Origin of the sequence: Streptomyces sp. NPDC001315 (genome assembly GCF_042896175.1) — a bacterium.
In the GTDB taxonomy this organism is placed as follows: Bacteria; Actinomycetota; Actinomycetes; order Streptomycetales; family Streptomycetaceae; genus Streptomyces.
Genome location: NZ_JBIAWZ010000004.1, coordinates 516,556 through 574,226, shown reverse-complemented (window position 1 = coordinate 574,226; position 57,671 = coordinate 516,556). Strand labels below are relative to the sequence as shown.

Here is a 57,671-nt window from a genome sequence, read left to right as displayed (position 1 = left end):
CGGGCAGCGCGCCCGCTCCGGCCCACACCACCTCGCCGGCCGCGGTGAGCTCGTCGAGCACGGCGGGCGTGTAGTGCGCGACGCGGGACGGCAGAATCAGCTTCTCCAGGGCGGACGCGGGCACGGACGCGCCCTGCAACTGCTCGATGGCACGCACCAGTCCGTCGATGCCTCGCAGCCCGTGCCCCTTGCCGATGTGCTGCCACTGCGGGAGGAACTGGGCGAACGCCGGTGGCGTCACCGGCTCCAGCTCGTGTCGCAGCGCCGCCAGGGAACGGCGGCGCAGTCGGCGCAGGACGGCCGCGTCGCACCACTCCTGGCCGATTCCGGCGGGGTGGAACTCCCCCTGTACGACCCGGCCTGCCGCCGCCAGCCGTTGGAGGGCGCCCTCGGTGACCGCCACACCCAGGCCGAATCGGGCCGCTGCCGTGACCGACGTGAACGGGCCGTGGGTGCGGGCGTACCGGGCGAGGAGGTCGCCCAAGGGGTCCTTGACCGGTTCCGTGAACGCTTCCGGGACGCCGACCGGGAGTGCCGTGCCCAGGGCGTCGCGCAGGCGGCCCGCGTCCTCGATCGCCGCCCAGTGGTCGGCGCCGGCGACGCGGACCCGGATCGCGCGGCGGGCGGCGGCCAGTTCCTGTGCCCAGTGCGGTTCGGCACCTCGTTCGGCCAGTTCGGCGCCGGTGAGCGGCCCGAGCAGGCGCAGGAGGTCCGCGACGCCTTCGGCGTCCTTGACGCGCCGGTCCTCGGTGAGCCACTGGAGCTCCCGCTCCAGCTCGGCGAGTACCTCGGCGTCGAGCAGCTCGCGCAGCTCCGCCTGGCCGAGCAGCTCGGCCAGCAGCCGCGAGTCCAGTGAGAGGGCGGCGGCGCGCCGCTCGGCGAGCGGTGAGTCGCCCTCGTAGAGGAACTGGGCGACGTACCCGAAGAGGAGGGAGCGGGCGAAGGGGGACGGTTCCGGGGTGGTGACCTCGACCAGACGCACCTTGCGGGACTCCAGGTCGCCCATCAGCTCGACGAGTCCGGGGACGTCGAAGACGTCCTGGAGGCACTCGCGGACCGCCTCGAGGACGATCGGGAACGATCCGAACTCGCTGGCCACCTGGAGCAGTTGGGCGGCGCGCTGGCGCTGCTGCCAGAGCGGAGTGCGCTTGCCCGGGTTGCGGCGCGGCAGCAGCAGCGCGCGGGCCGCGCACTCGCGGAAACGGGACGCGAACAGGGCCGAGCCGCCCACCTGGTCGGTGACGACCTGGTCGACCTCGCCCTTGTCGAAGACGACGTCGGCCGCGCCGACGGGGGCCTGGTCGGCGTCATACTCCGTACCGGCCTTCATGGGCGTCTGGTCGAGCAGGTCCAGGCCCATGAGGTCGGCGTCCGGCAGGCGCAGCACGATGCCGTCGTCGGCGTGCATGACCTGTGCGTCCATGCCGTACCGCTCGGAGAGACGGGCGCCGAGGGCGAGTGCCCATGGGGCGTGCACCTGGGCACCGAAGGGGGAGTGCACGACGACCCGCCAGTCGCCGAGTTCGTCGCGGAAGCGCTCCACGACGATCGTGCGGTCGTCCGGGACATGGCCGCAGGCCTCACGCTGCTCGTCCAGGTAGGACAGCACGTTGTCCGCGGCCCAGGCGTCCAGGCCGGCGGTGAGCAGGCGCAGGCGGGCGTCCTCCTTGGGCAGGGAGCCGACCTCGCGCAGGAACGCGCCCAGCGCGCGGCCCAGTTCGAGTGGCCGGCCGAGCTGATCGCCCTTCCAGAAGGGCAGGCGGCCCGGTACTCCGGGGGCGGGGGAGACCAGGACCCGGTCGCGTGTGATGTCCTCGATGCGCCAGGAACTGGTGCCGAGCGTGAAGACGTCTCCGACGCGGGATTCGTAGACCATCTCCTCGTCGAGCTCGCCGACGCGGCCGCCGCCCTTCTTCGGGTCCGCGCCGGCGAGGAACACGCCGAAGAGGCCGCGGTCGGGGATCGTGCCGCCGGAGGTGACGGCGAGGCGCTGCGCACCAGGGCGGCCGGTGATCGTTCCCGCGACCCGGTCCCACACCACGCGCGGGCGCAGTTCCGCGAACGCGTCGGACGGGTAGCGACCCGCGAGCATGTCCAGGACCGCGGTGAACGCCGACTCCGGGAGCGAGGCGAAGGGTGCGGCGCGGCGGACCGCGGCGAGCAGGTCGTCGACCTGCCACGTGTCCATGGCCGTCATCGCGACCACCTGCTGGGCGAGGACGTCCAGGGGGTTGGCCGGGACCTTCAGGGACTCGATGGCGCCCACGCGCATCCGCTCGGTGACCACGGCGGCCTGGACGAGGTCGCCGCGGTACTTCGGGAAGACCACTCCGGTGGAGACCGCGCCCACCTGGTGTCCCGCGCGGCCCACGCGCTGGAGGCCGGAGGCGACGGAGGGCGGGGACTCGACCTGGACGACCAGGTCGACGGCGCCCATGTCGATGCCCAGCTCGAGGCTCGAGGTGGCGACCACGGCCGGCAGCCGGCCCGCCTTCAGGTCCTCCTCGACGAGGGAGCGCTGCTCCTTCGACACCGAGCCGTGGTGGGCACGCGCGATGACCGGAGGGGCGCCCTGGGCCGCTCCCGAGCCGCCCATGAGTTCGGCGGGGGCGTGGTGTTCTTCGAGGGTTTCGCCGGTGGCCCGCTCGTACGCGATCTCGTTGAGCCGGTTGCAGAGCCGTTCCGCGAGGCGGCGGGAGTTGGCGAAGACGATCGTGGACCGGTGGGCCTGGACGAGGTCGGTGATCCGTTCCTCGACGTGCGGCCAGATCGACGGGCGTTCCGCGCCCTCGGAGCCGTCGGCGACCGGGGAGCCGCCCAGTTCGCCGAGGTCCTCGACCGGGACGACGACCGAGAGGTCGAACTCCTTGCCGGACTTCGGCTGGACGATCTCCACCTTGCGGCGGGGGGAGAGATACCGCGCGACCTCGTCGACCGGACGGACGGTCGCCGAGAGGCCGATGCGGCGGGCCGGCTTCGGCAGGAGCCCGTCCAGCCGCTCCAGGGAGAGCGCGAGGTGCGCGCCGCGCTTGGTGCCCGCGACCGCGTGCACCTCGTCGAGGATCACCGTGTCGATGCCGGTCAGCGCGTCGCGCGTGGTCGACGTCAGCATCAGGAACAGCGATTCGGGGGTGGTGATCAGAATGTCCGGCGGACGCGTGGCCAGCGCGCGGCGCTCGGCGGGCGGGGTGTCGCCGGAGCGGATGCCGACCTTCACCTCCGGCTCGGGCAGGCCCAGGCGTACGGATTCGTGGCGGATGCCGGTCAGGGGGCTGCGCAGGTTGCGCTCGACGTCGACCGCGAGGGCCTTCAGCGGGGAGACGTACAGGACGCGGCAGCGCTTTCTGGGGTCGGCCGGGGGCGGGGTCGAGGCGAGCTGGTCCAGGGCGGCGAGGAAGGCGGCCAGGGTCTTTCCCGAGCCCGTCGGGGCGACCACCAGCACGTCCGAGCCCTCACGGATGGCCTGCCACGCGCCCGCCTGGGCCGCGGTGGGCGCGGAGAACGCCCCCGTGAACCAGCCGCGGGTCGCGGGGGAGAAGCCGTCGAGGGCTCGGTGTGCGGAGCTGACCATGCGTCCATCCTGCACCCGGCCACTGACAATCACGCTGACCTGCGCGGATGCCTTCCTCGGGCGGGCTCCGTCGGCCGTTGCGCCGCCGGCTGTGGCGGAGAATGGGCGCATGGCAGGTTCGGGCGAGCGGGCGCGGCACTGGCAGTACGCGGAACTGCCGGGGGTCGATCTGCTGCGGGCCCGGTACGTGCGGAAGACCTTCGTGCGGCACACCCACGAGAACTTCGTGATCGCCGCCATCGCCGAAGGCGTGGAGGTCTTCCAGCACGGCGGGGGTGATCAGTACGCGGGGGCCGGAGCGCTCGCCCTGGTCAACCCCGACACTCCGCACACGGGGCGTGCGGGTGTGCCCGAGGGCTGGCGGTACGGCGCGGTGTACCCCTCGCCGGAGGTCGTGGCGGAGATAGCGGCCGAGACGACCGTCATCCGGGGCACCCCGGGATTCGTCAGCCCCGTCCTCGACGACCCGTACACCGTTGCCCTCGTCCACCAGGTGCTGCGCGCCGCGGACGAGGGCAACGCGCTGGCCGCCGACACCCTGCTGAGGGTCGCCGTGACCCGGCTGCTCCGCCTGAACGGCGGGCCGCTGCCGCGGCGGGAGGTGCGCACGGCGGGGGCGCGGATCGCGGCACGTGCGCGTGCCGTGCTGGAGGAGCGGATGTCCGGGCCGCCGACTCTGGAGCAGTTGGCCGCCGACCTCGGGACCAGCCCGTTCGCGTTGCTGCGCGCGTTCCGGGACGCCTACGGGTTGCCGCCTCACGCCTGGCTGACGGACGCCCGGGTGCGGCGGGCGCGGCGGCTGCTGGACTCGGGGACGGCGCCGGCGGAGGCGGCGCTCGCAGTGGGGTTCACCGACCAGCCGCACCTGAACCGCCACTTCGCGCGGATCGTGGGCGTGCCTCCGGGCGCCTACCAGCGCGAGCGCAAGAACGTACAAGACGCGCGAGGGCGGCTGCTCCTACCGTCCGAGACGTGGCAGAACAGACAGCTCTCGCAGACATACGCACCGAAGACGGAGGAAAGCCCGACGCCGCCGTCGTACGGGATGCCCTCGGAGTCGGGGTCGCCGTAGGACTCTCCGGGTTCGCCTTCGGGGTGACCTCGGCCGGCGGCGGGCTCACGCTGCCGCAGACCTGTGTGCTCAGCCTGATGGTGTTCACCGGGGCGTCCCAGTTCGCGCTTGTGGGAGCCCTCGCGGCGGGCGGCAACCCGTTCACGGCGGCCGCGGGCGCGTTCTTCCTGGGGGTGCGCAACGCGTTCTACGGGCTGCGCCTGTCCCAGCTGCTGGCCCTCCCGCGCGCGGTGCGCCCGTTCGCCGCCCAGTGGGTCATCGACGAGACGACCGCCGTCGCGCTGGCGCAGCCGACGCGGCGCAGCGCGCGCCTCGGGTTCACGGTCACCGGGCTGAGTCTGTACGTGCTGTGGAACCTCACCACCCTCCTTGGTGCGCTGGGCGCCAAGGCCATCGGGGACACCGACGCCTGGGGCCTCGACGCGGCCGGACCCGCCGTCTTCCTGGCGCTGCTGGCTCCGATGCTGAAGACCACCACCGAGCGGGCCGTAGCGGGCCTGGCGGTCCTGCTGGGCCTCGGCCTGCTGCCTGTGCTGCCCGCTGGTGTGCCGGTTCTGGTCGCCGCGCTCGCTGCGCCGGTCGTGCTGTACGCAGAGGGACGCCGCAGGGGCGGTGCGCGTGACCGTGTGGAGAAGGAGGATCGTTGAACACGTGGATCGCCATCGGCGCGACCGCCCTCGGCTGCTACGCCGTCAAGCTGGTCGGACTGCTCGTCCCGGCGGGGGTGCTGGAACGGCCCGTCGTCAGGCGGCTCGCCGCGCTGCTGCCCGTCGCCCTCCTCGCCGCCCTCACCGCCCAGCAGACCCTCGCCGACGGGCAGGCGCTCGTGCTGGACGCCAGGACCGCCGGGCTCGCCGCGGCGGCCGTGGCGCTGCTGCTGCGGGCGCCGTTCCTGCTCGTCGTCGCCGCGGCCGTGGTGGTGACGGCGGGGGTGCGGGCCATGGGCGGCTGAGGAGCAGGCCCGGCTCAGCCTACGGAGCGGCCGTACGCCCTGAGAGTGCGCAGCGCCTCGATGGTCACCATCGGGCGGGCCTCCAGAGCGGTGCCCGGAGCCCACTGGCGCCACCGGACGGGCCAGCCGCCGTCCTCCCGCTGCTCGCTCGCGAGGAAGTCCAGGGAGCGGCTCATCTCCTCGTCCGTGAACCACGCGCGCGCGAGGGAGCGCGGGGTGCGGGCGTAGTCGTGCGGGAAGTGGTGTTCGTCCGGGGCGTAGCCCGGTGCGACGGGGAACGCGTCGAGGCGGTCCGGGTCCAGGGCTGCGAGGCGGTCTTCGCGCACCAGGCGGCCCAGACGGTCGGCGGCCGCCTCCGCGCGCGGGCGGTCGGGAACGGAGTCCAGGAAGGCCACGGCGGCCTCGATCTCGTACGGGTGGGACTTCTCCAGGGACTCGATTTGCTGCCAGCAGAAGTCCGTGGCCCGGAACAGCCAGGCGTGCCACACCTCGTTACGGTGCAGCAGGCCCACCACCGGCCCGGTGGCGAGGAGTTCGCTGGGCGGGTCGTCCACGATCGGGATGAAGGGTGCCGCCGGGTAGCCGCGCTGGCTGGGATGGATGGCCGGCAGGGCGCCGTCCGGTGTGGAGACGGCCGTCAGGTAGCGGCACACGCGCTCCACGCGCTGACCGCCGCAGCGCCCGACGGAGTCCAGCACCCGCAGGGCGTGCCCGGTGTGCAGCGGCTGGCTGACCGGGCCGCGCAGATCGGGTTCCAGTGCGTGGCCGTACCCGCCGTCCTGGTTGCGGTACGCGTCCAGCGCGGTCTCCACCGGGTCGGCGCTGCCGTTCAGGAAGTGGTACGCGAAGAGGTGCTGCTCCAGCACGCGCGCGGTGAGCCAGACGAACTGCTCGGCGCGGAAGAGCGGGGAGCGCGCCGGGGGCGTCGGGGGGAGTGGGGAAGCTCCTGTTTCGGCCATGCGTCAGACCGTAGGACGGAAAGCGGTCTCGGCAAGCGGTCCCGGCTCGGGCCCACTCTCAGGGGCGGGATACTGGAGTCATGCGGTTGACGGTCTTCTGGCAGCGGATGGCGGAGCACTTCGGTGCGGGCGCCGAAACCTTCGCGCGTGATCACGTGATGTCGGAGCTCGGCGGGCGTACGGTGCACGAGGCGCTGGCGGCCGGCTGGGCGGCCAAGGACGTGTGGCGTGTGGTCTGCACGGTGATGGGCGTTCCGCAGGAGAAGCGCTGACAGGTCACGAAGATCGCAGGGCGGTAACCGATTGTCGGTGGCGTGGGCGAGACTTGGTCCGTGGCACCCACTGACGAGTCAGGGCACTCCGCCCAGCACGCATCCCCGTTCGGTACGACGCCGCCGGACCGGCCCCCGGCCGACGGCGCCGGGCCGCACGCACGCATGCCGCGCTGGCTGCCGCGTGCCATGGTGCTCGCGCTCGCGCTCATCGCCGTGTTCCAGCTCGGCAATTGGGCCTTCCATCAGCTGACCGGACTGCTGATCAACATCCTCATCGCGTTCTTCCTGGCGCTCGCCATAGAGCCCGCGGTGAGCTGGATGGCCGCCCACGGTATGCGCAGGGGGGTCGCCACCTTCTTGGTGTTCTTCGGCCTGCTGATCGCGATCGCAGGCTTCGTCACCCTGCTCGGCTCGATGCTCGCGGGCCAGATCATCAAGTTGATCGAGGGCTTCCCGGACTACCTCGACTCGGTCATCAACTGGATCAACACGACGTTCCACACCGAGCTCAGACGGGTGGACGTTCAGGAGGGCCTGCTCCACTCCGACTGGTTGAGGAAGTACGCGCAGAACAGCGCCGCGGGCGTGCTGGACGTGTCCACGCAGGTCCTCGGCGGCCTCTTCCAGCTGCTGACGGTCGGACTGTTCTCGTTCTACTTCGCCGCCGACGGGCCCCGGCTGCGCCGCACCATCTGCTCCGTACTGCCTCCCGCGCGACAGGCCGAGGTGCTGCGCGCATGGGAGATCGCCGTCGACAAGACCGGCGGCTATCTCTACTCACGCGGGCTGATGGCGCTGATCTCGGGCATCGCTCACTACATTCTGCTGGAGGCCCTGGGCATCCCGTACGCGCCCGTGCTGGGTCTGTGGGTGGGCGTGGTGTCGCAGTTCATCCCCACCATCGGCACGTATCTCGCGGGCGCCCTGCCCATGCTGATCGCCTTCACCGTGAACCCCTGGAACGTCTTGTGGGTGCTGGTTTTCGTCGTGGTCTACCAGCAGTTCGAGAACTACGTGCTGCAGCCGAAGCTGACCTCGAAGACCGTCGACATCCATCCCGCGCTCGCCTTCGGGTCGGTCGTCGCGGGCACCGCCCTCCTCGGCGCGGTGGGCGCGCTGATCGCCATCCCCGCGGTCGCCACGTTGCAGGCCTTCCTCGGGGCGTACGTGAAGCGGTACGCCGTCACGGACGATCCCCGGGTACACGGGCACCGCAGACGTGGCGCGGGCTCCAGCCTGGTCACGCGCGCGCAGCGCTTGGGGCGGCGGCTGCGGGACGCCCGGTCCGGCGCAGGCTCCGGCTGAGGGACGGCCGGGTCGGTACGTGCCGAGGAACGGCCCGGACGCGTACCTGCTGCTGGACGGCCGGGGTGCGTACACGCTGAGAGAGCCGGGTCAGTACGTGAGGACGGCCCATACGCCGGCAGCGACGACGGCGATGGCGTAGCAGCCGACCGCCATGGCCACGATCCGGCGCCGGACCGACTCGCTCCAGGGTGTGCGGGACAGCAGCCAGGCCAGCGCGGGCAGGACCACGACCGCGTGCAGGCCGACACCGTGCAGCGGCTTGAGCGGAGCCGTCGAACGGTACGCGGCCTCCTGGTGGCCGGTGCGGGTGAGGACGACCCCGCGCGCGATCATCGCGGCGCCGGAGGCCAGTGCGACGAGCAGGACCGCGAATCCGGAACGCACGGCCAGCGGCATGCCCGCGGGGCCCGCCGGCCGGTGACGGAAGGACGCGACCGCGAACACGGTGAGCAGCACCACGAGGACACCGCCGCCCACCGCGAGCGTCATGGACACCGCCGTGTCGAAGGGGGTCTCCATGTTCAGGTGCGAGGGCACCCGGCGCCACGCCTGGAGCGTGATGCCGCCGACCTCGACGACGCAGTCCGCGGCGAAGACGGTCAGCAGCGTGCTGCGCAGCCGCCGATCCAGCCGCAGATACGACGTGACCCAGGCGACCGCGATGAGCGTCACACCGAAGGACAGCCCGAAGGCCATCGGCTTGCGCCAGGAGACGGGGCCGTCCCACGGGCCGCCGTCGGCGGCGAACACCAGGAGATGGACGAGGCCGGAGAGGACCAGGACCAGGCCGGTCACCTGGCAGAGGCGGTCCGCGACCGGGCTCGAGGGGCGGGGGACGGCGCCGGGGAGTGTGCTCCTCCTGCGGCGGCTGTCCCGAAAGGTCCTGTCCCGAACGGTCCTGTTGCTGTTCATGGTCCGAGCCTCGCGGGGATGCCGCATGCCGTCGTCGTCCGGACGAAGGCAGTCGGCGTACGTCGGGAGGAGTAGCCGGCGGGGGCTCCAGGGAGCGTGGCGCCGCGTCCGGCCCCTTGCCGGATTGCGAACGTAGGCTCGGAGGTGGCGCGTGGTGCGCTTGACACGAAAATCGAACATCCATTCTCATGGAGGCTTCGGCGAGGCTCTCGGAAGGCATTTCGGCCCGGTTTGGTGGGATGAGTGCCTGAGTTATCCACAGGCCGGACCAGCGTCGGGGCGCATTGTCAGTGGCAGGCGTTAGCGTCTTTGACGTGAAGCGATCGACTCAAGCAAACCGGGTGGAACCCATGGCAGGAACCGACCGCGAGAAGGCGCTCGACGCCGCGCTCGCACAGATTGAACGGCAATTCGGCAAGGGCGCGGTGATGCGCCTGGGCGAGCGGCCGAACGAGCCCATCGAGGTCATCCCCACCGGGTCGACCGCACTCGACGTCGCCCTCGGGGTCGGCGGCCTGCCGCGCGGCCGCGTGGTGGAGGTGTACGGCCCGGAGTCCTCCGGTAAGACGACCCTGACCCTGCACGCGGTGGCGAACGCGCAGAAGGCCGGCGGCCAGGTCGCCTTCGTCGACGCGGAGCACGCCCTCGACCCCGAGTACGCGAAGAAGCTCGGCGTCGACATCGACAACCTGATCCTCTCCCAGCCGGACAACGGCGAGCAGGCGCTGGAGATCGTGGACATGCTGGTCCGCTCCGGCGCGCTCGACCTCATCGTCATCGACTCCGTCGCCGCGCTCGTCCCGCGCGCGGAGATCGAGGGCGAGATGGGCGACAGCCACGTGGGTCTGCAGGCCCGACTGATGAGCCAGGCCCTGCGGAAGATCACCAGCGCGCTCAACCAGTCGAAGACCACCGCGATCTTCATCAACCAGCTCCGCGAGAAGATCGGCGTGATGTTCGGCTCCCCGGAGACCACGACCGGTGGCCGGGCGCTGAAGTTCTACGCCTCGGTGCGACTCGACATCCGCCGCATCGAGACCCTGAAGGACGGCACGGACGCGGTCGGCAACCGCACCCGCGTCAAGGTCGTCAAGAACAAGGTCGCGCCGCCCTTCAAGCAGGCCGAGTTCGACATCCTCTACGGCCAGGGCATCAGCCGCGAAGGCGGCCTGATCGACATGGGTGTGGAGCACGGCTTCGTCCGCAAGGCCGGTGCCTGGTACACGTACGAGGGCGACCAGCTCGGGCAGGGCAAGGAGAACGCCCGTAACTTCCTGAAGGACAACCCCGACCTCGCCAACGAGATCGAGAAGAAGATCAAGGAGAAGCTGGGCGTCGGCGTGCGGCCGGAGGAGCCCACCACGGAGCCGGGCGCGGACGCGGCGGTCTCCACGACCACGGCCACGGACGACGCCGCGAAGGCGGTGCCCGCCCCCGCCGCTGCCAAGGCCGCGAAGACCAAGGCCGCGGCCGCCAAGAGCTGACCCGTGACACGACGAACCGACTGGGCCGAGTACGACCACCTCGATGCTCCGCGGGAGCGGGGGAGGGAAGGTCACGGCGGCCCCGAAGGGGCGGACCACGGCGCGTACGGGGAGGAGCTGCCGCGGGGCGAGGGCGGCTCATCAGGGCGTGGCGGGCGCGGTCGTCGCCGGCGGCGCGGTTTCGGCGAGCCGCCCGGCGACCCACAGGACGGAGGTCCCTCCTCCTCGTCGAGGGCCGAGCCGGGGGAGTCCTCGGGGGACCCGGCTGAGCGGGCGCGGGCGATCTGTCTGCGCCTGCTCACCGGCACCCCGCGCACGCGGAAACAGCTCGCCGACGCCCTGCGCAAGCGGGAGATCCCGGACGAGGTCGCCGAGGAGGTGCTGTCGCGGTTCGAGGAGGTCGGACTGATCGACGACGGGGCGTTCGCGGGCGCCTGGGTGGAGTCCCGGCACCACGGTCGGGGGCTGGCCCGGCGTGCGCTCGCCCGGGAGCTGCGGACCAAGGGCGTCGACTCCACGCTGATCGACGAGGCCGTCGCCCAGCTCGACTCGGAGCAGGAAGAGGCGACCGCGCGCGAGCTCGTCGCCCGCAAGCTGCGCGCCACCCGCGGTCTCGACCGCGACAAACGGCTCCGCCGCCTTGCCGGCATGCTCGCCCGCAAGGGCTACTCCGAGGGCATGGCCCTGCGGGTGGTCCGGCAGGCACTGGAGGAGGAGGGCGAGGAGACGGAGTTCCTCACTGACGGGGGGTACGAGGGCTAGCCGCTTCCGGGCTCTCGGCCCTCATCCAGCACGCGCTTCTCCACCCGCGCCGCCACTGCCGCTGCCACGATCACGGCCGTCGTAGTACCGAGCGCTTCCGTCGTCATCGGGGTCCCGGCGCTCACCGGTGTCGTCCTCATCCGCGTCCATGCGCTGCAGCCGCCCGCTGCCGTTGTCCATGGGCCGCGTTACGTATGGCTTCCTGGTCCTCGAGACCGAAGCCGACGGCGCCGCCGATGCGCGAGACCGACGCGCCGAACCAGGCCAGTTGCAGGCAGTCGACCCCGTCGTCCGTTTCCGACCACACCGGTCGGCCCCCTGTGTCCAGCAGCAGCCGGACCGCCTCGCCCAGAGCGGCGAACAGCGCCGCGTACCGGCGCACAGATACCGGCGAATACCGGTTTCCCAGCCGTGCGGTGGGGGGCTAACCCCCCACCGAAGACGCCGGATCACCGCAGTGCACAGACATCTGTGCACAGACGACTGTGTACGCATGCCGTCGTATCCCAACCGCGTCGAGCTCTCCGACCTGGCCGCGCTGAAGGCGCTGGCGCATCCGCGTCGTCAGCGGATGCTCCAGCACCTCACGCTGCACGGCCCCGCGACCTCCGCCACGCTCGCCCGCGCCCTGGGCCTGAACACCGGATCCACCAGTTACCACCTGCGCGAACTCGCCCGCTACGGCTTCGTGGAGGAGACGTGTGAGACGACCGGTCACGGCCGCAGGCGCTGGTGGCGGGCCGTGCCGGGCGACCGTCGTTTCCCGCCGCGCAGCCGCCGGAGCGCGCAGATGCGGCACGTCATGGACGAGCTCAACCACCACGCGTACGCCGCCGACCTGGAACTCTTCGAGCGGCTCCAGCGGGAAGCGGACAACAGCGACCCATGGGCGGACGCGTTCCCCTACTCGCGCGGCACCATCCGGCTGACGCTGCCCGAACTGCGCGTGTTCTTCGAGGAGTACATCGCCCTCCTCAACCGCTACCGGCGCCCCGACGCCGAAACCCCGCCCGGCGCCCGCACCGTGCTCACCCGTCTCCTCGGCTTCCCCGCCCCGGACAGCCGCCCTGAGGCCGACGACCGGCCGCACAGCACGGACGACATCCCGCCCCACAACAGAAGAGAGACCGATCCCTCATGATGCTGCGCTACGCCTTCAAGACCATCCGCGCCCGCAGGGCCGGCTTCCTCGGCGCGTTCCTGGCGTTGGCCTGCGCGGCCGCCCTCATCGCCGCCTGTGGCACGCTCCTCGAAACGGGCCTGCGCGGCACGATCCGTACCGAGCGCTACGACGCGGCCCCCGTCGTGGTCTCGGCCGACCAGAACGTCCACCAGACCACGGTCAAGCACAAGAAGGGCAAGACCAAGGTCAAACACAAGGCCAAGCCCATCGCAGAACGCGCCTGGCTCCCGGCGAGTCTGGAGCGCGCCATCGCGGACACCCCGGGCGTCGCCCGTGTCGTCCCCGAACTCACCTTTCCAGCCCAGCCGTTGACCCGGTCCGGCACCGGTGGCCGTACCGCCTACGGCCACTCCTGGGACTCCGCCGCCCTGACCCCGTACCGGCTCACCGCCGGAACCGCGCCCAGGGCCGCCACCGACCTCGTCGTCGACGACTACCTTGCCGAGCGCGCCCGCTTGAAGCCCGGCGACAGCCTCACCGTGCAGTCGACGCGGGCCCCGCGCAGCTACCGGATCACCGGAATCGCCGCCCCCGTCACGGACGTACGCCATCAGACCTCCCTCTTCTTCTCGGCCGCAGAGAGCCGCCGCCTTGCCGCGCACGTCGGGCAGGTCACCGCGTTCGGTGTGTTCCCGGCCGAGGGCACGGACCCGGACGGGCTGCGCGAGACGCTGGCCCAGGCGCTGTACGACGCCGCGCCCCCGCCGGCGTCCGGCACCACCCCTCAGGTCACCGTCGGCGACGACCGCGGACCTGTCGAGTTCCTGGACGCGGCCGCTGCCCGCACTCGGCTGGTCAGCATGGGCGGTGCGATGGGCGGCACCTCGCTGCTCGTGGCGGTCCTCGTGGTCGTCGGGACCTTTGTGCTCTCCGTTCAGCAGCGCCACCGCGAACTGGCCCTGCTCCGTGCCATCGCCGCCACCTCCGGGCAGATCCGCAAGCTGCTCGGCCGGGAGGCGCTGATCGTCGGAGCGGTCGCCGGCACGGTGGGCGGACTCGCGGGGCTCCCCCTGGGCGGCTGGCTGCACGGCAGGTTCGTCGCCATGGGTGCCGTGCCCGCCACGCTGCAGCACACCGTCAGCGTCTTCCCGCTCTTCGCCGCCCTGGCCGCGACCGTGCTCGGTGCCTGGGCCGCCGCACGGGTCGCCTCCCGCCGGATCGCCCGGATCCGCCCGGCCGAAGCGCTCGCCGAGGCCCGGACCGAGCGCCACCGCCCCGCCTGGGGACGTCTCCTGACCGGTCTGTTCCTGCTCGCCGGCGGTGCCGTTCTCGTCGGCGTGCTCAGCGGACTGCGCACCGAGCCCGCCTCGACTCCCGTGACATTCCTCGCTGTCGTCGTCCTGTCCACCTCCGTCGCGCTGCTCGGCCCGTTTCTGGTCAGGGCGGCCGCGCTGCTGCTCGCAGGCCCGCTGCGCCTCACCGGTCCCGGGGGCAGGCTCGCCACCGCGAACCTCCGCGGCAACGCCGCCCGTATGGCCTCCGTCGTCACCCCCCTCACCCTGCTGATCGGCATGACCTGCACCGTCCTGTTCGTCCAGCCGACGCTCGGGGACGCGGCCCGTGCGCAGGCCCGCGAGGGCATCCGCGCCGACTGGGTCGTCGCCTCCCAGGGGCCGGGCGTCCCGGCCGCGGCCGCGCGCACGCTTCGTACACGGCACGACATCGTCACCGAAGTCGTCCGTACCACCGTCCGGGTCGGCCTGGACAAGTACGCCGCGCAGGGCGTGACCCCCGTCGGCCTCGCCCGCACCTGGGACCCGGACGTCACCGCCGGCTCCCTCGACCGGCTCACCGAGCAGGCCGTTGCCGTCAGCGAACTGGCCGCGGACCAGCTCCACCTGACGCCCGGCAGCACGCTGAAGCTCACGCTCGGCGACGGCACGCCCGCCACGCTCACCGTCGCCGCCGTCTACGCTAAGGGCCTCGGCTTCGGGGACCTCACCTTCGCGCACGACCTGGTCGCACGTCACGTCGACAACCCGCTCGCCTCCTCCGTCCTCGTGAGCACACACCGCACACAGACACAACTCGCGACTACGCTCCGTGAGTTCCCCGGCCTTCGGGTTCTTTCCCCGGCCGCCGCCGACTCGCTCCAGGCCAAGCGTCAGCAGGCGAACGCCGAGGTGAACTACCTCGCCATGGGACTCGTGCTGGCCTTCACGGCCATCGCCGTGGTCAACACGCTGGCCATGTCGGTCACCGAACGCGTCCGGGAGTTCGCGCTGTTGCGCCTCGCCGGGGCGACCCGCCGCCAGGTGCTGGGCATGCTGCGCTCCGAAGCCCTCTCCGTCCTGCTCCTCGCCACGGCCCTCGGCAGCGCCATCGTCCTCTCCGTCCTGACCGCGTTCAGCGTCGGCATGACGGGCAGCGCGGCACCAACCGTCACACCACTGCTGTACGTCTCGGTGGTCGCCGTGGCCGGACTGCTCGCCCTCGTGGCCACCGCGCTGCCGGGCCGCGCGGCCCTCAGGATCCGCGCGGTGACCGTGGCGACGGCCAAGGAGTGACTCCGAAGACACCTTCCGTCACGGTCGTGCCGAGTCGTCCGACGCTAGAGGCTGCCGCGCCACATGAGAGCCCTGTGGCGCGCAGCTTTACCTTGCGTTCCCGAAAGGGTGCCGTTCCTCCGCCCGGCTGTACCGTCTGCTGCCGTCGCGCGGACCGGCGAACCCTTGCCGCCGTACGTCCGGAAAGTCGCGGAATCCCGCTCCCTCGTACGTCCCCGAAAGGCGGCCCCTGCATGCCCGTGCCCGCTCGCCACCGAAGAACGCTGGTCGCCTCGGCCCTCGGTACCAGCCTGCTGCTCAGCGGATGTGGCCTGAACCAGGACGTGTCCTCGGACGCGGTCACCGGCACCATCACGTTCGGATTCGTCAACGGAGGCACCACGCAGTTCCACACCTGTCTGCAGGATTCCGTCGAGGAGGAGACCAAGACCTACCGCGCCAAGCTCTACACGGCCAACTCCGGTCAGGACGCCGCGACCGAGCTGGCCCACATCAACGACATGATCGCGAAGAAGGTCGACGCGCTGATCGTGCAGACCGTCGACGTCGACGCCCTCAAGGACGACATCGCCAAGGCGAAGGCCTCGGGCATTCCGATCTTCCTGACCTCGGTCGCCCCCGACGACACGTCCGACCTCCTCGGTGCCGTCGTGGTCGACCTGAAGAAGGTCGGCAGCCTCGACGCCGGCTGGATCGGTGAGGACGCGGGCGGGAAGGACGTCCGCGTCGGCATCGTCGCGGGTGCCCCCGGCGCCGCCTCCGACCTGCTGGTGGGAGGCTTCAAGGGCGCCCTGCCGGCAAACGCGAAGGTGGTCGCCGACGAGCCCGGCATGTACGACCCGGACAAGGCGCGGGACGTCGCCAAGAGGATGATCAAAGCCCACCCCGACCTGGACTACGCCTTCGTCGCGAACGAGGAGATGGCCTTCGCGGTGCGCAAGGCCTTCGACGCGGCCGGCGGCACGGACGTGAAGATCGTGACGGTCAACGGCACCGACGAGGCTCTGGCCGCCCTCAAGGACGGCCGCTTCTCCGCCACTGTCTCCAACTCGGCCGCGGACACCGGCGCGCTGGCGGTCACCAACGCCGTCGCCCTGCTGCGCAAGGAGAAGCGGGTCGACAGGATCGCCCAGGCCCGCCTCCGCCTCGTCACCAAGGACAACGCGGACACGGCCCCGCTCTACTGCCGGCCGGACGGCCTCTGAGCCGGGAGCGGCGCAGCTTGGTCGCTCTTGGGCCCGGGAGCCGCGCAGTCCTGGACGACCACGGGCCCGGGAGTGACGCAGTCCCGCCTACGGCGCAGTCCCGCCTATGCCGTCACCGGCAGTCCCGCCGCCTTCCAGGCCTGGAAGCCGCCGATCAGGTCGGTGGCGCGGTGCAGGCCCAGCTGGTGCAGCGAGGCGGTGGCGAGGCTGGAGGCGTAGCCTTCGTTGCAGATCACGACGATGCGCAGGTCGTGGCCCGTGGCCTCGGGGGCGCGGTGGCTGCCCTGGGGGTCGAGGCGCCACTCCAGTTCGTTGCGTTCGACGACGAGCGCCCCGGGAATGAGGCCGTCTCGGTCGCGCAGTGCCGCGTACCGGATGTCCACCAGCAGTGCCTCGCCCGCCTGGGCGAGGTCGTACGCCGCCCGCGCCTCGATCCGCTCGTAGCCCTGGCGCACCCGTTCCAGCAGCTCGTCGATCCCGGTGGGTCGCTCGCCCGCGTCGCTCACTGCCAGTCCTCCGGACGCTCGACCTGCTCCAGGCGCAGCACGGGCCCCGTACGGCTGTAGCGGCGGATCTGCGGCAGCGGGGGGTAGTAGGCGTGTACGGAGATCGCGTGCTCCTCGGTGGACTCGTTGAGGACCTCGTGGACGTGGTGGCGACCGAAGGAGCGCCCCCGCCCGGCCGGAAGCCGGCGTTCCCGGTCCACACCGTCGGTGAGTTCCAGGGTCTTCCAGCCGTCGGTGGGCAGCCGCGCGGCGAGCGAGTTCTCCTTGAGCTCGCCCTGCGCGGTGAGGAAGGCGCCGACCGAGTCTGCGTGGTCGTGCCAGCCGGTGCCCGTGCCGGGGGGCCAGCCGATCAGCCAGGCCTCGCTGCCGCCGGGACCCTCCAGGCGCACCCAGGTACGGCCCTCGGGGTCGAGCGGGAGCGAGGCGATCAGTGCGGTGTCGGCGGCGGTGCGCCGTACGAAGCCGAGAAGGTCCGCCTGCGTGGGGACCTGGACAGGAGTGGGGGCGGAGGGAGCGACAGACACGTGAACCGTCCTGATGAGCGTTCGCGAGAGCGCGCGGCAGCAGCACATGGGCGGCGCGCGCCAGTGGAAGGGAGGCGAATTCAGCAGGACCCGCGACACACGCAGCCCGCATAGCGGACGAGGTCCATGTGGACCCTCCGCCAAAGGCGCACGCAGGTATCGGTCACGATCCGGAGTACACCATGCCGGTGCAGGGCGGTCAACTCACCGTCACTATGTGGACCCCAGTGTGACGGTGAGTCGCGGTCACGTCGAAACGGAACCGGCCGTGGCCTCCGTGCGGGCCGGGCCGCCCAGCGTCGCCTCGGCCGCCGCGTACAGATCGGCCGGGCGTACCCCGTTCAGGGCGGTGACCAGATGGCCGTCGGGGCGGACGAGGAGCACGGTGTGGGCGGCCGCGCCCGGGTAGCTCTCGGCCACCAGCAGCTCGGCGGGGTGCGGCAGCGCGGTCACCGCGGCGGCGAGCCGGGGCATGATCCCGGCGGTCACCCAGTGCTTGCGCTCCCACACGCCCGTTCCCGGCGCGATCAGGACGACCAGCAGCGCGCCGCGGCCGAGCCGGTCCCGCAACCGTACGAACGAGCCGTCCTCCGCGGTCACCCGCACGTCCGCGACCTGCGCGCCGGGCGGGGTGTCCACGGGGACCTCCGCGTCGAGGGGCGGGGGCGCGAGCGGTGAGTCGGCGTACGCCCCCGGCTCGCCCAGTGGGCCACGCCCCAGGTGACCGTCCGTGAGCAATGCGTCGTGGCCCCGGGCGGCGCCCGGGACGTAGGCACGCAGGCCTCCGCCGCCGCGCAGCAGTGGCAGCACCTGGTCGGCGGCGCGCAGCCGGGCGGCGACGACGGCGCGCCGCTCCGCCTGGTAGCTGTCGAGCAGCGCCTCGTGCGGCCCGTGGTGCCAGGCCAGGGCCAGCTTCCAGGCGAGGTTGTCGGCGTCGCTCAGGCCCTCGTCCAGCCCCTGCGTGCCGAGTGCGCCGAGCAGGTGCGCCGCGTCCCCCGCGAGGAAGACCCGGCCCGCTCGCCAGCGGCGGGCCAGCCGGTGGTGGACGGTGTGGACGCCGGTGTCCAGCAGTTCGTACGGCGGTGTGGAGCCGCCCGTCCAGCCTGCGAGCGTCTCCCGGACGCGGGCCACCAGTAGTTCGGGCGTGACCAGGTCCTTGCCGGGCGGCAGCAGCCAGTCCAGCCGCCAGACCCCGTCCGGCAGTGGACGTCCGGTGACTTCCCCGGCGGAGGGCCCGGAGGTCCGCCACGGCGGCATCCGATGGAGCAACGCCTCGTCGGCCCGCGGAAGTTCCGTGCGCAGCGCGGCCACGGCGTGTCGCTCCACCGCCGTACGGCCGGGGAAGCGGATGTCCTGGAGCTTGCGCACCGTGGAGCGGGGGCCGTCGCAGCCGACCAGGTAACTGCCGCGCCACCACGTGCCCTTGGCACCGCGGGTGTGGGCCGTGACGCCCGAGGGCTCCTGTTCGACGGTGTCGAGGCGGCTGTCCACGGCGATCTTGACGAGCCGCTCGCCGGCGAGCGCCGCGCGCAGGGCACCGGTCAGCACGTGCTGGGCGATGTGCAGCGGGGCGGGCTCGGTGTCGCCGAACGTGATCTCGCTCATCACCTGCTTGCGCCGCAACGACCGCCATCCGGCCCAGCGGACGCCGACCTCGGCGAGCGGCACCCCGGTCAGCCGTTCCACGAGCGCGGCGGTGTCCTCGCGCAGTACGACACTGCGCGCGAGGCGGGGTTCGTCCTTGCCCGGGCCCTCGTCGAGGACGACCGACGGGACCTCCTGGCGGGCCAGCGCCAGGGCGAGCGTGAGCCCCACGGGCCCCGCTCCGACGATGATCACCGGGTCCACGGCGCGGCGCCCCCTGCCTGCGGCGGCGTCCTCAGTGACGTATGTGAACAGAAGGTTGGAGCAGGGTGCACGATCACAGAACGTATGCAACCCATTGCCGGTGCTTGCGTCAAGTGACGGAGGCAGTGGCGATCATGCCACTGCCTCCATACCGGTCATGTCACTTGAGCGTGTGTCAGACGGTGCCGCCGACACCGGTGCCCAAGGTGCCCCCGACCTCGGCGGCGTTGAGCTCCTCGACGTCCTCGGCGCCGAGGACCGTGCCCGTGCCACGCTTGCTGCGGCGCAGCCTGCCTTCCAGCCAGGAGGCGAAGGAGGTGAGGGCGAAGTTCACCACGATGAAGATGATCGCCACCACGATGAAGCTGGGGACGACGTTGGCGTAGTTGGCCGCGAGCGTGCTGCGCTCGCTGAGCAGTTCGGGGAACTGGAGCATCACGCCGCCCAGCGCGGTGTCCTTCACGATCACCACGAGCTGGCTGACGATGGCCGGCAGCATGACGGTGACGGCCTGCGGCAGCAGGATGCTGGTCATCGTCTGGCTCTTGCGCAGACCGATCGCGTACGCGGCCTCCGTCTGCCCCTTGGGCAGGGCGAGGATGCCGGCCCGGACGACCTCGGCGAGGACCGAGGCGTTGTACAGCACCAGGCCTGTGATGACCGCGTAGAGGGGCCGCTCCTCGCTGCCGATGTCCGTGGAGCGGACGTAGAACTCGTTGGCGAACAGCATCAGCAGCAGCACCGGGATCGCCCGGAAGAACTCGACCACGGCACCGGCCGGAACGCGGATCCAGCGGTGGTCGGACATACGGGCGATGCCGAAGACCGCGCCCAGCGGAAGGGCGATGACCATGGAGAGCGCGGCGGCCTTGAGGGTGTTGCCGAGGCCGGGCAGCAGGTACGTGGTCCAGGCCTGGGAGGTGGTGAAGGGCTTCCACAAAGCCGACTTCAGCTGGTTCTTGTCGTCCATCGTCTGCCAGGCCCACCACAGGAGCAGGACCAGCAGAGCGAAGAAGACTATGGAGAGGACGACGTTGCGCCGCTTGGCCCGTGGGCCGGGGGCGTCGTAGAGAACGGAGGTCATCGCTTCACCGCCAGTCGCTTGCCGACCCAGCCGAGGAGGAGGCCGGTGGGCAGGGTCAGTACCACGAACCCGAGGGCGAAGACCGCGCCGATGGCGAGCGTCTGGGCCTCGTTCTCGATCATCGTCTTCATCAGGCTGGCGGCTTCGGCCACGCCGATCGCGGCCGCCACGGTGGTGTTCTTGGTCAGGGCGATCAGGACGTTCGCCAGGGGCGCGATCACCGAACGGAAGGCCTGCGGCAGCACGATCAGCCGCAGGGACTGGCTGAAGCTCAGCCCGATGGCGCGGGCCGCCTCCGCCTGTCCGACGGGCACGGTGTTGATGCCGGAGCGGATCGCCTCGCAGACGAAGGCCGCGGTGTAGGCGACGAGGCCGAGCACCGCCAGCCGGAAGCCCTGGAGCTTGAAGTCGTCGGACGCGCCCATGGTCATGCCGAAGATGTCGGCCAGACCGAGCGAGGAGAAGACGATGATGACCGTCAGGGGGATGTTCCGCACGATGTTCACGTAGGCGGCCCCGAACCCGCGCATCAGCGGGACCGGGCTGACCCGCATCGCGGCCAGCAGGGTGCCCCAGACCAGGGAGCCGACGGCGGAGAGAGCGGTGAGTTTCACCGTCATCCAGAACGCCCCGAGGACGTCGTAACCTTCAAGAAAGTCGAACACGATCTCCCGCGCTTCCGGGTGTGTGGCGTACGTGGAGGGTGTGGCGCGCCGCCGCCGGTCAGGCGGCGGGCGGCGGCGCGCCCGGAGAACCCTGCGTTGCTCGGCCGGAGCCTTGCGTTACTTGACGATGTTGCCGATCGTCGGGGCCGGCTCGTTCTTGTAGTTGGCCGGGCCGAAGTTCGCGTCGACCGCCTTCTGCCAGGAGCCGTCGCTGACCATCTTCTTCAGGGCGTCGTTGATCTTGTTGACGGTCGCGGTGTCGCCCTTCTTGACGCCGATGCCGTAGTTCTCGTTGCTGAGCTTCAGACCCGTGAGCTTGAACTGGCCCTTGTACTTGTCCTGCGCGGCGAAGCCCGCGAGGATCGAGTCGTCGGTGGTCACGGCGTCCACGGCGCCGCTCTGCAGGGCGGCGATGCACTCCGAGTAGCCGCTGTTCTCACGCAGGTTGGCCTTCGGGGCGATGGACTTCTGGACGTTCTGCGCCGAGGTCGAGCCGGTCACGGAACACAGGTTCTTGCCGTTGAGGTCCGTGCCCTTGGAGATGGTGGAGTCCGCCTTGACCAGCAGGTCCTGGTGGGCCAGCAGGTACGGGCCGGCGAAGTCGACCTTCTGCTTGCGCTCGTCGTTGATGGAGTAGGTGGCCGCGATGAACTTCACGTCGCCGCGGGCGAGCGCGTTCTCACGGTCGGCGCTCTTGGTCTCGACCCACTCGATCTTGTCGGGCGCGTAGCCCAGCTGCTTGGCCACGTAGGTCGCCACGTCCACGTCGAAGCCGGCGAAGGAGCCGTCGGGCTGCTTCAGGCCAAGACCCGGCTGGTCGAACTTGATACCGATCTTGATCTTGCCGCCGCCGCCGGAGCCGTTGTTGTCGCTGTCCTTGTCGCCGCCGCCGCAGGCGGTGGCGCTCAGCGCCAGGGCGAGCACGGCGGCCGAGGCGGCGGTGACCTTGCGGAGCTTCATGGTGAACATCCTTTGGTGATGAGGAAACACGGGCCGTCGGGGCGGGTGACGCAGATCGTCAGTGCGTGAGGGGCAGGGTCAGTGATGCAGGATCTTCGACAGGAAGTCCTTGGCCCGGTCGCTGCGCGGGTTGCTGAAGAACTGGTCGGGCGCAGCCTGTTCGACTATGCGACCGTCCGCCATGAAGACCACGCGATTTGCAGCCGATCGTGCGAAGCCCATCTCATGGGTGACGACGATCATGGTCATGCCGTCGCGGGCGAGCTGCTGCATGACCTCCAGCACCTCGTTGATCATCTCCGGGTCGAGGGCCGACGTCGGCTCGTCGAAGAGCATGACCTTGGGGTCCATCGCCAGCGCCCGCGCGATGGCGACGCGCTGCTGCTGGCCGCCGGAGAGCTGTGCGGGGTACTTGTCGGCCTGGGTGCCCACGCCGACCCGGTCGAGCAGCGCCCGGGCCTTCTCCTCGGCCTGCTTCTTGTCCGCCTTGCGGACCTTGATCTGGCCCAGCATCACGTTCTCGAGCACGGTCTTGTGCGCGAAGAGATTGAAGGACTGGAAGACCATCCCGACGTCGGCCCGCAGCCGGGCCAGCTCCTTGCCCTCCTGGGGCAGCGGCTTGCCGTCGATCGTGATCGTGCCCGAGTCGATGGTCTCCAGGCGGTTGATGGTTCGGCACAGGGTGGACTTCCCGGACCCGGAGGGTCCGATGACCACGACGACCTCGCCGCGGGTGATCGTCAGATCGATGTCCTGGAGCACGTGCAACGCGCCGAAGTGCTTGTTGACGCTCTTCAGGACGACCAGTTCTCCGGTCGCGGCCACGTCTTCCTTGGCCACCGATACTTCGGTCATCGCTTTCAGGCTCCGTCCTCCTCGGTTTCGGAGGACAGTAGTGACGTCGCACGACCAACGTCATCACATCTGAGGGGAATCTGAGCATCACGATCCGATAGCAATCGGACACGTGTCGTAGCAGATGTGACCTGGGCGCGTATCGGCCGGATAACGGAAGGCGCGCGCAACCGGAACCCACTTGACGCCGTCGGCGTCCATCAGCGTGACTGCCATGATGCACGCGCATGTGCGCAGGCGGTACCTGTCGACATCTATCGGCCTCGCACGTACCGATACCGTACGCCCGATGAACCGGAGGGAGCCGGGATGAGACTGCTTCTCGTCGAGGACGACAACCATGTCGCCGCCGCGCTGTCCGCGGTCCTGGCACGGCACGGTTTCGACGTCACGCACGCCCGCAGCGGCGAGGAGGCCCTCCAGGCGCTCGTCCCCGAGGGCCCCGGTTTCGGGGTCGTCCTGCTGGACCTGGGGCTGCCCGACCAGGACGGCTACGAGGTGTGCGGCAAGATCCGCAAGCGCACCAGCACGCCGGTGATCATGGTCACCGCCCGCTCCGACGTGCGCTCGCGCATCCACGGCCTCAACCTCGGAGCCGACGACTACGTGGTGAAGCCCTACGACACGGGGGAGCTGCTCGCCCGGATCCACGCAGTCAGCCGGCGTACCGTCCACGAGGACGCCTCCGGCGGCGCCGACACGGCGCTGCGTCTGGGGCCCGTGCACATCGAGCTGCCCACCCGCCAGGTCACCGTCGACGGTTCGATCGTCCAACTGACCCGCAAGGAGTTCGATCTCCTCGCGCTGCTCGCCCAGCGTCCCGGTGTGGTCTTCCGCCGCGAGCAGATCATCAGCGAGGTCTGGCGCACCAGTTGGGAGGGCACGGGCCGCACCCTGGAGGTGCACGTGGCGTCCCTGCGCGCCAAGCTGCGCATGCCGGCCCTGATCGAGACCGTACGCGGCGTGGGCTACCGGCTCGTCGCCCCGGCCGCCTAGCGGGGACGGCTTGCGCACACGTCTGCTGCCGCTGCTCATCATCCTGATGGCGGCCGTGCTGCTCGCGCTCGGCATCCCGCTCGCCATCAGCGTGGCCGCGGCCCAGCAGCAGAAGGTCGTCGTCGACCGCATCGACGACACGGCACGCTTCGCGGCTCTCGCCCAGTACGTCACCGAAGTGCCCGGCGGCTCCCGTCCCACGTCCCGGGACGAGCGCAAGGAGACGCTCAAGAACGAACTCGCCAGCTACTACGAGGTCTACGGCATTCGTGCCGGCGTCTTCTACCGCACCGATACCCCCATGGCCCAGGCACCCGCCGACTGGTTCCTCCCCCAGGCGGGGGAGGTACGGGAGGCCTTCGGTGAGGCGCTGCTCAGCCGACGCAGCCATGACCCGCAGCAGGTCTGGCCCTGGCAGCGCCGGCACCTCGTCGTGGCGTCGCCGGTCATCCGGGACGGCGACGTCGTCGCGGTCGTGGTCACCGACTCGCCCACCGGGGCGATGCGTTCGCGGACCCTGCACGGCTGGCTGGTCATAGGCGTGGGCGAGATCGCCGCGATGCTGCTGGCCGTCGGTGCCGCCCTCCGGCTGACCGGCTGGGTCCTCAGGCCGGTACGGATCCTGGACGCCACCACCCACGACATCGCCACCGGACGTCTGAAGTCCCGGGTCGCGGTGGCCGGCGGGCCGCCGGAACTCAGGCGGCTGGCCCGATCGTTCAACGAGATGGCGGACAACGTCGAGGACGTGCTGGAGCAGCAGCGCGCCTTCGTCGCCGATGCCTCGCACCAACTGCGCAACCCGCTCGCGGCGCTGCTGCTGCGCATCGAGCTGCTCGCCCTCGAACTTCCCGAGGGCAATGAGGAGATCGCCTCGGTCCGCACCGAGGGCAAACGCCTCGCGCAGGTCCTGGACGACCTGCTCGACCTGGCGCTCGCCGAGCACGTCGAGGCGGACCTGACGCTCACCGACATCGGCGGGCTGACCGCCGAGCGCGTCGCGGCCTGGACACCGACCGCCGAGGCCAAGGGCGTACGACTGGTGGGCGACTGCCCGCCCACCACGGCCTGGGCCGACCCGATCACCCTGTCCAGCGCGTTGGACGCGGTGATCGACAACGCGGTGAAGTTCACGCCCGAGGGCGAGAGCGTCGAGGTGACCGTCGCCTCCAACGGCGAGACGTCGACCGTCGTCGTCACCGACGACGGCCCCGGCCTCACCGACGAGGAGCTGGGTCGCGTCGGCGACCGCTTCTGGCGCAGCGGCCGCCACCAGAACGTCAAGGGTTCCGGCCTCGGGCTGTCCATCTCCCGGGCGCTGCTCGAGGCTGGCGGCGGCTCGATCTCCTACGACCACCACGAGCCGCACGGGCTGCGAGTGACGGTGACGGTGCCGAGGTCGGGGCCTGCGGCTTGAGGACTTGAGTGCCTGAGGGCTTGACGGCTCGGCGGGGCGAGCTTTGGCGGGTCGGCGGTCTGTGGCGTCGGCGGGCCGACGGTCTACAGCTTCGACGGGCCGGCGGTCTGTGGCTTCGATGGGCCGCCGGTCTACGGCTTGACCGACTGGTAGTAGCGCTGTGCGCCCTCGTGGAGCTGGAGCGGGTCGGTGTAGATCGCTGTGCGCAGGTCGACCAGTTGCGCCGAGTGGACATGCGCGCCGATTCCGTCCCGGCTCTTGATCACGGTGCGCGTCACCCACTCGGTGAGCCGGGGGTCCATGTCCGTACGTGTGATCAGCAGGTTGGACACCGCCATCGTGGGCACGACCGACCCGTTCTGCACGGTCGGGTACGCCGACTCCGGCATGTTGGTGGCGCGGTAGTAGCGGGTGGCGTCGCCCTCGCCGTGCAGCTTTGTCACGAGGTCGGGTTCGATCGGGACGAACCGGATGGAGAAGCCGTCGGCGAGCTTCCGCAGGCCGTCCGTCGGCAGGCCGCCCGACCAGAAGAACGCGTCGATCTGCCCCGACTTCAGCCGGCCGGGCGCGGTGCCGATGCCGTCGGGCTCCGGTGCGATGTCCTTGCGCGCGTCGATGCCGGCCGCCCCGAGCACCTGGTCGGCGATGAGCCGCACGCCGGACTCCGGCGGCCCTATGGCCACCCGCTTGCCCTTCAGGTCCGCGACGGAGTCGATGCCCGAGTCGCGCGCGACGACGAGCTGTACGTAGTCGTCGTAGAGGCGGGCGACCCCGCGCAGGCGGGCAGCGCCTTCGCCGCCGTTCAGTTCGTACGTCTCCACCGCGTCGGCCGCGGCGATCGTGAAGTCGGCCTTGCCGGTCGCCACGCGTGCGACGTTCTCCTGGGACCCGTCGCTGGTCTGCAGCCGCACCGTCAGGTTCGGCATGTCCTTGTCCAGCTCGGCGCGCAGCAGCTTGCCGTACTCCTGGTAGACGCCGCTCGGTGTCCCGGTGCTGATCGTGATCGTCCCGCCCGGCGGCTTCTCACCGAGGGGCAGCAGCCACCACAGCAGCAGCCCGAGGGCCACGAGACCGGCGGCCGCGCCCTGGAGGGCCCGGCGCCTGCCGATACGGGGGAACACCTTGGACATGGGCGCGATCCTGCCAGGACGGGTGCGGTGCTGGCCAGCGGGTCCGTGATCGGGTGGGGCTGTCAGTGATGGTCGGTACAGTCGGGCGCATGAGTTTCTCGCCCGCCGATCTGGTCCGTGAGTTCCACCTCGCCTTCGGGCTGGAGGCCCGCAGCACGCCGACGCAGGTGTCCCCGGAGCTCGCCGCGCACCGGGGCGAGCTGCTCGCGGAGGAGGCCGCCGAGGTGGCCGAGGTCTCGGTCGCGGGCCCGCTCGACAGCCTCGCCCACGAGCTGGCCGACGTCGTCTACGTGGCGTACGGCACGGCCCTCGTCCACGGGATCGACCTCGACGCGGTGATCGCCGAGATCCACCGCTCCAACATGACCAAGCTGGGCCCCGACGGCCAGGTGGCCCGCCGCGAGGACGGCAAGGTCCTCAAGGGCGAGCACTACGAGGCACCGGACGTGTCGGCCGTGCTGCGCCGCCAGGGGTGGGTGCCGGGCGGCGCGGTCTCCCCCGACCGAACTCGTGGGTAAGCACCGAAACCGCCTACCCTTGAAGCACGGCCAGGGTTGCACTTCGTTGTTCCCCCTGGTCAGGAGAGCGTTTCTCCGCAGATGCCTGACTGGTCGTCAGGGCGTGCGGGAAGGCGGTGTCGTTCCATGCCGTACGTGGCCGTGAGTGCGCTGAGCCATCCCGGGCTGCTCCGCGACCGGAACGAGGACAGCCTCGTCATCGGGCCGTGGACCCTGTGCGCCACGGTCACCGAGAATGCGCAGACGCTGGTCTTCCCACTCGGGACGCCCCTCGTCGTCGCCGTCGCCGACGGGCTCGGCGGGCATCCCGGCGGCGAAGTGGCCAGCGCTCTGGTCGTCCGCCGGATCGCGTCGATCGGTCCCACCCTGAGCAGCGAGGACGCCGTCCGCGACGCCATGAACGCTTGCAACCGCGCCGTGTACGAGGCCGCCGGCGGCGACGAAGGAAACGAGCTCGCCACCATGGGTACGACGGCGGCCGGCGCCGTCGTGCAGTCCGGCTCACTGCTGGTGTTCAACGTGGGCGACAGCCGGGTCTTCGCGGCCACCCGTGACGGGCTGCGCCAGGTGAGCGTCGACGACAGCCCTCCGCTCGAACCCGGGCACCGCACCACGCACCTCGTCACCCAGTGCCTGGGCGGCACCCCCACATACCGCGCCATACGCACCCACGTGACAGCCGAGTCCCTGTCTCCCGGCGACCGCTACCTCATTTGCACCGACGGTCTGACCGATCCGGTGCCGACAGACGTCCTCGACGAGGTGATGCGGCAGCACGACGACGGCCGGGCGGCCGTCGAGCTGTGGAAGGCCGCCATCGTGGCGGGCGGCCCCGACAACATCACGCTGGCGGTCGTACGCGTCGCGGACGACTAGGCAGGTCCCGCGCGTCGCCGAACGTCTGCGCTCCTCAGGGAGGATCTCCGCTCCTCGAGGAACGTCTCAAGGAATGTCCGCGTCGTCCGGCGGGAAGCCGTATCGCCCCTGCAGCCGGACGAAGCAGGCCGCGGTCAGCACCCGCGACTGCTCCAGCCCCGATGCGATGCGCTCGAAGCACACCACCTGCTCGTGCCCGCCCGGCCCGATCGGCTGCACCAGGCAGCCTCCGGGCCGCACCTGCGTGACCAGCGGCGCGGGCACCTCTGGGAACGCGGCCGACACGAGGACCGCGTCGTACGGAGCCTCGTCCGGTACGCCGCCGCTGCCGTCGCCGACGCGCAGCTCCACGTTCCGTACGCCCTGCCGTGCGAGATTCGCGCGTGCCTGGCGGGCTATGTCCGGTCGTATCTCGATGCTGACCACGTCGGCGGCCAGCCGGGCGAGCAGCGCGGTCTGGAAGCCGAGACCGGTACCGACCTCCAGGACATGTTCGCTCCCGGTGAGACGGAGGCTCTCGATCATCATGGCGGACAACGAGGGCTGCGTGGTGACCTGTCCCTGCCCGATCGCCACGGGTACGTCCCGGTGGGCGACAGCCACCTGACCGGCCGGGACGAACGCGGCCCGGGGCGTCGTGCGCACGGCCTCGAGCAGCCGCTCGTCCCTGATCCCTGCGGCTCTGAGGGCTCGCACAAGATCGTCCAGCTTTCGGGCGGGGCAGTTCACAGGCGGGTCACCCCACCACCAGGGTAGGCCTCACCTCCGCGTGCCGACTTTCGGGAACGAGCTTTTCACCGGGGCGGCACAGGCTGATCCTGGCGCATGACCTCACCGATGACCGAGGCGACGGAAGGAAGACCCCAGTACGCCGAGTGGGTCCACATGCCGGTGCTCGCCTGGTGGCTGACAGCGAGGTCCACTGGAGCGGTGCCGCCGTGCAGCCGGAACACCTTCGAAGCAGCGAAGGCCAGCACGTCCAACGGCTCCCAGAGATTGGTCCAGCGGTTCAGGGAAGCCGGCAGCTGTACGGGCAGGCTGCCTCCATATGGAGTCAGTTGCCCTCCTCTGGGATCGCACACATGGAAGAAGGCTGCCTGGGAGCCGAACGTGACCAGGGACTGGGTCCACAAGGGCACGGTGGCCGTGGCCATGTCGACGGCGATGACGCCGCCCAGGCTGTGGGCCACGATGCGTACTGGACGGGCGGGACTGCGCCCGAGGTCGGGGTGCACTTCGTCGATCACCTGGCGTACGCGGGCATGGATGGCGTCCTGGTGCCGTTGGTAGACGAGAACGTCGCCGAGGAATCGCGTGGTGCCGGGGCCGAACCGACTCCGCACGGCATGGTTCAGCCGTGCGCCCACCGCCTGAACCGCTGCGCCCGCGACGCGGTCCAGGTCGTTGAGGCGACGCCACACCAGAAAGCGGAGGCGGGTCTCACCGTCGGCCCCTCTGCCGCGCAGTCCGTAGTACGACTCGTCCGAGCCGGGATCGGTTTCGTCCAGGAGCGAGTGCGCCAAAGCGCGTCCGGTCTCACGCAGCAACTGCGTGTCGTCGGTACGACAGAGCCACTCGGTGTCCGCCCACGCCTCTCTCACGTACTCGAGGATCTGCTCGGGATCAAGCCGATGGCCGCCGCCGTCCCGAAGCCCCTCGTCCTCCCCGTCGTACCCTGCGCCGAGATGTGCCCGTACAGCGGCGTCGACCTGCGACAACTGCTGGGCTTCGTCGATCGTTTCGGTGAACGCGGCCACGGCGAAAGGCTCGGCCGTGACGGACTCCGGTGCTTCGCCGTCGCGTAAAGCGTCCGGGCCCGTGTAGGTGGGCAGCGTGGCGTCGATGAAGCTGTCCTGCGCGCCCAGGTCACCCCAGTGGACCGGCACCATGTCGACTCCGGCCGCCGCAGCGAGCGCCGACACGGCCGTGGCGAACTCGTCCGGCTCGCGGTTGGCCACGCCGTGGATGACGAAGACCGGGTCCTTCATGTACTGACTCCCTCTACGCAGTGGTGTGCGCTGTCGCTGCGGGGCTGCCATACACGGCGTAGGCCAGCCATGCCGGATCACCGCCGTACAGGTCGCGGATGGTCTGCCGGGCCGCGAGCGAAGCCTGACCGAGGGGCTGCCGGTGGGTGATCAACTGCTCGTAGAAGGCTTCGGCGAACTGCAGAGCGGATTGCGACCGCACCGGCCAGAGAGTGCCGACGAACGCACCGGCCCCTGCGTTGAGGAACTGAGGTGCCCACCCCAGGCTCTCGCCGAACCAGTCGATCTCCCCAGCGCTTCGGCAGGCGTTGAAGAACACGAGAGGGCGATGGGGGAGCAACGTGCGCAGCTGGGCCGCTGACGCCAGGTCGATGGGATCGAAAGGCCCGTCGGCCATGGTCACGCACGAGCCGGTTCCCGTGAAGGCGTTGTGGCAGGCGAAGTGGAGCAGGCCCGCATGCCCGCCCTCGATCAGTGCGGTCAGCGCCGCCCGCTCGGTCAGCACGCCGACATCTGCCACCTTCGTGCCCAATCGGGCACGCAAAGACGTCACTTCCTCGCCTGCGTCGGCAGGGGAGCCCGGCGGCACCACGAACGCCACGCCCGGCAGGCTGATGCTGCGGACTCTGTCCTGCCCGAACACCCGGCGCACCACGGGCAGCCACTCCGCCAGGAAACCTCTGTCCTCGCGCCCTTCGTTCAACGGATACAACAGCTCCCAGGGGACGATGTCGTGTTCTCCGAGGACGGTGAACGATGTGACACGGTCGGCCTCGTTCCAGAACTGGCTCTGGACGGCCTGGGGAACCGCGGAGGTCCACAGCTGTACGCCGTGATTGCGCAGACGGTCGCGCAGCCGTCGCGCATCCACCTCGCCTCCGATGGTCGCGGCGGCCTTGGCCGCGCTCCTCAGCTGGGCGTAGATCTGCTCGGTGGCCTGGCGGGGGTCACCGGCGCGGAAGTGGAAGGATTCCGGTGCGTAGAACGTCTCGCCGATCAGCTGAAAGCTGAAGGTGCCGGCCGTCTCGTCCTTCAGGACCTGGAGCGTGACCTCCCCGGGATCGAACGCCATGGAGGGCAGCGGCACATGGCGCTGAGGACCATCCCTCGTGACACTGCCGTGCCCCACCGAGATCTGGCAGTTCACCTCGCCGAGGAAGGTGCCGCCCCGGAAAGCCCGCACGGTCACCTGGTGCAGCCCGGGCGTCGGGGCCTTCAACCGGAATCGCAGCACGTCCGAGTCCTGGCCGGGTACTACCTGCAACTCCTGCTGCAGCTCATCGACGACCACCAGACCAGGAGCATGGAGGGTCACCAGCACCCGGGCCCCGTCACGGGGGATGGAGAAGGAACGCAGCGGCACGCCCCGTCCGCTGCCCCGGACGATCTGCACGTGCAGAGGTACCTCCCGCCCGGGCGAGGTCTGGGCAGCCAGTTCCGCAACCAGCGACCGCGGCTCCATCGAACCGCCGTCCGCGCTGGGCCCCGCCACGGGGGGAAGCGTCGGCGGCACAGCGTTGTCGAGGTCACCTTCTCCGCTCGGGCGCTGCAGCGCGTCGTCCTGGGACGGGGCAGACGACTGGCTGGAGACCACGTTCGGCAGGCCCCCACCGGCGTTCCGGGTGGGCCACGCCGTTGGCGCGTCATCGATCGCGACCCCATCCGTGAGTTCGATCGAGCTCACGGCATCCTCGGTGTCGTCCGCAGGAACGGCCCGCGGCTGGTCATCCCGTTCTCCGGAAGAGTCGGCGGAGGCCGGTTCTCGGGCTGCTTCCCGGGAGTGCGGCGAGGCCAGGAGGGCGACGCGGTTCTCGATCTCGGCCCGAACCGACGGGTCGAGATCCGTGGCCTCGTCCAGGCAGGACGCCGCCAGCAGCAGGGCGCGCGGCGAGTCGTCACGCAGCAGCTCGCGCAGGATCCACACCCGTTCGCGCGGCCGGGCCTGGGCCACCGCCATGCGGGTGACGCCCTCCCAATGGGCGTCCGACGCTCCCAGCACCAGCAGCCCGAGGTCGCCGTCCTCCAGCGCCGCCTTCGCCCCCAGATAGTCCTGGAAGGTGCGGTGGCAGAAGTCGATCACGCCGACGTGGGGGACACGCAACAGGCCGCTGTGGCTGAGAAGGCGGGTGAGAACGGTGCCGGGATCGCCAAGCGCCGCTGTCTCGGCAAGCGCCGACTGCGCCCAGCCGATCTCGGCGAGCGCCCGCTCGCGTGTCATCTCGATACGCGCGTTCCTGATCAGCCGGTACGCCAACCGCTGCAGGATCCGCAGCTGGGACTCCATCGACAGTTCAGGTCCGGGCCCGCGCTTGTGGTCGCGGCGGGCCAGCAGCATGGTGAGTGCGGCCTCGTACACCTCTTTTCGGCTGATCGGCAGGAATCCGCGGCGGTAGCGGTGCAGGGCGCAGATCAGGCCGCACATCAGGGGGTTGGTGGCGAGTCGGCCGAGGTCCGGCTCGGCGCGCAGGGCGTGCAGGAGCTGCGTCTCCCACGAGGTGAGGCCGGCGTCCTCCGTGGGGTCTTCGACCATCCGCACGGCTGCGTGCCAGCGGCTGACGAACGACGCCACGTCCTGCGGCCGCATCGGCGAGAGCGTGAGCTCGGTGACCCCCTCGTCCGCGATCCGATCCTCCCGCAGGGCCGACGGTCGGGAGGTGACCAGCCAGCGGTTGCCCGGGTACGCCTCGACGAGGGAGTTCAACCAGGCGTGGACGTGGGCGCGTTCTCTTTCGGGCGCCTCGTCGAGGCCGTCGACCAGGACGAGACCCCGACCCTCGGCGAGGACGCGGGACGCCCAGCCGGCCGGTTGCTCACCGGCGAGCGGGGTGCCGGTGACGGTGAGGAAGTCCTTGGGAGCGGTGAGGGCTCCGAGGTCCCGGGTCAGGGTGCGCACGGGCAGGACGAAGGGGATGCGGCCACGCAGGTAGGCCATGCGATCGTCGTCGGCGGTGTCCTGTCGGGCCGCAGAGACGGCCAGCCACTGAACGAGGGTGGTCTTGCCGGAGCCGGCGTCACCGCGGAGGAGGACACGGTCGTGATCGGCCAGGGCCTCGTCGGCGCGGGCTTCGCGCGGGGCGCCCTCGAGTTCCCGTACGGGGGCTGTGACCCAGGGCGCTTCCTCGGGCGCCGTCGCCGTCAGGCTCAGGTACGCCACGTTCAACGGCCGCGTTTCCGGCGAGCGGGCCGGATCGACGCCGTAGAGCAGTAACTTGCTGTGCTCGTCGACGACGTACGCGAGGTACCGCCGTTCGAAGGCCGAGTCGTGGGCGTCTCGTCGAGGCGCCCGGGTGATCAGTTCGTCGATTCTGGCGATCAATTCCGTCCGGCTTCGACTCTGCTCCATCGACGTCCGCGCCACGAACGTCGACCGCTGGGTGAGGAAGTTCAAGACGTGGACGCACGCCCACTCCGTCAGCGAGTCGAGGAAATGTGACGCGCCGCCGGCCAGGTCGTCCGTGGGGGACCGGCGGCGGAGTTCCCGGGCGAGGTTGTGGTGGCCGAGCTGGACGACCTGGACGTCGTCCATGTCGAGATCGCCCAGTGCGAGCAGCCTGCGGGCGAGGGCGCCGACGACCGCGTCCCGCTCCTCCGGTGGGAAGGGAGGCTCACCCGGCGACGCCTCCGCCTCCTGAACCATGACAGCGGCGATCTCCCCCACGTCCCGCTCGGTCAGCTGCCGCTGCTCGCCCTGGAAGGACACCAGCGCCGACAGGCGTACAGGCTTGTCCACCAGTCCAGCTCCTGGGGACTGCCGGGCGAACAGCCGCTTCACGAGCGGACCGACCGTGCTGGACGCCAGGCGCGCGCCGATGATCCTGGGATCCATCCGGCGTCCCCTTCCCCCGAAGGCCGTGAACGAGCCGGCCGTCAGCCTAGCCCTCTCGGCCTTGCGCGGTCCTTGATCCCGGCGATCGGCGACCTGCCGCCCCGGCCGCTCGTCCGGTGACGCACAATGCCGGACATGACGGTCGGACGGCCGGGACGAGGAGGAGAAATCTCGGATCTTCGTCAGAAGATCACCGTTCGTCCTTCGCCGGCATCGGGCAACCACCCGGGTCGCCCTTGAGTACGAGCCTGGCCGCTTGCTGCGCTTGCTCCGGCCGGTGTCCGGACGGGCATGATCCGGAGTGATCCGCGATGAGTGGCCCTCCCCTGACCGCCTACCCTTGAGGCATGACCAGCAGCAGCGACCGGAGCCCGGCAGTGGATGTTCAATCATCTAAGACCTACGAAGTTCGCACCTACGGGTGCCAGATGAACGTCCACGATTCCGAGCGATTGTCCGGACTGCTCGAAGACGCCGGTTACGTGCGCGCGCCCGAGGGCTCGGACGGCGACGCGGACGTCGTGGTCTTCAACACCTGCGCCGTCCGCGAGAACGCCGACAACCGGCTCTACGGCAACCTCGGTCGCCTCGCGCCGATGAAGACGAAGCGCCCCGGCATGCAGATCGCGGTCGGCGGCTGCCTCGCGCAGAAGGACCGCGACACCATCGTGAAGAAGGCGCCCTGGGTGGACGTCGTCTTCGGCACGCACAACATCGGCAAGCTGCCGGTCCTGCTGGAGCGCGCCCGCGTACAGGAAGAGGCGCAGGTCGAGATCGCCGAGTCGCTGGAGGCGTTCCCCTCCACACTGCCGACCCGGCGCGAGAGCGCCTACGCGGCCTGGGTGTCGATCTCCGTCGGCTGCAACAACACCTGCACCTTCTGCATCGTCCCGGCGCTGCGCGGCAAGGAGAAGGACCGCCGCACCGGCGACATCCTCGCCGAGATCGAGGCGCTGGTCGGTGAGGGCGTCTCCGAGATCACGCTGCTCGGCCAGAACGTAAACGCCTACGGGAGCGACATCGGCGACCGCGAGGCGTTCAGCAAGCTGCTGCGGGCCTGCGGCACCATAGAGGGGCTGGAGCGCGTCCGCTTCACCTCCCCGCACCCGCGCGACTTCACAGACGACGTCATCGCCGCCATGGCCGAGACGCCGAACGTGATGCCTCAGCTGCACATGCCGCTCCAGTCCGGTTCGGACCCGGTCCTGAAGGCGATGCGTCGTTCCTACCGCCAGGACCGCTACCTGGGGATCATCGAGAAGGTGCGCGCCGCCATCCCGCACGCGGCCATCACCACCGACATCATCGTGGGCTTCCCCGGCGAGACCGAGGAGGACTTCGAGCAGACCCTCCACGTCGTGCGCGAGGCCCGCTTCGCGCAGGCGTTCACCTTCCAGTACTCCAAGCGCCCCGGTACCCCGGCCGCGACCATGGACGACCAGATCCCCAAGGAGGTCGTCCAGGCACGCTACGAGCGGCTCGTCGCCCTTCAGGAGGAGATCTCCTGGGACGAGAACAAGAAGCAGGTCGGCCGCACCCTGGAACTGATGGTCGCCGAGGGCGAGGGCCGCAAGGACGGCGCCACCCACCGCCTCTCCGGCCGTGCCCCCGACAACCGTCTGGTCCACTTCACCAAGCCGGAGCAGGAGGTGCGCCCCGGCGACGTGGTCACGGTCGAGGTGACGTACGCGGCCCCGCACCACCTCCTCGCCGAGGGTCCGGTGCTCGACGTGCGCCCCACGCGCGCGGGGGACGCCTGGGAGAAGCGCAACGTCGAGAAGGCGGCGGCCAAGTCGCCCGGCGTCATGCTCGGCCTGCCGAAGATCGGCGCACCGGCCCCGCTGCCGGTGGCCACGGGCAGCGGCTGCGGCTGCGACTGACCGGGCGGCCGGGCGGCCGGCGAACGCTGGGCTACCCTGCCGATCATGCTTGTCGCCGCCGCCGTCTGCCCCTGTCCGCCCCTCCTCGTGCCCGACGTCGCCGCGGGCGCCGCGTCCGAGCTGGACGCCGCCCGTACCGCCTGCGTGGACGCCCTGAGCGTGCTCGCCGCCGCCCGGCCGGACCGCCTCGTGATCGTCGGGCCGGCCGAACAGAGCGGGCACGGCCCGTATCCGGAGGGGACGCAGGGGTCGTTCCGCGGCTTCGGCGTGGATCTCGGTGTGACGCTGGGCCGGGACAAGGGCGCGCCGTCCGAGCGCGTGCTGCCGCCCTCGCTCGCCGTCGCCGCGTGGCTGCTGGAGCGGACCGGGTGGTCGGCCGCCCCGATCGAGGGACTCGGCGTGGGGGAACCACTGGCGGCCGAGCGGTGTATCGAAGCAGGACGGGACGTCGCCGCGCGGGCCGAGCGGGTGGCGCTGCTGGTGATGGGCGACGCCAGCGCGTGCCGGACGCTGAAGGCGCCGGGCTATCTCGACGAGCGGGCGGAGCCGTTCGACGCGGAGGTCGCGCGTGCGCTGGGGGCGGCGGACGTCGCGGCTCTCAAGGCGCTGGACGCGGAGCTGGCGTACGAACTCAAGGCCTCGGGCCGGGGCGCCTGGCAGGTGATGGCCGGCGCGGCCGAGGGCGCGGGCCTCTCCGGCGCGCTGCTGTACGAGGACGCGCCGTACGGCGTGGGCTACGTGGTAGCGGCCTGGTCGTAGCAGTCGTTTCCTTCGCGGCCTTCGCGGCCTTCGCGGTCGTCGGGCGCCGGGTCGCGTTGCGCGGCGCTCTCCCGCGGACGCAACGGCGGACGGCCGCGAGCGCCGATACGCCGCGGCCGTCCGCCGATCGTTGTGCCGTGCGGTTCAGGAGGTCGGCGGAGGTGTCTCCGGCGGGGTGGCGGTGCCGCCGCCCGCGTCCGGGCCCTCCTTGTGCGCGAGCCGGTCCATGGCGCCCTTGGCCTTGCCGGTGCCCGTCTGGATCTTGTCGCTGTACTTGTGCTTGGTCTTCTCGTCGACCACCTTCGCGGCCTTGTCCAGGCCGTGCTGGACCTTGTCCCCGTGCTGCTGCGCGAGGTCCGCGACCTTGTCCTTGGCGGGGGCGAGCTTGGCCTTCAAATTGTCCATCAGACCCATGGGGTCACCTTCCCTGGCGGGGCAGTTACGTGCGGGCGTCCTCACCGGCCTCGCGGTCGGTCGCCCCCTCGGCGGACTGCTGCTTGGGGATCTCGACGCCGTCGGCGGCGGTGACCCCCTCGTCCCCGTCCGCCTCCGCCGCAACGACGACGTCCACCGTCGCCTCCGCAGCGTCCCGGGTCTCCTCCGACCCCGCCACCTCAGCAATCTCCGTCACCTCGGGTACGGCCGCGGGTGCGTCGGCCTGATCCTCGGTGGCTGCCGACTTCTTGCCGGCCTCCTCGGTGGCCTCCTCCGTGGCCTTCGACCTCCGAAGAAGTCGCGCAAAAACGCCCATATCCACTCCATACGTTACTCGTGCGGGCGAAATCCCGCGTCACCCGGTGCGTCCGTTTGCGCCGCCCGGGTCGCCGCCTTCCGTACAACGGCGGCCGGAACCTCGCAACGGGCAACGACGCCGCACGAGCGTCGTCACTTAACTCGTTCGAGGGCAGGCCATGAGGTTTGCGAGACTGGTGCGGTGAGCAGCGCACCCCTCGCCCCCCGCGTCATTGCCGTCGTCGGACCGACTGCGGCCGGAAAGTCCGATCTGGGCGTTTTCCTGGCCCAACGGCTCGGCGGCGAGGTCGTCAACGCCGACTCCATGCAGCTCTACCGAGGGATGGACATCGGTACCGCCAAGCTGACGCCGGAGGAGCGTGGCGGCATCCCGCACCACCTCCTCGACATCTGGGACGTGACCGTCACGGCCTCGGTCGCCGAGTACCAGCGGCTCGCCCGGCAACGGATCGACGCGCTGCTCGCCGAGGGGCGCTGGCCGATCCTGGTCGGCGGCTCCGGCCTGTACGTGCGCGGAGCCGTCGACAACCTGGAGTTCCCCGGCACCGACCCCGAGGTCAGGGCCCGGCTGGAGGAGGAGCTCACCCTGCGTGGCTCCGGCGCGCTGCACGCCCGCCTGGCCGCCGCCGACCCCGAGGCCGGCCAGGCGATCCTGCCCAGCAACGGCCGCCGTATCGTGCGGGCCCTGGAAGTGATCGAGATCACCGGCCAGCCCTTCACCGCCAACCTCCCCGGTCACGACTCCGTCTACGACACTGTGCAGATCGGCGTCGACGTGGCCCGCCCCGAACTCGACGAGCGCATCGCACGCCGGGTCGACCGGATGTGGGAGGCGGGGCTCGTGGACGAGGTGCGCGCGCTGGAGGCGCAGGGGCTGCGCGCGGGGCGTACGGCGTCGCGTGCGCTCGGCTACCAGCAGGTGCTCGCGGCGCTCACGGGGGAGTGCACGCAGGACGAGGCGCGTGCGGAGACCGTCCGTGCCACCAAGCGCTTCGCGCGCCGTCAGGATTCGTGGTTCAGGCGCGATCCGCGGGTGCACTGGTTGAGTGGGGCTGCGGCGGATCTCACAGAACTTCCGCACCTCGCGCTGGCCTTGGTCGAACGACCGGTTACAGCCTGATCACGTCATGGCATCGGGACGCCCAGGCCGTCATCCGGGCCTGTCGTGCCATGCCATCATCGAGCTTCGATCGACCAAGTGGAGTCCGAGTTGGGAGGGCGCGTGGCGATGGAGGCCGGCCCTCGCGACACCGCACAAGGCACCGGGCCCTTCACCACCGACAGTGGTGAGGCGGAGCAGGACGGTGACCGGCTGAGTCCCGACGGCCCCGACGAGACCCAGGGCGGTGTGACCGCCGACGGTCCCGAGCCCGAGGAGATGTTCGCGGGCGGGCCCGAGGTCGAGGTCGAGCTGCGCCCGCAGCGCCGGCTGCGGATCTGGCAGCTCGCGCCCATCGTGGCTCTGGCGGCGACCGGCTCCCTGATGTTCGCCTTCCCGCTGGCCTTCGACTTCGGCGACAGCGGCGCGGTGATCGCCATGCTCGGCCTGCTGATCAGCTCCTGCGCGGCCGGCTGGGGCATGATGGCCGCGCGCCGGGTCGGATACACCTGGCCCGGACTGCCCCCCCGTGGTTCCGGGCGCCGCCCCGACTGGCGGGTGGTTTTCGGCTACGTCGTGCTCGTCGCCGCGGTCGTGGTCCTCGCGGTCTGGCGCGTCGCCCGGCTGCGCTGACCGCCCGGTCCGGTCGAGCCGTCGAGGGTGTCGTACGCACCCCGTACGATCGAGGAATGAGCACACGGATCGCCTTCCTCAAGGGGCACGGCGCCGAGAACGACTTCGTGATCGTCCCGGACCCCGAGAACGCCATCGACCTGCCCGCAGCCGCCGTCGCCGCCCTGTGCGACCGCCGCGCGGGCATCGGCGGTGATGGCCTGCTGCACGTGGTGCGGTCCGCCGCGCACCCGGAGGCCGAGGCGATGGCGGCCGAGGCGGAGTGGTTCATGGACTACCGCAACGGCGACGGCTCGATCGCCGAGATGTGCGGCAACGGCGTACGGGTGTTCGCGCGCTATCTCCAGCACGCCGGTCTCGTCACCGAAGGCGACATCGCCGTTGCCACGCGCGGCGGCGTGAAGAGCGTGCACCTCGCCAAGGCCGTGCCCGATGGCGGCTCCGCCGCGGGGGACATCACCGTGGGCATGGGCAAGGCGGTCCTCCCCGAAGGGGACGTCACGGTGACCGTCGGCGAGCGCAGCTGGCCCGCGCGGAACGTGAACATGGGCAACCCTCACGCCGTCGCCTTCGTCGACGACCTCGCGCACGCCGGTGACCTGTTCGCCCCGCCGCCGTTCCACCCGGCCGCCGCTTACCCGGACGGGGTGAACGTCGAGTTCGTGGTCGACCGGGGCCCGCGGCACGTGGCGATGCGGGTGTACGAGCGCGGTGCCGGCGAGACCCGCGCGTGCGGCACGGGTGCGTGCGCGGTCGCCGTGGCGGCCGCCCGTAGGGACGGCGCCGACCCGGCCGCCACCGGGACTCCCGCGACATACGCCGTCGATCTGCCGGGGGGACGGCTGGTGATCACCGAGCGGCCCGACGGGGAGATCGAGATGACCGGTCCTGCGGTGATCGTGGCCGAAGGCGAGATCGATCAGGAGTGGCTGGAAAACGCGGTTCGCTGAGGCGATGGCGGGCTTGGCATCCCAGTCGTGGGAAGCCGGGCGCACCCGACGTGCGTCTGTGAGCGGCAGGCACGCGTGCGAAACCATGGCCGACCTCCCCTCACCTGGCGCGAAACCGTAAACCTCATCACCATCGCCCGAATGGGTGATCCGTTTCACGCTGGGCGAGAGGCGGTCGGTCGCGCGGGGCGGGCTCGGTAGCATCAAGCACCGGCTCGGACGGGGGATCGTCGCCATCCCCTGAGCCGTGTCCGCCATGGGGCACCCCGTCCGCCGGTCCACGCAGCCGGAGGTGCCCATGAGTGCGGAGGCCACGAACCCCGCGACCCCAGGCCCAGTGACGCCGACAGGCGCCGGTCCTGCCGCGCCCACGGCGCCGCGCAGGAGGGCCCGCCCCCGGATCGACCTGCGCCGCCTCGGCCGCGCCGCGCTCCTCGGCTCCGCATCCCGCGACCGGCTGCCCGACGCGATCAGCCATGTCGCCGAGGCCCACCGCGCCCACTACCCGGACGCCGACCTCGAACCACTGCGCCGCGCCTATGTGCTGGCCGAGTCCTCGCATCGCGGCCAGATGCGCAAGAGCGGCGAGCCGTACATCACCCACCCGCTCGCCGTCACCTTGATCCTTGCCGAACTCGGCGCCGAGACCACGACGTTGACCGCCTCGCTGCTCCACGACACCGTCGAGGACACCGAGGTGACGCTGGAGCAGGTGCGGGACCAGTTCGGCGAGGAGGTGCGCTATCTCGTCGACGGCGTCACGAAGCTGGAGAAGGTCGACTACGGCGCGGCCGCCGAGCCCGAGACCTTCCGCAAGATGCTCGTCGCCACCGGCAGCGACGTCCGCGTGATGTCGATCAAACTCGCCGACCGGCTGCACAACATGCGCACCCTCGGCGTCATGCGCCCCGAGAAACAGGCCCGCATCGCCAAGGTCACCCGGGACGTCCTCATCCCGCTCGCCGAACGGCTCGGCGTCCAGGCCCTCAAGACCGAGCTGGAGGACCTCGTCTTCGCGATCCTCCACCCGGAGGAGTACCAGCACACCCGGGAACTGATCGTCGACAACGCGGCGCGCTCCGACGATCCACTCGCCGAGATCGCCGACGAGGTGCGCGGTGTCCTGCGCGAGGCCGACATCCAGGCCGAAGTCCTCATCCGGCCACGGCACTTCGTCTCCGTGCACCGCGTCTCCCGCAAACGCAGGCGGCTGCGCGGCGCCGACTTCGGCCGACTGCTGGTCCTCGTCAACGAGGACGCCGACTGCTACGCCGTACTCGGTGAACTGCACACCTGTATGACGCCCGTCGTCTCGGAGTTCAAGGACTTCATCGCCGTTCCCAAGTTCAACCTGTACCAGTCGCTGCACACCGCGGTCGCCCGCGGGGACGGCCAGGTCGCCGAAGTCCTCATCCGCACCCACCAGATGCACAAGGTCGCCGAGGCCGGAGTCGTCGCGCTCGGCAATCCCTACGCTCCTCCTTCGGAGGAGCAGAGCGTGAGCGACGGCGAGCGCGTCGACCCCACCCGGCCCGGCTGGCTCTCCCGCCTCCTCGACTGGCAGGAGGCAGCGCCCGACCCGGACACCTTCTGGTCCACCCTGCGCGAGGACCTCGCCCAGGACCGCGAGATCACCGTCTTCCGGCCCGACGGCGGCACGCTCGGCCTGCCTGAGGGCGCCACGTGCGTCGACGCCGCGTACGCGCAGTACGGCGAGGATGCGCACGCCTGCATCGGCGCCCGCGTCAACGGCCGTCTGGCGACGCTGAGCACGGTCCTGAGGGACGGTGACACCGTCCAACTGCTCATGGGCCAGGACCCGGCCTCAGAGCCCTCCAGGGAGTGGCTGGAGCACGCCCACACGCCCGCCGCCCGGATCGCCATCCAGCGGTGGCTCGCGACGCATCCGGTGAGCGGCGAGAACGAGGGTGAAGGCGATGGGGAGGCCGACAGGCGCACGGGCGCGGGCACTGGTGCGGACGACGGCCCACGCGCCGGAGCCCGGCGCGCGCACACGGCGCCCGGAAGCGCCGCGGACGCCGGAGCGGGCGCAGGAGGCGCGCGAACGACGCCGGGTGCCCCCGGGGGACCCACTGCCACCGGGGCCGAGGGCAGTCCTGGATCCCGTTCCGCCGCGACCGCCGTCGTCGACCGGCCCGGTGCGACCGTCCGGCTCGCCGGCTGCTGTACGCCCGTACCGCCCGACGAGGTCACCGGCTTCCCCGTGCGCGGGGGAACGGTGACCGTGCACCGTGTGGGGTGCGCCGGGGTGGAGCGTATGAAGAGCGCGGGGCGCGCGGAGGTGGGCGTGCGCTGGGGCGACACCACGGAGTGCCGGGTCACGCTGGTCGCCGAATCGTTCGGCCGTCCCCATCTCCTGGCCGACCTCACCGAGGCCATCGCCCTGGAGGGCGCCGAGATCGTCTCCGCGACCGTCGAGCCCCCGAGCCAGCAACGCGTGCGCCACACGTACACCCTGCAACTCCCGGACGCGGCCCACCTGCCCGCCCTCATGCGGGCGATGCGGAACGTCCCGGGGGTGTACGACGTCAGCCGCGCGCAGCACCACGCACCGGCGACCTGAGCACCTCTCTTCGCGACACGGGCGCCCCCTGACGTACCCGTTCGGGTGGGTCCGGCGCGCGCCGTCGCCGTGGCGCACGCGCGCGCTGGTAGCCGTGGTGCATGTCGCACACCCTCCGCATCCGGGCCTCCCGACCCCGCCCCCTGGCCCGCCGACGACTGAAGGCGGCGCTGCTCGCCTCCGCCGTCTCCGTCTGCCTCGTCGCCGCCGATGCACCCCCGGCCCCACTGGGCGTCGGCGACCGCCTCTTCCCGTACCTGGGCAACCCCGGCTACGACGTGGCGTCGTACGACCTCTCCTTCACCTACCCGGGCAGCAACGACAAGCCCCTCCAAGCGGTCACCACGATCGACGCCCGGACCACGACTTCGCTGGACCGCGTGAACCTCGACTTCGCCCGTGGCACGGTCGAGTCGGTCCAGGTCGACGGCCTGCCCGCCTCCTTCACCGCCGCCGGCGACGACCTGGTGGTCACCCCGCGGACACCGCTGCCCCAGGGCAGCCGGATGCGGATCACCGTGCGGCACACCAGCGACCCCAGGCCGGTCGAGGGCCGGGACGGCGGCTGGGTGCAGACCTCGGACGGCCTCGTCATGGCCAACCAGGCCGACGCCGCACACCTGGTGTTCCCGTCCAACGACCACCCCTCCGACAAGGCGAAGTTCACCTTCCGGATCACCGCGCCCAACGGCTACACCGCCGTGGCCAACGGGCTCCCCACGGGCATCGACCGGGTCGGCCGGGCGACCACATGGACGTACCGCACCCAGCACCCCATGGCCACCGAGCTCGCCCAGGTGTCCATCGGCCGCTCCAGCGTCCTGCACCGCGACGGGCCGCACGGACTGCCCGTACGGGACGTCGTGCCCACCAAGGACCGCGACGCCCTCGAACCATGGCTCAAGAAGACCCCCGACCAGGTCGAGTGGATGGAGAGCAAGGTCGGGCCGTACCCCTTCGAGACCTACGGCCTGCTCATGGCCGAGGCTTCCACCGGCTTCGAACTCGAGACGCAGACCCTCTCCCTTTTCGAGAGAGGCCTGTTCACCGAGTCCGTCTTCCCCAAGTGGTACATCGAGTCGATCATGGTGCACGAGCTGTCCCACCAGTGGTTCGGCGACAGCGTCAGCCCTCGCACCTGGTCCGACGTGTGGCTCAACGAGGGACACGCCACCTGGTACGAGGCCCTGTACGCGGAGGAGAAGGCGAAGAAGCCGATGGAGACGCGGATGAAGGCGGCGTACGGCTCCTCCGACCGCTGGCGCGCGGCCGGCGGACCCCCCGCGGCCCCCAAGGCCCCCGCCCCCGGCCAGAAGATCGGCATCTTCCGGCCCAACGTCTACGACGGCGCCGCACTCGTCCTCTACGCCTTGCGCCAGGAGATCGGACGGCAGGCCTTCGAGCAGCTGGAACGGATCTGGGTGCAGGCCCACCGGGACGGCGCGGCGACCACGGCCGACTTCGAGCGCCTCGCCTCGGACACCTCCGGACGCGATCTGAGCGGCTTCTTCAAGAAGTGGCTGTACGGCCAGAAGACACCGCCGATGCCTGGCCACCCGGACTGGAAGCAGGCCGCACCCGCCAGGAAACCTGCCGCCGCTCCCGCGAAATAACACGGTGACGAGACGGGCCGTCCCGTGCGACCATCTTCGGGTCGGCAACGCGGCCCGGCTCGCCGTGGCGCGGGTGACCGGGAATCTCCCGGGGTACTCGGACGTTGTGACCTGTGACGGATCATGCTCCGTCGCCGAATCGGAATCCCCATCGACGTAAGGATCAAATGACCTCCTCTTCTTCCCCTTCCCAGGACACCAAGCGCTTCGCGCACGCCTATCCCGAAGGTCTTCGGGCCGATGCCCTGATGGAAGAGGACGTCGCCTGGAGCCACGAGATCGACGGAGAGCGGGACGGCGACCAGTTCGACCGCTCCGAGCGCGCGGCCCTGCGCCGCGTGGCGGGCCTCTCCACCGAGCTCGAGGACGTCACCGAGGTCGAGTACCGCCAGCTCCGCCTGGAGCGGGTCGTGCTTGTCGGCGTCTGGACCTCGGGGACCGTGACCGACTCGGAGAACTCCCTCGCGGAGCTCGCCGCCCTCGCGGAGACCGCAGGAGCGCTCGTGCTCGACGGCGTCATCCAGCGCCGCGACAAGCCCGACGCCGCCACCTACATCGGCTCGGGCAAGGCCGACGAGCTGCGCGACATCGTCCTCGAGACGGGCGCGGACACCGTCATCTGCGACGGTGAGCTCAGCCCGGGCCAGCTGATCCACCTCGAGGACGTCGTCAAGGTCAAGGTCATCGACCGTACGGCTCTGATCCTCGACATCTTCGCCCAGCACGCCAAGTCCCGAGAGGGCAAGGCGCAGGTCGCGCTCGCGCAGATGCAGTACATGCTGCCGCGGCTGCGCGGCTGGGGTCAGTCGCTGTCCCGTCAGATGGGCGGCGGCAAGGGCGGCGGCCTCGCCACCCGTGGTCCCGGTGAGACCAAGATCGAGACGGACCGGCGCCGGATCCGCGAGAAGATGGCGAAGATGCGCCGGGAGATCGCGGAGATGAAGACCGGCCGCGAGATCAAGCGCCAGGAGCGGCGCCGCCACAAGGTGCCGTCCGTCGCCATCGCGGGCTACACCAACGCCGGAAAGTCCTCGCTGCTCAACCGCCTCACGGGCGCGGGCGTACTGGTCGAGAACGCGCTGTTCGCGACCCTGGACCCGACCGTCCGCCGGGCCGAGACCCCGAGCGGGCGGCTGTACACGCTGGCCGACACGGTCGGTTTTGTCCGGCACCTGCCCCACCACCTGGTCGAGGCGTTCCGCTCCACCATGGAGGAGGTCGGCGACTCCGACCTGATCCTGCACGTGGTGGACGGCTCGCACCCGAACCCGGAGGAGCAGCTGGCGGCCGTGCGCGAGGTGATCCGGGACGTCGGCGCCACCGACGTGCCCGAGATCGTCGTGATCAACAAGGCCGACGCGGCCGACCCGCTGACGCTCCAGCGGCTGATGCGGATCGAGAAGCGCTCCATCGCGGTCTCGGCCCGCACCGGCAAGGGCCTCCAGGAGCTGCGAGCGCTGATCGACAACGAGCTGCCCAGGCCCTCGGTCGAGATCGAGGCGCTCGTGCCCTACACGCTCGGCAAGCTGGTCGCCCGGGCCCACTCCGAGGGCGAGGTGATCTCCGAGGAGCACACCCCGGAGGGCACGCTGCTCAAGGCTCGGGTGCACGAGGAGCTGGCGGCGGACCTCGCGCCGTACGTGCCCGCTCCCGCGCTCTGACCAACGGCGTGAAGGCCCGCCTCCTGGAACAGGAGGCGGGCCTTCAGCATGTCTGCGTCACTGACCGGCGAACTTGTCGCTCACCGAGTCGTACACGCCCTTGGCCACCGTGCCCAGCCGCGGACCCGCCAGCCAGCCGGAAGTCACCGGCCCGATAGAGGTGTTGGACACCAGTGCCGGCTTGCCGTCCGAACCCGTCGCGATCCAGCCGCCACCCGAGGAACCACCCGTCATGCTGCACCCGATCCGGTACATCGTCGGATCCGAGGCATTGATCGACAGCCGCCCGGGCTTGTCCTGGCACTGGTACAGCGTCTGTCCGTCGTACGGCGGCGCCGCCGGATAGCCGGTCGCCGTGACGCTCTCCACCTTCGGCACGGCCGGAGCCTTGAAGTCCACCGGCAGCGCCGAACCGACCGTTTCCTCCAGCGACTTGCCCGTGCCGCCCTTCTCCGGAGTCACATGGATGACGGCGAAGTCGTACGAGGCACCGTCACCACCCGTCGAGCCGCCCCCCGCGATCCACTGGTCCGAGGTCTGCGCCCAGTCGCCCCACCACACACCGTAGGGAGCGACCTCCTCCTTGGTGGCGCTCTGCAACTGCTCGGCCGTGTCGCCCGCGTTGTTGTACGACGGCACGAACGCGATGTTGCGGTACCAGCCGCCGTTCTTGCCGGCGTGCACGCAGTGCCCCGCCGTCCACACCAGGTTGGACTTGCCGGGGTGCGCCGGGTCCTGTACGACTGTCGCCGAGCAGACCATCGTGCCTTCGGGGGAGTCGAAGAACACCTTGCCCGCCTCGGGGGCGTTGGCGTGGTACGTGGTCGCCACGGCCTTGGCGTCCACCGGCGCGGGCGTCCGGTCGGTCACGCCCTGGTCACCGGAGAGGTCGTTCTCGTCCACGCCCTTGTCCGGGTCGTCGGCGTCCCGCATCCGGTCCGAGCTCCACAGGCCCTCGATGATCGGGTTGACGAAGTCCTGCGCCTCACGCAGCCAGTCGTCCTTGTCCCACGTCTTCCAGGCGCCGTTCTTCCACTTGTCGATGTCGATCCCGTGCTCTTTGAGCTTGTCTCTGATGTCGTCCGGGATCTTGATCTTGCCGTCGCCGCTGGTGGCGGAGGCGGACGCCTGGTCGTCGGCATTCGTGTCACCCGACTCGCACGCGGTGGCGGTGAGAGCCAGCGCCGAGGCCAGGGCGACGGCGGCCAGCGCGGGGGTGGTCCTGCGGCGCGCGCTCCTCCCTCGTCGAGCGGTGAACGACGGCCGTATGGATCGCATGGTCTGACTCCCCCTGAACGGAACTGACTTGGCGCTGTGCCCACGCTACGGGAACGGCATCACACACTATGCGCTCGCTGTGGGGGACGGCCGACGGAACGGCAACGGTTCGGCTACAAGCCGTCTGACCTGGCAATCGTCCAGAGTCGTCCGCGTCGAGTCCCGTCGGCCGTGAGGGCCACTGCCGCACGGCTGCCTCGTTGTCAACGAGCCTCGGGTCAGCCCCGCACGTCCCTCAGATCACGCGTGCCGAGGGCCGTTCGACCTCCACGCACTGCCCACCAGCGCCCCGCTGACCCGCAACCGGCCGCGTCGCTCTCGACGGGCGCCTAGGACAGCGGGATCGGGGTGAACATCGCGGGTTCTTCGGCCCGGGTGAGCGCGGTCGGCCGTACACCCGGTCGGTGAGGCCGTAGTCATAGGTGTCGCGCGTCCGCATGATCGCGTTGCGCTGCAGCCGCTGCACGGTCGAGGTGCCACAGTTCGCCCCGGGCGCGCGCTGTCGTCTGCACCCGGCGCCATGGGGCACGGCCCGGGAGCGCGGGCGTCAGGTCGCCGATCTCGGTCCACAGTGAGACGAGGAGTTCGTGCTCAAAGCGCCGGTACAGCTCTTCGAGCGCCGGCGTGATCTCGGGCTGTCCCGGCTCCGAAGGGCCTTGAGCCGGACGGGGGAGCCCGTACCGATGTCTGAAGCGACGGAAATGTCGGTCACGGAGCACGGCGTGCGCCGCGCTCACCTGAGAGACATGTAGATTCTGGAGAGCAGAACGAAGGGGCTCGGGAGGTCACGTTGGACAAGCCGCTGAAGAATCCTCCGCCGTACGCGATCACCAGCGTCGATCACGCCCTGCGCGCCGCGGCGATGCTGCAGCTGGAGGGCGGGCTGACGGTGTCGCAGATGGCCGAGCGGCTGGGTGTGGCCAGGTCGACCGCGCACCGGCTGCTGGCGATGCTCGTCTACCGGGACTTCGCCGTCCAGGACGAGAAGCGGCTCTACCGCGCCGGCCCCGTTCTGGAGCTGGCCGCGCACTCGCAGTCGCAGGTGTCCCGGCTGCGCGCCGCCGCGCTGCCCCACCTGCGGCGTCTGGTCGATCTGCTGGAGGAGACCGCGAATCTGACCATCCGCACGGGTGACACGGCCCGGTTCATCGCCAGCGTCGAGTGTGCCCAGGCACTGCGCGTCGGCTCCCGGGAGGGCATGGTCTTCCCGGCCCACCGCACAACCGCCGGGCTCCTGCTCCTCGCCGAGCTCACCGAGGACGAACTGGAGCAGGTGTACGCCGCAGAGCGTTACCGCGACCGTCCGGACGACCGCCCCGACCTCGCCGCGCTGCGGACCGAGCTGGCACGCGTGCGCCGCAGCGGATTCGCCGTGAACCAGGACCGGTCCGAACGGGGGCTCGTCGCCGTCGGGGTCCCGGTGCACGGCGCGGACGGCGCCGCGCTGGCGGGCGTGTCGGTGTCGATGCCCGGTGCGCGCTACGACCCGGGCCGACTGCAGTCGCTGGTCGCGACACTCAACGCGGCGGCGCGTGCGGTGGAGGCCGAGCTGACGACCTCGTAGGTTGCGGCGCCGCCCGCGCCGCGCCGGACGAGGATGTGCCGGACGCCGTCGGGCGGTTGGACATGCCCTGGCGAAAGCATCGGCGGCTGATGCCGGCCATGGATGCCACATGCTCGGCCACCTGGGGACGGGCTGGAGCGGCAATGGTTCCTTCACGGCAAGGATCTTGAAGCAACCCGTAACCCGGTGGGCGGTCCGGGGTTGGTAGCGGTGGGGTCTGTGCGGGGTGTGCGGGGAGGAGAGTGAGCCGTGGCGGTGACCGAGGGGATCCTGCGACGCCAGTCGGCGCGTGAGTCGGCGGCGCGGACCTATGCGCGTGCCCTTCCGATCGTGCCGGTCCGGGCGCGCGGACTGACCATCGAGGGTGCGGACGGCCGCCGCTACCTCGACTGCCTCTCCGGCGCCGGAACACTTGCCCTGGGACACAACCACCCGGTCGTCCTGGAGGCGATCCGCAAGGTCCTCGACTCGGGCGCGCCCCTGCACGTCCTCGATCTGGCGACCCCCGTCAAGGACGCCTTCATCACCGAGCTGTTCCACACCCTGCCGCCCGGGCTCGCCGACCGCGCGCGCGTCCAGTTCTGCGGGCCGGCCGGCACGGACGCGGTGGAGGCCGCACTCAAACTCGTCCGGGCCGCGACCGGCCGCTCCGGCATCCTCGCGTTCACCGGCGCCTACCACGGCATGACCGCCGGGGCCCTGGCCGCGTCCGGCGGCGCCTGCGATGTCAGCGTCACGCGCCTGCCCTATCCGCAGGACTACCGCTGCCCGTTCGGCGTCGGCGGCGAGCGCGGCGCCGAACTCGCCGCCCGCTGGACCGAATCCGTCCTCGACGACCCCAAGTCGGGAGTGCGGCACCCCGCCGGGATGATCCTCGAACCCGTCCAGGGCGAGGGCGGGGTGATCCCCGCGCCGGACACCTGGCTGCGGCGCATGCGGCAGATCACCGCCGCCCGCTCCATTCCGCTGATCGCCGACGAAGTCCAGACCGGGGTCGGCCGGACCGGTGCCTTCTGGGCGGTGGAGCACAGCGGGGTGACCCCCGACGTGATGGTGCTCTCCAAGGCCATCGGCGGCAGCCTGCCACTGGCCGTCGTCGTCTACCGCGACGACCTCGACGTCTGGGAACCCGGCGCCCATGCAGGCACCTTCCGCGGCAACCAACTCGCCATGGCCGCGGGCACCGCGACCCTCGCCTACGTCCGCCGACACCACCTCTCCGAACGAGCGGCCACCCTCGGCTCGCGCATGCTGTCCCAACTCCGCGACCTGGCGGGGGAGTTCGCGTGCATCGGGGATGTACGGGGGCGCGGGCTGATGATGGGGATGGAGATGGTGGCTGCGGGCGCCCGTGCCGGGGGCGGTTCTGCGGGGGACTCCGGTTCCTCTGGGGCGGCCGACCCTGGTGGGGATCTTGCTGGGGATCTTGTCGACGTCGAGGTCGCCGGGGCACGGCAATCCATGGGCGGCCCCCGTCCCGCGGCCCCTGAACTCGCGGCCGCCGTCCAGCGAGAGTGCCTGCGGCGAGGCCTGATCGTCGAACTCGGCGGCCGTCACTCGAGCGTCGTACGGCTCCTCCCGCCACTGACGATCACGGACGAGCAGGCCTCCGCCGTGCTCGACCGCCTGGCCGACGCTGTGGAGTCGGTGGCCAGCAGCCACGCGCCCCACGACGATCCGCGCCAGCCACAACGCCGCCGACGCCGTCAGGGCGACCGAGCCGAGCGCGCCGGGTAGGCGAGCAGCCGGTGACCGACGCGTGCGGCCGTGGCCACGGGCCGAGTGCTCCGGGCTGCGGTTCTGCTCGTCGGCGTGCGGGTGTGCGCGTCCGCCCTCCCCCGGTCCCGGGCTGGTCGATCGGCGAGCGCGCCGGGCCGGATTTCCGTCAGGCCCCGCCCACATACGCCCTTTCACATGCGGCTCGTTCCATCGGCACAGCCGCCGCACGCCGAGCCGCCCCAGAACTGTGGCCCACCGCGACCCGCTCCGCTCATGGCCTGGAACCACTGAGCGCCACGCCCGCAGGTCTGCGCCACAGCCCCGGTTCGTCGCCGCCGCACAAGCCAGAACCATCCGATGAGGAACTGTCTTGAACACCACTCCCACCTCCACGCCGGACTTCTCCGATTCACAGGCCGAGCCCGCTTCCGCCCCGGCTCCAGTCCCCCGGCAGCAGGAAGCAGCCCTGGAGGCGGAAGGAGCCCGGGACGCCGAGCGGCAGTCCAGTACCGTCGGCGACCTCCTGGAGCACCCCGACCCGCACACCGCTGCCCAGGCCGCCGCTGTCGAGAACCTGCTCCGCTGCTGGGTACGCGAGTCCGGCCTCCCCGCCCCGGATGACGGCACCCTCCGTATCCCGCTTTCCGCCAGCGCCACCGCCCTGCTCGCCCCCGTCCGCTACTGGTCCCCGACGGGCTGGCACCGCTTCGGCCTCCCGCGCCTGGCCGACGCGCCCGACCAGTCCCCACCTGCCGACGCGGTCACGATCGCCGCGTTGCTCACCCGCGAGACGCCCGGAGCGCCCCGGCCCTCGGCCGGCGCATCCGTCGGCGCGCCCGCTGTCACGCCCGCCGACCCGGTCACCGGCAGCGGCACCGGAAACCGAGCCGGTGCCGCGGCCGGTACCGCCGACACGGCCGGCAACGGTGCCGACCTGGTCGCCCGCGTCGCCGACTCCGTCCGCCGAACCGCCACGTTCGTCAGCGAGCGCAGGCAACATCCCGCCGATGACGCCGACCTCTTCCTCGCTGCCGAACAGGCGCTCTTGCTGGGTCACCCGCTGCACCCGACCCCGAAGAGCCGCGAGGGTCTCTCCGAGTCCGAAGCCCGGCTGTACTCACCCGAGTTGCGCGGCTCCTACCCCCTCCACTGGTTGGCTGTCGCACCCTCCGTACTCGCCACCGACTCGGCATGGACCGAGCGCGGCCGTCCTGTCTCAGCCGCCGCCCTCACCGCACGGCTCGCCGGAACCGGACTGCCGTTGCCCGACGGCCACGCAGCCCTGCCGCTGCATCCCTGGCAGTCCCGCGAAGTCCGTCACCGGCCCGAGACCGCGGCCCTGTTCGAGGCCGGCCTTCTCCAGGATCTGGGGCCGCACGGCTTCCCATGGCACCCCACCTCTTCGGTACGAACCGTCCACCGGTCCGGTGCTCCCGCCATGCTCAAACTGTCCTTGGGTCTGCGCATCACCAACTCCCGTCGTGAGAACCTCCGCAAGGAGCTCCACCGTGGCGTCGAGGTCCACCGCCTGCTGCGTACAGGCCTGTCCAAGCAGTGGCAGGCCGCGCACCCGGGCTTCGACATCGTCCGTGACCCGGCCTGGCTCGCTGTCGACGGCCGGGACGGCGACCCCGTGCCCGGACTCGACGTGGTGATCAGGCACAACCCGTTCGCCCCCTGGAACGACGTCTCCTGCATCGCCGGACTCGTCTCGCCCCGGCCCCACGACGACCGATCTGCGACGGGCTCGGACCACCAGGCGGCCGACAGGTCAGCCCTGCGGTCCCGGCTGGCCGAGGTCGTCACGCGCCTCGCCGAGCAGACCGGCCGTCCCCATGGAGCCGTCGCCGCCGAGTGGTTCCTGCGCTACCTCGAGCAGGTCGTCCGTCCCGTGCTGTGGCTGGACGGCGAAGCGGGAATCGCCCTGGAGGCACACCAGCAGAACACGCTGCTCCTGCTGGACGGCGACGGCTGGCCCGCGGGCGGCCGATACCGCGACAACCAGGGCTACTACTTCCGCGAGTCCCGGCGCGCGGAACTCGATGCCCGACTGCCCGGCATCGGCGAGAACAGCGAAACCTTCGTCTCCGACGAGGTCACCGACGAGCGCTTCGCGTACTACCTCGCCATCAACAACGTCTTCGGCCTCATCGGTGCGTTCGGATCACAGGGCCTTGCCGACGAACAGCTGCTGCTTGCCGCCTTCCGTCGTTTCCTCGACTCCGCCGCCTCCGGTCCTGCCCGACTGCGCACCTCTTTGCCCACCCGCCTGCTCGACTCCCCCGTGCTGCGCTGCAAGGCCAATCTGCTCACCCGACTCCACGGCCTCGACGAACTCGTCGGCCCGGTGGACACCCAGTCCGTCTACGTCACCATCGCCAACCCCCTGCACTACTGACCATCACCAACTCCCTTCATTGCTGAGGAACATGCCCCGCCCCAACCCTTGAGAGGAGCGTCGCCGTGCCTCCCACCGACGCTGGTACCGTCCCCGTCGCGGACATCGGCCCCGACCCGTGCCCCGGCCCGGCCGGGAGCGACGCCGACACGGCTCGCGGCGAGGACAGCGAGGACACGCTGGAGCTGCGTCTACCCCATGAGCTCCTCGCCCTCATCGCGCAGCAGGAGACCGAAGCCGACCGGGAACGGAGCCCGAATACGGTCGGCGGCACGGCACGAGACGGCCTCTACGCGGCATCCGGCGACGACCTGCTCGACGGCGTCGCCGACTGGGGTCCGATCGTCACCCGCGCCGGTGAGTTCCACCTCGTCCCCGTCCGTGTCGACCAGGACCTTGCGCTCATCGGCGGATGGATGAACGACCCCGCCGTCGCGGCGTTCTGGCACCTGGCCGGGCCCAGGACCGCGACCGAGGATCACGTCCTTGCCCAGCTCGCCGGCGATGGACGCAGTGTCCCCTGCCTTGGCCTGCTGGAGGGCACGCCGATGAGTTACTGGGAGGTCTACCGAGCGGACCTCGACCCGCTCGCCCGGTACTACCCCGCGCGACCTCACGACACCGGAATCCACCTCCTCATCGGCGCAGTCACCGACCGTGGACGAGGGCTCGGCAGCACCCTGCTCAGAGCCGTCGCCGACCTCGCGCTCGACAAGCGCCCTGCCTGTGCCCGCGTCGTAGCAGAACCCGACCTTCGCAACACCCCCTCCGTCGCCGCCTTCCTGAGCGCCGGCTTCCGGCTCTCCGCCGAGGTCGACCTGCCCGCCAAACGGGCCGCCCTCATGATCCGGGACCGGAACCGACGTGATCTGCTGTGACGCCCTGCAGTCGCGCCGTCACTTCTGGTACACCGCTCGCGCCGATCCGGTTCCCACCGATTTCCCGCCCGGCGCCGCGCCCCCGTCTGCTCCCGGACGCCCCGCGTTTCTCATCACCGCCTCCCGCCACCGCTCCCAACCGCCCTCTCTCCCCCTCTCCGCCCCCGACCCAAGAAGCCCCGCACCTTGACTTCGCCCACAGCTCCAGCTCTCAGCTCCGCTCCCACTTCAGCACCCACTTCCACCCCCACCTCGATTCCCTGCTTGATCACCCGTTTGTCAGTGCCGAGCCGTAGGGTGGTCGGGCTATGACGAAGTCCTCACTCCCCGAACTCCTGCACGCTGCCGTCACTGCTGTCGGCGGTACGGAGCGCCCTGGCCAGGTGACCATGGCCGAAGCCGTCGCGGCGGCGATCGACGACGGTTCCCATCTGCTGGTCCAGGCCGGCACCGGCACCGGAAAGTCGCTCGGCTATCTCGTGCCCGCGCTCGCGCACGGGGAGCGTGTCGTCGTCGCGACCGCCACCCTGGCCCTTCAGCGTCAGCTCGTGGAGCGAGATCTGCCGCGTACGGTCGACGCGCTGCACCCGCTGCTGCGCCGCCGACCGGAATTCGCGATGCTCAAGGGCAGGTCGAACTACCTGTGTCTGCACCGCCTGCACGAGGGCGTTCCGCAGGACGAGGAGGAGGGCCTCTTCGACCAGTTCGAGGCCGCCGCCCCCACCAGCAAGCTGGGCCAGGACCTGCTGCGCCTGCGGGACTGGGCGGACGAGACGGAGTCCGGCGACCGTGACGACCTGACCCCCGGTGTCTCCGACCGGGCCTGGGGCCAGGTGTCGGTCTCCTCCCGGGAGTGCCTGGGCGCGTCGAAGTGTGCGTACGGCGCGGAGTGCTTCGCCGAGATGGCCCGTGAGCGGGCCAAGCTGGCCGAGGTCGTCGTCACCAACCACGCGCTGCTCGCGATCGACGCCATCGAAGGGGCGCCGGTCCTTCCGCAGCATGAGGTACTGATCGTCGACGAGGCGCACGAGCTGGTCTCGCGGGTTACCGGGGTGGCCACCGGCGAGCTCACTCCGGGCCAGGTCAACCGCGCGGTCCGCCGCGCCGCCAAGCTGGTCAACGAGAAGGCGGCCGACCAGCTCCAGACCGCCGCCGAGGGCTTCGAGCGGCTGATGGAGCTGGCGCTGCCCGGCCGCTTGGAAGAGGTCCCGGAGGATCTCGGTTACGCGCTGATGGCGCTACGGGACGCCGCCCGCACCGTCATCTCCGCCATCGGCGCGACCCGCGACAAGTCCGTCCAGGACGAGGACGCGGTCCGCAAGCAGGCGCTGGCCTCCGTGGAGACCGTGCACGATGTGGCGGAGCGGATCGTGAACGGCTCCGAGTGGGACGTCGTCTGGTATGAGCGCCACGACCGCTTCGGTGCCTCCCTGCGCGTCGCCCCCATGTCCGTGTCCGGCCTGCTGAGGGAGAAGCTCTTCGCGGACCGCTCGGTGGTCCTGACCTCCGCGACGCTGAAGCTGGGTGGCGACTTCAATGGCGTGGGTGCCTCCCTGGGCCTCGCTCCCGAGGGCACGGTGGGTGCGGAGGACGAGGACGTCCCGCAGTGGAAGGGCGTCGACGTCGGCTCCCCGTTCGACTATCCCAAGCAGGGCATCCTCTATGTCGCCAAGCACCTGTCGCGCCCCGCGCGGGACGGCGACCGCGCGGACATGCTCGACGAGCTGACCGACCTGATTCGGGCGGCCGGCGGCCGCACGCTCGGTCTCTTCTCCTCCATGCGCGCGGCCCAGCTGGCCGCCGAGGAACTGCGCAGCCGGATCCCCGAGTTCCCGATCCTCCTCCAGGGCGAGGAGACCCTCGGTGAGTTGATCAAGAACTTCGCGGCGGATCCCAGGACGTGCCTCTTCGGCACGCTGTCCCTGTGGCAGGGCGTCGACGTGCCCGGTCCCAGCTGCCAGCTGGTCGTCATGGACAAGATCCCGTTTCCGCGCCCGGACGACCCCCTGATGAGTGCCCGCCAGAAGGCGGTGGAGGACGCCGGCGGCAACGGCTTCATGGCGGTCGCGGCCACGCACGCGGCGCTGCTCATGGCCCAGGGCGCCGGCCGCCTCGTACGGGCATCGGGGGATCGCGGTGTGGTCGCCGTACTGGATCAGCGACTGGCCACGGCGCGCTACGGAAGCTATCTGAAGGCGTCACTGCCCGACTTCTGGTACACCACGGACCGTAACCAGGTTCGGAAGTCGCTGACGGCCATTGACGCGATGGCGAAGCAGGCGGAAGCGACGTGATGGTCGTGGGTTGGCCCGTTGCGACGCAACGATGGGCCGACCCACGACATGCAAGCAGCGGCTATCTGGACGGAACCCGCACAACACAGGGCCCCGGAACCGGCGCAGGGGTCCCGGGGCCCAGTCAGGCGGCGGGTCGGTGAGGCCTTCCCGCTGTTGTGCTCAGACGCGGCGCAGAACGGCCACCACCTTGCCGAGAATGGTCGCGTCGTCGCCGGGGATCGGCTCGTACGCCGCGTTGTGCGGGAGGAGCCAGACGTGGCCGTCCTCGCGCTTGAAGCGCTTGACGGTGGCTTCGCCGTCAAGCATCGCGGCGACGATGTCGCCGTTCTCGGCGACGGGCTGGCGGCGGACGGTGACCCAGTCGCCGTCGCAGATCGCGGCCTCGATCATCGAGTCGCCGACGACCTTCAGGACGAACAGCTCACCGTCGCCGACCAGCTGCCGGGGAAGCGGGAAGACGTCCTCGACGGACTCCTCGGCGAGGATCGGGCCGCCGGCGGCGATGCGGCCGACCAGTGGGACGTACGACGCGGCGGGCTTGCCTGCCGTGTCCGTGGGCTGCACGGACGCGGCCTGGTCGGAGCCGCGGACCTCGTACGCCCGCGGGCGATGCGGATCGCGGCGCAGGAAGCCCTTGCGCTCCAGCGCCATGAGCTGGTGCGCGACCGAGGAGGTGCTGGAGAGGCCGACCGCCTGGCCGATCTCCCGCATCGACGGCGGATAGCCGCGCCGCTGCACGGAGTCCCTGATGACCTCGATCACCCGGCGTTGCCGGTCGGTGAGTCCCGAGCTGTCTGCCCGGATCCCTGGAGGTCGGCCCGGCAGGGAGCGCTTGTGCCCCTCGGGGTTCACGGCTTCGTTCATCGCATGCACCGGCTCGAGTCGGCCCTGGGAGCGGTCCTGGGCAGTGATGGTGGCACTGTCTGCGGTGGTGGTCACGTCGGCCCCTCTCGATGGTCTCCCTGCTGGACAACGGTAGTTGCTTTCGAAAGGTTGCGCCAAACACACGTTCGAGTGAAAAATCGCGGATTGCCTGTCGCGATCATGTGTCTGGGTGTATAGCTAACGTGCTGCGTGGCGGACAAAAGGGCCCATTGTTATACCCTTCACCGCCGGGGCCGATGACCTCTTGGGTTGTCGCCCCAGTCTGCCATCCGGAGTCGCGTCCACCGTGAACCGCCCGCGCTCTGCGCGCGAGTCCCACGTGTCCTCCGTGTGGCGCCCACGGTATCTCCGTAAGTGCTGAAACGATACGGCCGCGCACCCATGGTGGCCGCGCATCCGCGTGTCGGAGAGGCTCCCGCTGCTCGGCTCGGTGGTGCCGGCGCCCGGCACATGCCGATCCTCGTGCGACACGCGGGATCGGTGTGCGTGTATGAGTCAATCACCACATCTAGTGGTTGGATTCCAGTTGCAGCCCAGAAGTTGTGGTCCCCCGGTCTTCGAGCCCTCGGCGATCGCCTATGCTTGGGGCTGCTTCGAGGGGCCTGAGAGGTCTTTCGAGGCTATTGAGTCTGCTGTGAGGAGGGTTGGGAGTCCATGCACTGCCCCTTCTGCAGGCACCCCGACAGTCGCGTCGTCGACAGTCGTACGACCGACGACGGTACGTCGATCCGTAGGCGCCGCCAGTGCCCTGACTGCTCCCGTCGTTTCACGACCGTGGAGACGTGCTCACTCATGGTGGTGAAGCGGTCCGGAGTCACCGAGCCTTTCAGCCGCACCAAGGTCATCAACGGCGTGCGCAAGGCGTGCCAGGGGCGGCCTGTCACCGAGGACGCACTCGCGCAGCTCGGCCAGCGGGTCGAGGAGGCGGTGCGGGCCACCGGCAGTGCCGAGCTGACCACCCACGACGTGGGGCTGGCCATACTCGGCCCGTTGCAGGAGCTCGACCTCGTGGCCTATCTGCGGTTCGCGTCCGTCTACCGGGCGTTCGACTCGCTCGAGGACTTCGAGGCAGCGATCGCGGAGCTCAGGGAAGAGACGGGACACCCCGCCGCGGACGACGACGACCGCGATGACCGCGAGAACGGTGCAGGCGTGGTCGCGGGGAGCCAGGAAGAACATCGCGGGCCCGGAGGGACTGCCCAAGTCCCCGAGCCCGCCCACGCCGCCGACTGACCGGCGGGCCGGAGTCGGACGGAGACACCGGATCCGGCCGGGCGGCGGCGATCGAAGACCTGTTGTGGGCGGCAGCGTGAGGGTGCCCGCAACACCAGACAGAA

48 protein-coding genes and 1 pseudogene (1 of these 49 running past the window's edge) are annotated in these 57,671 nt (G+C 70.9%); 28 read left to right on the top strand and 21 right to left on the bottom strand.

Annotated elements, in window-relative coordinates; translation table 11 throughout:
• Nucleotides 1–3,571, bottom strand: the 5' portion of a protein-coding gene (locus tag ACFY16_RS15975) for an ATP-dependent helicase (RefSeq protein WP_390647710.1). 1,400 nt of this gene lie to the left of the window's left edge; 3,571 of the gene's 4,971 nt are visible here — the first part of the coding sequence; its start codon is at nt 3,569–3,571; its stop codon lies beyond the left edge, outside the window.
• Nucleotides 3,572–3,680: 109 nt separating this feature from the next.
• Here ACFY16_RS15975 and ACFY16_RS15970 point away from each other — a divergent pair, with 109 nt between their 5' ends.
• From ACFY16_RS15970 to ACFY16_RS15960, 3 genes are read left to right on the top strand one after another with little or no spacing between them, the layout of a single operon-like run.
• Nucleotides 3,681–4,643, top strand: a complete 963-nt coding sequence (locus tag ACFY16_RS15970) for an AraC family transcriptional regulator (protein ID WP_390647709.1) — start codon at nt 3,681–3,683, stop codon at nt 4,641–4,643.
• Nucleotides 4,544–5,290, top strand: a complete 747-nt coding sequence (locus tag ACFY16_RS15965; RefSeq protein WP_390647708.1) for an AzlC family ABC transporter permease — start codon at nt 4,544–4,546, stop codon at nt 5,288–5,290. The genes ACFY16_RS15970 and ACFY16_RS15965 overlap by 100 nt, the downstream gene beginning before the upstream one ends.
• On the top strand, nt 5,287–5,595 hold the full coding sequence (locus ACFY16_RS15960) for an AzlD domain-containing protein (protein WP_390647707.1): 309 nt from the start codon (nt 5,287–5,289) through the stop codon (nt 5,593–5,595). The genes ACFY16_RS15965 and ACFY16_RS15960 overlap by 4 nt, the downstream gene beginning before the upstream one ends.
• 14 nt (nt 5,596–5,609) lie before the next feature.
• On the opposite strand, the gene ACFY16_RS15955 is transcribed toward ACFY16_RS15960, so the two are convergent.
• A complete protein-coding gene (locus ACFY16_RS15955; RefSeq protein ID WP_390647706.1) occupies nt 5,610–6,554 on the bottom strand; it encodes a hypothetical protein in 945 nt (314 codons plus the stop codon).
• An 80-nt stretch (nt 6,555–6,634) separates the two neighbouring features.
• Here ACFY16_RS15955 and ACFY16_RS15950 point away from each other — a divergent pair, with 80 nt between their 5' ends.
• Nucleotides 6,635–6,826 (top strand): DUF3046 domain-containing protein, encoded by a 192-nt coding sequence (locus tag ACFY16_RS15950; RefSeq protein ID WP_152893815.1) that lies wholly within the window; start codon nt 6,635–6,637, stop codon nt 6,824–6,826.
• A gap of 60 nt (nt 6,827–6,886) precedes the next feature.
• Nucleotides 6,887–8,134 (top strand): AI-2E family transporter, encoded by a 1,248-nt coding sequence (locus ACFY16_RS15945; protein ID WP_390647705.1) that lies wholly within the window; start codon nt 6,887–6,889, stop codon nt 8,132–8,134.
• Between the two features lie 90 nt (nt 8,135–8,224).
• Here the strand turns inward: ACFY16_RS15945 and ACFY16_RS15940 are convergent, their stop codons facing one another.
• On the bottom strand, nt 8,225–9,049 hold the full coding sequence (locus tag ACFY16_RS15940) for a hypothetical protein (protein ID WP_390647704.1): 825 nt from the start codon (nt 9,047–9,049) through the stop codon (nt 8,225–8,227).
• Between the two features lie 350 nt (nt 9,050–9,399).
• Between ACFY16_RS15940 and recA the strand changes: the two genes are divergently transcribed.
• Both recA and recX read left to right on the top strand, forming a co-directional pair.
• Nucleotides 9,400–10,533, top strand: coding sequence for a recombinase RecA (gene recA / locus ACFY16_RS15935; RefSeq protein WP_390647703.1), 1,134 nt, complete (start codon nt 9,400–9,402; stop codon nt 10,531–10,533).
• Between the two features lie 3 nt (nt 10,534–10,536).
• On the top strand, nt 10,537–11,295 hold the full coding sequence (gene recX / locus ACFY16_RS15930) for a recombination regulator RecX (RefSeq protein WP_390647702.1): 759 nt from the start codon (nt 10,537–10,539) through the stop codon (nt 11,293–11,295).
• Between the two features lie 136 nt (nt 11,296–11,431).
• Here the strand turns inward: recX and ACFY16_RS15925 are convergent, their stop codons facing one another.
• Nucleotides 11,432–11,677, bottom strand: a complete 246-nt coding sequence (locus tag ACFY16_RS15925) for a hypothetical protein (RefSeq protein ID WP_390647701.1) — start codon at nt 11,675–11,677, stop codon at nt 11,432–11,434.
• A gap of 111 nt (nt 11,678–11,788) precedes the next feature.
• Here ACFY16_RS15925 and ACFY16_RS15920 point away from each other — a divergent pair, with 111 nt between their 5' ends.
• From ACFY16_RS15920 to ACFY16_RS15910, 3 genes are all read left to right on the top strand, one after another.
• Nucleotides 11,789–12,436, top strand: a complete 648-nt coding sequence (locus ACFY16_RS15920; protein WP_390647700.1) for an ArsR/SmtB family transcription factor — start codon at nt 11,789–11,791, stop codon at nt 12,434–12,436.
• Nucleotides 12,433–14,985, top strand: coding sequence for an FtsX-like permease family protein (locus tag ACFY16_RS15915; RefSeq protein WP_390647699.1), 2,553 nt, complete (start codon nt 12,433–12,435; stop codon nt 14,983–14,985). The genes ACFY16_RS15920 and ACFY16_RS15915 overlap by 4 nt, the downstream gene beginning before the upstream one ends.
• A 233-nt stretch (nt 14,986–15,218) precedes the next feature.
• Entirely contained in the window at nt 15,219–16,190 is a 972-nt protein-coding gene (locus tag ACFY16_RS15910; protein ID WP_390647698.1) for a sugar ABC transporter substrate-binding protein, read from the top strand.
• Between the two features lie 104 nt (nt 16,191–16,294).
• On the opposite strand, the gene ACFY16_RS15905 is transcribed toward ACFY16_RS15910, so the two are convergent.
• The 8 genes from ACFY16_RS15905 to ACFY16_RS15870 all read right to left on the bottom strand — a co-directional run bounded on the left by ACFY16_RS15905 (nt 16,295) and on the right by ACFY16_RS15870 (nt 22,632).
• A complete protein-coding gene (locus ACFY16_RS15905; protein WP_390647697.1) occupies nt 16,295–16,696 on the bottom strand; it encodes a rhodanese-like domain-containing protein in 402 nt (133 codons plus the stop codon).
• The gene (locus tag ACFY16_RS15900; RefSeq protein ID WP_390647696.1) at nt 16,693–17,268 is read right to left on the bottom strand and encodes a cysteine dioxygenase; all 576 of its coding nucleotides are present in this window, start codon (nt 17,266–17,268) and stop codon (nt 16,693–16,695) included. Before ACFY16_RS15900 ends, ACFY16_RS15905 begins: the two co-directional genes overlap by 4 nt.
• 32 nt (nt 17,269–17,300) lie before the next feature.
• On the bottom strand, nt 17,301–17,348 hold the full coding sequence (locus ACFY16_RS15895; RefSeq protein WP_390647739.1) for a hypothetical protein: 48 nt from the start codon (nt 17,346–17,348) through the stop codon (nt 17,301–17,303).
• Between the two features lie 118 nt (nt 17,349–17,466).
• A complete protein-coding gene (locus ACFY16_RS15890; RefSeq protein WP_390647695.1) occupies nt 17,467–19,068 on the bottom strand; it encodes an FAD-dependent monooxygenase in 1,602 nt (533 codons plus the stop codon).
• 175 nt (nt 19,069–19,243) lie between these two features.
• Complete coding sequence (locus tag ACFY16_RS15885; RefSeq protein ID WP_390647694.1) at nt 19,244–20,152, bottom strand: amino acid ABC transporter permease; 909 nt, start codon at nt 20,150–20,152, stop codon at nt 19,244–19,246.
• A complete protein-coding gene (locus ACFY16_RS15880) occupies nt 20,149–20,817 on the bottom strand; it encodes an amino acid ABC transporter permease (RefSeq protein WP_390647693.1) in 669 nt (222 codons plus the stop codon). The genes ACFY16_RS15885 and ACFY16_RS15880 overlap by 4 nt, the downstream gene beginning before the upstream one ends.
• Nucleotides 20,818–20,934: 117 nt before the next feature.
• Nucleotides 20,935–21,777: a glutamate ABC transporter substrate-binding protein gene (locus ACFY16_RS15875; RefSeq protein ID WP_390647692.1), complete on the bottom strand. Its 843-nt coding sequence runs from the start codon at nt 21,775–21,777 to the stop codon at nt 20,935–20,937.
• A 78-nt stretch (nt 21,778–21,855) separates the two neighbouring features.
• Nucleotides 21,856–22,632, bottom strand: a complete 777-nt coding sequence (locus ACFY16_RS15870; RefSeq protein ID WP_390647691.1) for an amino acid ABC transporter ATP-binding protein — start codon at nt 22,630–22,632, stop codon at nt 21,856–21,858.
• 309 nt (nt 22,633–22,941) lie between these two features.
• On the opposite strand from ACFY16_RS15870, the gene ACFY16_RS15865 reads away from it, so the two are divergent.
• Complete coding sequence (locus ACFY16_RS15865; protein WP_390647690.1) at nt 22,942–23,628, top strand: response regulator transcription factor; 687 nt, start codon at nt 22,942–22,944, stop codon at nt 23,626–23,628.
• Between the two features lie 10 nt (nt 23,629–23,638).
• Nucleotides 23,639–25,045 carry an ATP-binding protein gene (locus tag ACFY16_RS15860; RefSeq protein WP_390647689.1) on the top strand — a complete coding sequence of 469 codons (1,407 nt, stop codon included), beginning with the start codon at nt 23,639–23,641 and terminating at the stop codon, nt 25,043–25,045.
• A gap of 131 nt (nt 25,046–25,176) precedes the next feature.
• On the opposite strand, the gene ACFY16_RS15855 is transcribed toward ACFY16_RS15860, so the two are convergent.
• Nucleotides 25,177–26,175: a TAXI family TRAP transporter solute-binding subunit gene (locus ACFY16_RS15855; RefSeq protein ID WP_390647688.1), complete on the bottom strand. Its 999-nt coding sequence runs from the start codon at nt 26,173–26,175 to the stop codon at nt 25,177–25,179.
• 89 nt (nt 26,176–26,264) lie between these two features.
• Between ACFY16_RS15855 and ACFY16_RS15850 the strand changes: the two genes are divergently transcribed.
• Nucleotides 26,265–26,693 (top strand): MazG nucleotide pyrophosphohydrolase domain-containing protein, encoded by a 429-nt coding sequence (locus tag ACFY16_RS15850; protein ID WP_390647687.1) that lies wholly within the window; start codon nt 26,265–26,267, stop codon nt 26,691–26,693.
• Nucleotides 26,694–26,819: 126 nt separating this feature from the next.
• On the top strand, nt 26,820–27,569 hold the full coding sequence (locus tag ACFY16_RS15845; RefSeq protein ID WP_390647686.1) for a PP2C family protein-serine/threonine phosphatase: 750 nt from the start codon (nt 26,820–26,822) through the stop codon (nt 27,567–27,569).
• Nucleotides 27,570–27,635: 66 nt separating this feature from the next.
• Here the strand turns inward: ACFY16_RS15845 and ACFY16_RS15840 are convergent, their stop codons facing one another.
• From ACFY16_RS15840 to ACFY16_RS15830, 3 genes are all read right to left on the bottom strand, one after another.
• Entirely contained in the window at nt 27,636–28,298 is a 663-nt protein-coding gene (locus ACFY16_RS15840) for a protein-L-isoaspartate(D-aspartate) O-methyltransferase (protein WP_390647685.1), read from the bottom strand.
• Between the two features lie 65 nt (nt 28,299–28,363).
• Nucleotides 28,364–29,557: a hypothetical protein gene (locus tag ACFY16_RS15835; RefSeq protein ID WP_390647684.1), complete on the bottom strand. Its 1,194-nt coding sequence runs from the start codon at nt 29,555–29,557 to the stop codon at nt 28,364–28,366.
• A 13-nt stretch (nt 29,558–29,570) separates the two neighbouring features.
• Entirely contained in the window at nt 29,571–33,383 is a 3,813-nt protein-coding gene (locus tag ACFY16_RS15830) for an NACHT domain-containing protein (RefSeq protein ID WP_390647683.1), read from the bottom strand.
• 347 nt (nt 33,384–33,730) lie between these two features.
• On the opposite strand from ACFY16_RS15830, the gene miaB reads away from it, so the two are divergent.
• Nucleotides 33,731–35,263: a tRNA (N6-isopentenyl adenosine(37)-C2)-methylthiotransferase MiaB gene (gene miaB, locus ACFY16_RS15825; RefSeq protein ID WP_390647682.1), complete on the top strand. Its 1,533-nt coding sequence runs from the start codon at nt 33,731–33,733 to the stop codon at nt 35,261–35,263.
• A gap of 45 nt (nt 35,264–35,308) precedes the next feature.
• Nucleotides 35,309–36,022 (top strand): class III extradiol dioxygenase subunit B-like domain-containing protein, encoded by a 714-nt coding sequence (locus tag ACFY16_RS15820; RefSeq protein ID WP_390647681.1) that lies wholly within the window; start codon nt 35,309–35,311, stop codon nt 36,020–36,022.
• A 144-nt stretch (nt 36,023–36,166) separates the two neighbouring features.
• Here ACFY16_RS15820 and ACFY16_RS15815 read toward each other — a convergent pair whose 3' ends face one another.
• The gene (locus ACFY16_RS15815) at nt 36,167–36,436 is read right to left on the bottom strand and encodes an antitoxin (RefSeq protein WP_390647680.1); all 270 of its coding nucleotides are present in this window, start codon (nt 36,434–36,436) and stop codon (nt 36,167–36,169) included.
• Nucleotides 36,437–36,461: 25 nt separating this feature from the next.
• A complete protein-coding gene (locus ACFY16_RS15810) occupies nt 36,462–36,773 on the bottom strand; it encodes a hypothetical protein (protein WP_390647679.1) in 312 nt (103 codons plus the stop codon).
• A gap of 183 nt (nt 36,774–36,956) precedes the next feature.
• On the opposite strand from ACFY16_RS15810, the gene miaA reads away from it, so the two are divergent.
• The 6 genes from miaA to hflX all read left to right on the top strand — a co-directional run bounded on the left by miaA (nt 36,957) and on the right by hflX (nt 45,315).
• A complete protein-coding gene (gene miaA / locus ACFY16_RS15805; RefSeq protein WP_390647678.1) occupies nt 36,957–37,895 on the top strand; it encodes a tRNA (adenosine(37)-N6)-dimethylallyltransferase MiaA in 939 nt (312 codons plus the stop codon).
• A 108-nt stretch (nt 37,896–38,003) separates the two neighbouring features.
• Nucleotides 38,004–38,507 carry a hypothetical protein gene (locus ACFY16_RS15800; RefSeq protein ID WP_390647738.1) on the top strand — a complete coding sequence of 168 codons (504 nt, stop codon included), beginning with the start codon at nt 38,004–38,006 and terminating at the stop codon, nt 38,505–38,507.
• A gap of 56 nt (nt 38,508–38,563) precedes the next feature.
• A complete protein-coding gene (gene dapF, locus ACFY16_RS15795; RefSeq protein ID WP_390647677.1) occupies nt 38,564–39,457 on the top strand; it encodes a diaminopimelate epimerase in 894 nt (297 codons plus the stop codon).
• Nucleotides 39,458–39,755: 298 nt separating this feature from the next.
• Complete coding sequence (locus ACFY16_RS15790; protein WP_390647676.1) at nt 39,756–42,041, top strand: RelA/SpoT family protein; 2,286 nt, start codon at nt 39,756–39,758, stop codon at nt 42,039–42,041.
• 101 nt (nt 42,042–42,142) lie between these two features.
• Nucleotides 42,143–43,654 carry a M1 family metallopeptidase gene (locus tag ACFY16_RS15785; protein WP_390647675.1) on the top strand — a complete coding sequence of 504 codons (1,512 nt, stop codon included), beginning with the start codon at nt 42,143–42,145 and terminating at the stop codon, nt 43,652–43,654.
• Between the two features lie 167 nt (nt 43,655–43,821).
• Nucleotides 43,822–45,315: a GTPase HflX gene (gene hflX / locus ACFY16_RS15780; RefSeq protein WP_390647674.1), complete on the top strand. Its 1,494-nt coding sequence runs from the start codon at nt 43,822–43,824 to the stop codon at nt 45,313–45,315.
• A 57-nt stretch (nt 45,316–45,372) separates the two neighbouring features.
• On the opposite strand, the gene ACFY16_RS15775 is transcribed toward hflX, so the two are convergent.
• Together ACFY16_RS15775 and ACFY16_RS15770 are read right to left on the bottom strand one after the other, a co-directional pair.
• Nucleotides 45,373–46,593: a trypsin-like serine peptidase gene (locus tag ACFY16_RS15775; protein WP_390647673.1), complete on the bottom strand. Its 1,221-nt coding sequence runs from the start codon at nt 46,591–46,593 to the stop codon at nt 45,373–45,375.
• Nucleotides 46,594–47,072: 479 nt separating this feature from the next.
• Nucleotides 47,073–47,305, bottom strand: a pseudogene (locus ACFY16_RS15770) (cupin); the annotation flags it as partial.
• Between the two features lie 78 nt (nt 47,306–47,383).
• On the opposite strand from ACFY16_RS15770, the gene ACFY16_RS15765 reads away from it, so the two are divergent.
• From ACFY16_RS15765 to ACFY16_RS15745, 5 genes are all read left to right on the top strand, one after another.
• Complete coding sequence (locus ACFY16_RS15765) at nt 47,384–48,157, top strand: IclR family transcriptional regulator (protein WP_390647672.1); 774 nt, start codon at nt 47,384–47,386, stop codon at nt 48,155–48,157.
• A gap of 249 nt (nt 48,158–48,406) precedes the next feature.
• Nucleotides 48,407–49,894: a diaminobutyrate--2-oxoglutarate transaminase family protein gene (locus ACFY16_RS15760; protein ID WP_390647671.1), complete on the top strand. Its 1,488-nt coding sequence runs from the start codon at nt 48,407–48,409 to the stop codon at nt 49,892–49,894.
• 352 nt (nt 49,895–50,246) lie between these two features.
• Entirely contained in the window at nt 50,247–52,274 is a 2,028-nt protein-coding gene (locus ACFY16_RS15755; protein ID WP_390647670.1) for an IucA/IucC family protein, read from the top strand.
• Nucleotides 52,275–52,339: 65 nt separating this feature from the next.
• Nucleotides 52,340–53,152 carry a GNAT family N-acetyltransferase gene (locus ACFY16_RS15750; RefSeq protein ID WP_390647669.1) on the top strand — a complete coding sequence of 271 codons (813 nt, stop codon included), beginning with the start codon at nt 52,340–52,342 and terminating at the stop codon, nt 53,150–53,152.
• 308 nt (nt 53,153–53,460) lie between these two features.
• On the top strand, nt 53,461–55,446 hold the full coding sequence (locus tag ACFY16_RS15745; protein WP_390647668.1) for an ATP-dependent DNA helicase: 1,986 nt from the start codon (nt 53,461–53,463) through the stop codon (nt 55,444–55,446).
• A 162-nt stretch (nt 55,447–55,608) separates the two neighbouring features.
• On the opposite strand, the gene lexA is transcribed toward ACFY16_RS15745, so the two are convergent.
• Nucleotides 55,609–56,388: a transcriptional repressor LexA gene (gene lexA, locus ACFY16_RS15740; protein WP_059198553.1), complete on the bottom strand. Its 780-nt coding sequence runs from the start codon at nt 56,386–56,388 to the stop codon at nt 55,609–55,611.
• A 600-nt stretch (nt 56,389–56,988) separates the two neighbouring features.
• Between lexA and nrdR the strand changes: the two genes are divergently transcribed.
• The gene (nrdR, locus tag ACFY16_RS15735) at nt 56,989–57,567 is read left to right on the top strand and encodes a transcriptional regulator NrdR (RefSeq protein WP_390647667.1); all 579 of its coding nucleotides are present in this window, start codon (nt 56,989–56,991) and stop codon (nt 57,565–57,567) included.
• The last annotated feature ends 104 nt before the right edge of the window (nt 57,568–57,671 follow it).

Coding starts and splice junctions, on each gene's coding strand:
- ACFY16_RS15970 (WP_390647709.1), top strand. CDS start 3,681: ATGGCAGGTTCGGGCGAGCGGGCGCGGCACTGGCAGTACGCGGAACTG.
- ACFY16_RS15955 (WP_390647706.1), bottom strand. CDS start 6,554: ATGGCCGAAACAGGAGCTTCCCCACTCCCCCCGACGCCCCCGGCGCGC.
- ACFY16_RS15950 (WP_152893815.1), top strand. CDS start 6,635: ATGCGGTTGACGGTCTTCTGGCAGCGGATGGCGGAGCACTTCGGTGCG.
- ACFY16_RS15940 (WP_390647704.1), bottom strand. CDS start 9,049: ATGAACAGCAACAGGACCGTTCGGGACAGGACCTTTCGGGACAGCCGC.
- recA (WP_390647703.1), top strand. CDS start 9,400: ATGGCAGGAACCGACCGCGAGAAGGCGCTCGACGCCGCGCTCGCACAG.
- ACFY16_RS15920 (WP_390647700.1), top strand. CDS start 11,789: ATGCCGTCGTATCCCAACCGCGTCGAGCTCTCCGACCTGGCCGCGCTG.
- ACFY16_RS15915 (WP_390647699.1), top strand. CDS start 12,433: ATGATGCTGCGCTACGCCTTCAAGACCATCCGCGCCCGCAGGGCCGGC.
- ACFY16_RS15910 (WP_390647698.1), top strand. CDS start 15,219: ATGCCCGTGCCCGCTCGCCACCGAAGAACGCTGGTCGCCTCGGCCCTC.
- ACFY16_RS15900 (WP_390647696.1), bottom strand. CDS start 17,268: ATGTGCTGCTGCCGCGCGCTCTCGCGAACGCTCATCAGGACGGTTCAC.
- ACFY16_RS15885 (WP_390647694.1), bottom strand. CDS start 20,152: ATGACCTCCGTTCTCTACGACGCCCCCGGCCCACGGGCCAAGCGGCGC.
- ACFY16_RS15875 (WP_390647692.1), bottom strand. CDS start 21,777: ATGAAGCTCCGCAAGGTCACCGCCGCCTCGGCCGCCGTGCTCGCCCTG.
- ACFY16_RS15870 (WP_390647691.1), bottom strand. CDS start 22,632: ATGACCGAAGTATCGGTGGCCAAGGAAGACGTGGCCGCGACCGGAGAA.
- ACFY16_RS15865 (WP_390647690.1), top strand. CDS start 22,942: ATGAGACTGCTTCTCGTCGAGGACGACAACCATGTCGCCGCCGCGCTG.
- ACFY16_RS15855 (WP_390647688.1), bottom strand. CDS start 26,175: ATGTCCAAGGTGTTCCCCCGTATCGGCAGGCGCCGGGCCCTCCAGGGC.
- ACFY16_RS15850 (WP_390647687.1), top strand. CDS start 26,265: ATGAGTTTCTCGCCCGCCGATCTGGTCCGTGAGTTCCACCTCGCCTTC.
- ACFY16_RS15845 (WP_390647686.1), top strand. CDS start 26,820: ATGCCGTACGTGGCCGTGAGTGCGCTGAGCCATCCCGGGCTGCTCCGC.
- ACFY16_RS15835 (WP_390647684.1), bottom strand. CDS start 29,557: ATGAAGGACCCGGTCTTCGTCATCCACGGCGTGGCCAACCGCGAGCCG.
- ACFY16_RS15830 (WP_390647683.1), bottom strand. CDS start 33,383: ATGGATCCCAGGATCATCGGCGCGCGCCTGGCGTCCAGCACGGTCGGT.
- miaB (WP_390647682.1), top strand. CDS start 33,731: ATGACCAGCAGCAGCGACCGGAGCCCGGCAGTGGATGTTCAATCATCT.
- ACFY16_RS15820 (WP_390647681.1), top strand. CDS start 35,309: ATGCTTGTCGCCGCCGCCGTCTGCCCCTGTCCGCCCCTCCTCGTGCCC.
- ACFY16_RS15815 (WP_390647680.1), bottom strand. CDS start 36,436: ATGGGTCTGATGGACAATTTGAAGGCCAAGCTCGCCCCCGCCAAGGAC.
- ACFY16_RS15810 (WP_390647679.1), bottom strand. CDS start 36,773: ATGGGCGTTTTTGCGCGACTTCTTCGGAGGTCGAAGGCCACGGAGGAG.
- ACFY16_RS15800 (WP_390647738.1), top strand. CDS start 38,004: ATGGAGGCCGGCCCTCGCGACACCGCACAAGGCACCGGGCCCTTCACC.
- dapF (WP_390647677.1), top strand. CDS start 38,564: ATGAGCACACGGATCGCCTTCCTCAAGGGGCACGGCGCCGAGAACGAC.
- ACFY16_RS15790 (WP_390647676.1), top strand. CDS start 39,756: ATGAGTGCGGAGGCCACGAACCCCGCGACCCCAGGCCCAGTGACGCCG.
- ACFY16_RS15785 (WP_390647675.1), top strand. CDS start 42,143: ATGTCGCACACCCTCCGCATCCGGGCCTCCCGACCCCGCCCCCTGGCC.
- hflX (WP_390647674.1), top strand. CDS start 43,822: ATGACCTCCTCTTCTTCCCCTTCCCAGGACACCAAGCGCTTCGCGCAC.
- ACFY16_RS15775 (WP_390647673.1), bottom strand. CDS start 46,593: ATGCGATCCATACGGCCGTCGTTCACCGCTCGACGAGGGAGGAGCGCG.
- ACFY16_RS15745 (WP_390647668.1), top strand. CDS start 53,461: ATGACGAAGTCCTCACTCCCCGAACTCCTGCACGCTGCCGTCACTGCT.
- nrdR (WP_390647667.1), top strand. CDS start 56,989: ATGCACTGCCCCTTCTGCAGGCACCCCGACAGTCGCGTCGTCGACAGT.